Annotated in this window: 42 protein-coding genes and 3 pseudogenes (2 of these 45 running past the window's edge); 15 read left to right on the top strand and 30 right to left on the bottom strand. The window is 60.6% G+C overall.

The features are described 5' to 3' along the window. From U5A08_RS15955 to proP, 5 genes are all read right to left on the bottom strand, one after another. On the bottom strand, positions 1 to 662 hold the 5' portion of the coding sequence (locus U5A08_RS15955) for an SEL1-like repeat protein (protein WP_321847392.1). The gene continues 433 nt to the left of window position 1, outside the view; the window shows 662 of its 1,095 coding nt (coding positions 1-662); the start codon lies at positions 660 to 662; its stop codon lies beyond the left edge, outside the window. 99 nt (positions 663 to 761) lie between these two features. Then, positions 762 to 2,045 (bottom strand): SEL1-like repeat protein, encoded by a 1,284-nt coding sequence (locus U5A08_RS15950; protein ID WP_253396283.1) that lies wholly within the window; start codon positions 2,043 to 2,045, stop codon positions 762 to 764. Beyond that, the gene (locus U5A08_RS15945) at positions 2,045 to 3,952 is read right to left on the bottom strand and encodes a phospholipase D-like domain-containing protein (protein WP_321847391.1); all 1,908 of its coding nucleotides are present in this window, start codon (positions 3,950 to 3,952) and stop codon (positions 2,045 to 2,047) included. Before U5A08_RS15945 ends, U5A08_RS15950 begins: the two co-directional genes overlap by 1 nt. Next, on the bottom strand, positions 3,949 to 6,657 hold the full coding sequence (locus U5A08_RS15940; protein WP_253396279.1) for a type VI secretion system Vgr family protein: 2,709 nt from the start codon (positions 6,655 to 6,657) through the stop codon (positions 3,949 to 3,951). Before U5A08_RS15940 ends, U5A08_RS15945 begins: the two co-directional genes overlap by 4 nt. 390 nt (positions 6,658 to 7,047) lie before the next feature. After that, the gene (gene proP, locus U5A08_RS15935; protein ID WP_253396278.1) at positions 7,048 to 8,550 is read right to left on the bottom strand and encodes a glycine betaine/L-proline transporter ProP; all 1,503 of its coding nucleotides are present in this window, start codon (positions 8,548 to 8,550) and stop codon (positions 7,048 to 7,050) included. Between the two features lie 153 nt (positions 8,551 to 8,703). Here proP and U5A08_RS15930 point away from each other — a divergent pair, with 153 nt between their 5' ends. Next, on the top strand, positions 8,704 to 9,225 hold the full coding sequence (locus U5A08_RS15930; protein WP_321847390.1) for a GNAT family N-acetyltransferase: 522 nt from the start codon (positions 8,704 to 8,706) through the stop codon (positions 9,223 to 9,225). Between the two features lie 153 nt (positions 9,226 to 9,378). After that, positions 9,379 to 10,782 carry an MFS transporter gene (locus U5A08_RS15925; protein WP_321847389.1) on the top strand — a complete coding sequence of 468 codons (1,404 nt, stop codon included), beginning with the start codon at positions 9,379 to 9,381 and terminating at the stop codon, positions 10,780 to 10,782. A 33-nt stretch (positions 10,783 to 10,815) separates the two neighbouring features. On the opposite strand, the gene U5A08_RS15920 is transcribed toward U5A08_RS15925, so the two are convergent. After that, positions 10,816 to 11,736, bottom strand: a complete 921-nt coding sequence (locus U5A08_RS15920) for a bifunctional helix-turn-helix transcriptional regulator/GNAT family N-acetyltransferase (protein WP_321847388.1) — start codon at positions 11,734 to 11,736, stop codon at positions 10,816 to 10,818. 208 nt (positions 11,737 to 11,944) lie between these two features. After that, positions 11,945 to 16,000, bottom strand: a complete 4,056-nt coding sequence (locus U5A08_RS15915) for a bifunctional nitrate reductase/sulfite reductase flavoprotein subunit alpha (protein ID WP_321847387.1) — start codon at positions 15,998 to 16,000, stop codon at positions 11,945 to 11,947. Between the two features lie 521 nt (positions 16,001 to 16,521). Between U5A08_RS15915 and nirB the strand changes: the two genes are divergently transcribed. Beyond that, complete coding sequence (gene nirB, locus U5A08_RS15910) at positions 16,522 to 19,074, top strand: nitrite reductase large subunit NirB (protein WP_253396273.1); 2,553 nt, start codon at positions 16,522 to 16,524, stop codon at positions 19,072 to 19,074. After that, a complete protein-coding gene (nirD, locus tag U5A08_RS15905) occupies positions 19,074 to 19,436 on the top strand; it encodes a nitrite reductase small subunit NirD (protein ID WP_253396272.1) in 363 nt (120 codons plus the stop codon). Before nirB ends, nirD begins: the two co-directional genes overlap by 1 nt. Positions 19,437 to 19,508: 72 nt before the next feature. On the opposite strand, the gene U5A08_RS15900 is transcribed toward nirD, so the two are convergent. Together U5A08_RS15900 and U5A08_RS29935 are read right to left on the bottom strand one after the other, a co-directional pair. Continuing rightward, positions 19,509 to 20,549: a methyl-accepting chemotaxis protein gene (locus U5A08_RS15900; protein WP_425262848.1), complete on the bottom strand. Its 1,041-nt coding sequence runs from the start codon at positions 20,547 to 20,549 to the stop codon at positions 19,509 to 19,511. A 252-nt stretch (positions 20,550 to 20,801) separates the two neighbouring features. After that, a pseudogene (locus tag U5A08_RS29935) lies at positions 20,802 to 21,074 on the bottom strand (PAS domain-containing protein); the annotation flags it as partial. A gap of 213 nt (positions 21,075 to 21,287) precedes the next feature. Between U5A08_RS29935 and U5A08_RS15895 the strand changes: the two are divergent. Further along, complete coding sequence (locus U5A08_RS15895; RefSeq protein WP_321847385.1) at positions 21,288 to 23,486, top strand: OsmC domain/YcaO domain-containing protein; 2,199 nt, start codon at positions 21,288 to 21,290, stop codon at positions 23,484 to 23,486. Between the two features lie 305 nt (positions 23,487 to 23,791). Here U5A08_RS15895 and U5A08_RS15890 read toward each other — a convergent pair whose 3' ends face one another. Both U5A08_RS15890 and U5A08_RS15885 read right to left on the bottom strand, forming a co-directional pair. Next, the gene (locus tag U5A08_RS15890; RefSeq protein WP_321847384.1) at positions 23,792 to 24,958 is read right to left on the bottom strand and encodes a cystathionine gamma-synthase; all 1,167 of its coding nucleotides are present in this window, start codon (positions 24,956 to 24,958) and stop codon (positions 23,792 to 23,794) included. Then, on the bottom strand, positions 24,955 to 26,331 hold the full coding sequence (locus U5A08_RS15885; protein ID WP_253396266.1) for a pyridoxal-phosphate dependent enzyme: 1,377 nt from the start codon (positions 26,329 to 26,331) through the stop codon (positions 24,955 to 24,957). Before U5A08_RS15885 ends, U5A08_RS15890 begins: the two co-directional genes overlap by 4 nt. A 258-nt stretch (positions 26,332 to 26,589) precedes the next feature. On the opposite strand from U5A08_RS15885, the gene atzF reads away from it, so the two are divergent. Together atzF and U5A08_RS15875 are read left to right on the top strand one after the other, a co-directional pair. After that, complete coding sequence (gene atzF, locus U5A08_RS15880; RefSeq protein ID WP_321847383.1) at positions 26,590 to 28,386, top strand: allophanate hydrolase; 1,797 nt, start codon at positions 26,590 to 26,592, stop codon at positions 28,384 to 28,386. A gap of 2 nt (positions 28,387 to 28,388) precedes the next feature. Further along, complete coding sequence (locus U5A08_RS15875) at positions 28,389 to 29,123, top strand: GntR family transcriptional regulator (RefSeq protein WP_321847382.1); 735 nt, start codon at positions 28,389 to 28,391, stop codon at positions 29,121 to 29,123. Here the strand turns inward: U5A08_RS15875 and dapA are convergent. The 3 genes from dapA to U5A08_RS15860 all read right to left on the bottom strand — a co-directional run bounded on the left by dapA (position 29,098) and on the right by U5A08_RS15860 (position 31,860). Then, positions 29,098 to 29,949, bottom strand: coding sequence for a 4-hydroxy-tetrahydrodipicolinate synthase (dapA, locus tag U5A08_RS15870; RefSeq protein WP_321847381.1), 852 nt, complete (start codon positions 29,947 to 29,949; stop codon positions 29,098 to 29,100). The genes U5A08_RS15875 and dapA overlap by 26 nt on opposite strands. A gap of 363 nt (positions 29,950 to 30,312) precedes the next feature. Next, the gene (locus U5A08_RS15865; protein WP_017846413.1) at positions 30,313 to 30,795 is read right to left on the bottom strand and encodes a VOC family protein; all 483 of its coding nucleotides are present in this window, start codon (positions 30,793 to 30,795) and stop codon (positions 30,313 to 30,315) included. A gap of 138 nt (positions 30,796 to 30,933) precedes the next feature. Next, positions 30,934 to 31,860 carry a LysR family transcriptional regulator gene (locus U5A08_RS15860; RefSeq protein ID WP_321847380.1) on the bottom strand — a complete coding sequence of 309 codons (927 nt, stop codon included), beginning with the start codon at positions 31,858 to 31,860 and terminating at the stop codon, positions 30,934 to 30,936. A 142-nt stretch (positions 31,861 to 32,002) separates the two neighbouring features. On the opposite strand from U5A08_RS15860, the gene U5A08_RS15855 reads away from it, so the two are divergent. Next, on the top strand, positions 32,003 to 32,407 hold the full coding sequence (locus U5A08_RS15855; RefSeq protein ID WP_253396256.1) for a RidA family protein: 405 nt from the start codon (positions 32,003 to 32,005) through the stop codon (positions 32,405 to 32,407). Positions 32,408 to 33,095: 688 nt separating this feature from the next. Then, positions 33,096 to 33,503, top strand: coding sequence for a hypothetical protein (locus U5A08_RS15850; protein ID WP_321847379.1), 408 nt, complete (start codon positions 33,096 to 33,098; stop codon positions 33,501 to 33,503). A gap of 180 nt (positions 33,504 to 33,683) precedes the next feature. On the opposite strand, the gene U5A08_RS15845 is transcribed toward U5A08_RS15850, so the two are convergent. Further along, positions 33,684 to 35,261, bottom strand: coding sequence for a GMC family oxidoreductase (locus U5A08_RS15845; RefSeq protein WP_321847378.1), 1,578 nt, complete (start codon positions 35,259 to 35,261; stop codon positions 33,684 to 33,686). Positions 35,262 to 35,325: 64 nt separating this feature from the next. Further along, a complete protein-coding gene (locus tag U5A08_RS15840; protein ID WP_253396249.1) occupies positions 35,326 to 36,099 on the bottom strand; it encodes an alpha/beta hydrolase in 774 nt (257 codons plus the stop codon). A gap of 88 nt (positions 36,100 to 36,187) precedes the next feature. On the opposite strand from U5A08_RS15840, the gene U5A08_RS15835 reads away from it, so the two are divergent. Further along, positions 36,188 to 37,627 (top strand): HD domain-containing phosphohydrolase, encoded by a 1,440-nt coding sequence (locus U5A08_RS15835; protein WP_321847377.1) that lies wholly within the window; start codon positions 36,188 to 36,190, stop codon positions 37,625 to 37,627. 23 nt (positions 37,628 to 37,650) lie between these two features. On the opposite strand, the gene U5A08_RS15830 is transcribed toward U5A08_RS15835, so the two are convergent. Next, complete coding sequence (locus tag U5A08_RS15830) at positions 37,651 to 38,568, bottom strand: LysR substrate-binding domain-containing protein (protein ID WP_321847376.1); 918 nt, start codon at positions 38,566 to 38,568, stop codon at positions 37,651 to 37,653. A 193-nt stretch (positions 38,569 to 38,761) separates the two neighbouring features. Between U5A08_RS15830 and U5A08_RS15825 the strand changes: the two are divergent. The 3 genes and pseudogenes from U5A08_RS15825 to U5A08_RS15815 form a co-directional block, all read left to right on the top strand. Further along, positions 38,762 to 39,022 (top strand): annotated as a pseudogene (locus tag U5A08_RS15825) (response regulator transcription factor); the annotation flags it as partial. Then, positions 38,965 to 39,447 carry a nuclear transport factor 2 family protein gene (locus tag U5A08_RS15820; RefSeq protein ID WP_321847375.1) on the top strand — a complete coding sequence of 161 codons (483 nt, stop codon included), beginning with the start codon at positions 38,965 to 38,967 and terminating at the stop codon, positions 39,445 to 39,447. The pseudogene U5A08_RS15825 and the gene U5A08_RS15820, both read left to right, overlap by 58 nt. After that, complete coding sequence (locus tag U5A08_RS15815) at positions 39,441 to 40,217, top strand: SDR family oxidoreductase (protein WP_321847374.1); 777 nt, start codon at positions 39,441 to 39,443, stop codon at positions 40,215 to 40,217. Before U5A08_RS15820 ends, U5A08_RS15815 begins: the two co-directional genes overlap by 7 nt. Before the next feature lie 316 nt (positions 40,218 to 40,533). Here the strand turns inward: U5A08_RS15815 and U5A08_RS15810 are convergent, their stop codons facing one another. Together U5A08_RS15810 and U5A08_RS15805 are read right to left on the bottom strand one after the other, a co-directional pair. Then, positions 40,534 to 41,778: a M20/M25/M40 family metallo-hydrolase gene (locus U5A08_RS15810; RefSeq protein ID WP_321847373.1), complete on the bottom strand. Its 1,245-nt coding sequence runs from the start codon at positions 41,776 to 41,778 to the stop codon at positions 40,534 to 40,536. Positions 41,779 to 42,098: 320 nt separating this feature from the next. Then, a complete protein-coding gene (locus U5A08_RS15805) occupies positions 42,099 to 42,617 on the bottom strand; it encodes a hypothetical protein (protein ID WP_253396243.1) in 519 nt (172 codons plus the stop codon). Positions 42,618 to 42,942: 325 nt separating this feature from the next. Between U5A08_RS15805 and U5A08_RS15800 the strand changes: the two genes are divergently transcribed. After that, the gene (locus tag U5A08_RS15800; protein ID WP_321847372.1) at positions 42,943 to 43,443 is read left to right on the top strand and encodes a DUF167 domain-containing protein; all 501 of its coding nucleotides are present in this window, start codon (positions 42,943 to 42,945) and stop codon (positions 43,441 to 43,443) included. Positions 43,444 to 43,676: 233 nt separating this feature from the next. Here U5A08_RS15800 and U5A08_RS15795 read toward each other — a convergent pair whose 3' ends face one another. The 5 genes and pseudogenes from U5A08_RS15795 to U5A08_RS15775 form a co-directional block, all read right to left on the bottom strand. Beyond that, positions 43,677 to 44,297: a LysE family translocator gene (locus tag U5A08_RS15795; protein ID WP_321847371.1), complete on the bottom strand. Its 621-nt coding sequence runs from the start codon at positions 44,295 to 44,297 to the stop codon at positions 43,677 to 43,679. 50 nt (positions 44,298 to 44,347) lie between these two features. Beyond that, positions 44,348 to 45,355, bottom strand: a complete 1,008-nt coding sequence (locus U5A08_RS15790; RefSeq protein WP_321847370.1) for an NADP-dependent oxidoreductase — start codon at positions 45,353 to 45,355, stop codon at positions 44,348 to 44,350. A 53-nt stretch (positions 45,356 to 45,408) separates the two neighbouring features. Beyond that, positions 45,409 to 45,690, bottom strand: a pseudogene (locus U5A08_RS15785) (alpha/beta fold hydrolase); the annotation flags it as partial. A 47-nt stretch (positions 45,691 to 45,737) separates the two neighbouring features. Beyond that, positions 45,738 to 46,526, bottom strand: coding sequence for an SDR family NAD(P)-dependent oxidoreductase (locus tag U5A08_RS15780; protein ID WP_321847369.1), 789 nt, complete (start codon positions 46,524 to 46,526; stop codon positions 45,738 to 45,740). Between the two features lie 66 nt (positions 46,527 to 46,592). Next, positions 46,593 to 47,693, bottom strand: a complete 1,101-nt coding sequence (locus U5A08_RS15775; protein ID WP_321847368.1) for an alkene reductase — start codon at positions 47,691 to 47,693, stop codon at positions 46,593 to 46,595. A 147-nt stretch (positions 47,694 to 47,840) separates the two neighbouring features. On the opposite strand from U5A08_RS15775, the gene U5A08_RS15770 reads away from it, so the two are divergent. Continuing rightward, positions 47,841 to 48,416, top strand: coding sequence for a TetR/AcrR family transcriptional regulator (locus U5A08_RS15770; RefSeq protein WP_253400395.1), 576 nt, complete (start codon positions 47,841 to 47,843; stop codon positions 48,414 to 48,416). Between the two features lie 116 nt (positions 48,417 to 48,532). Here U5A08_RS15770 and U5A08_RS15765 read toward each other — a convergent pair whose 3' ends face one another. From U5A08_RS15765 to U5A08_RS15740, 6 genes are all read right to left on the bottom strand, one after another. Then, positions 48,533 to 49,567 (bottom strand): sensor histidine kinase, encoded by a 1,035-nt coding sequence (locus U5A08_RS15765; protein ID WP_253396231.1) that lies wholly within the window; start codon positions 49,565 to 49,567, stop codon positions 48,533 to 48,535. 9 nt (positions 49,568 to 49,576) lie between these two features. Then, positions 49,577 to 51,052, bottom strand: a complete 1,476-nt coding sequence (locus tag U5A08_RS15760) for an ATPase domain-containing protein (protein WP_253396229.1) — start codon at positions 51,050 to 51,052, stop codon at positions 49,577 to 49,579. After that, the gene (locus tag U5A08_RS15755) at positions 51,049 to 51,483 is read right to left on the bottom strand and encodes a hypothetical protein (RefSeq protein ID WP_321847367.1); all 435 of its coding nucleotides are present in this window, start codon (positions 51,481 to 51,483) and stop codon (positions 51,049 to 51,051) included. The genes U5A08_RS15760 and U5A08_RS15755 overlap by 4 nt, the downstream gene beginning before the upstream one ends. 243 nt (positions 51,484 to 51,726) lie before the next feature. Then, positions 51,727 to 53,886 carry a TonB-dependent siderophore receptor gene (locus tag U5A08_RS15750; protein WP_321847366.1) on the bottom strand — a complete coding sequence of 720 codons (2,160 nt, stop codon included), beginning with the start codon at positions 53,884 to 53,886 and terminating at the stop codon, positions 51,727 to 51,729. 262 nt (positions 53,887 to 54,148) lie between these two features. Further along, entirely contained in the window at positions 54,149 to 56,707 is a 2,559-nt protein-coding gene (locus tag U5A08_RS15745) for an autotransporter family protein (RefSeq protein WP_321847365.1), read from the bottom strand. Between the two features lie 221 nt (positions 56,708 to 56,928). Further along, a protein-coding gene (locus U5A08_RS15740; protein ID WP_321847364.1) for a PIG-L deacetylase family protein crosses the window boundary here: on the bottom strand, positions 56,929 to 57,671 show its 3' portion. Its footprint extends 19 nt past the window's final position; 743 of the gene's 762 nt are visible here — the last part of the coding sequence; its start codon lies beyond the right edge, outside the window — the gene reads right to left on this strand; the stop codon is at positions 56,929 to 56,931.

Genomic DNA, 57,671 nt, shown 5'->3' with positions numbered 1-57,671 from the left:
TCAAGGGCCTCCTGATAGTGTCCATCTGTCGACAGGTCAACTCCTAGCGCCCTGGCGGCCTTACCATGGCCCTGTTCGGCCGAGCATCGGCGCATCTGCCGGGCAATGTTCGGAGCAATGTTGATTGGCGCCAGTATGTCCCCCACTTCGTACTGGGCTTGCGCGCTGCCCTGATAGGCGGCCTTACGAAAGTAACGCAATGACATGGCCGTATCCTGCTTCAGCCCAGCCGAGCCGCTTTTCAGAAAGAGGCCGATAAAGTAGTACCCCGTCGCCACATTCGCGTCGATCAGTTGCTGGCTCAGGCGCAGGTGTTCGTCGCCACTGAGCGTGAAGTGGCCGCGCATGGTGCCGTTTTGCAGGTTGATGTTGGCTTTGTAATGGCCATTCTCGGCAGCAATCCGGTACAGGCGCTCGATCTCGGCGTCGACGCTTTTGTCCTGCTTGAGCAGGTTGTTTTTCTGGAGCCAGCGAGCGTATTGAAACAGCTCATCGGCCTCGGCGGACGGCGAAGGAATTTGCTCGTGTACACAGGTAAAGGCCAGCTTGGCTTTGATCTCGGTCAGTGGGTTCACGAAAGTGTCCTGGGTCGGGTGAGTAGGGGCGCTGCCGCTATCGCAGGCAGCCAGCAGCAGGCTTGTCAGCAATAGGAGTCTGCGCATCAGTCAAGGTCCTTCACGATCTTTCCACCCTAATCATGTCGACGCGACCGATAGAGCCGTACCGCCGCCGGTTGTCTTGTCGCCGACGCGAAAGATGCCTCACCCCAACAGCCGCCATTCGATGCTTTCCTCATTGACTGTGATGATGTCGGGCAGCAAAAAACGCGGCTTGTGACTCTCAACCTGCAGGGTGGGCATGATCTCGTTCTTCTCAAAACGGCGGATCACGCCATCGTTGAACCGCGCGTAAACATCGCGACTCAGGCTGAATGCCCGCCAATAGCCAGTCTGGGGGCAGGCCTGGCCGCTGGTGCAGGTCGGTTCGGGGTAGCTGGCCTTGATGAACGCGGGGGAGTCGGGCGTGGGTCTGCCGGTTGCAGGTTCAAGGAGTTTGGCTTTGGCCAACTGCTGGATCAGCGCTTCGCTGGGCTTTTTTGGCGGGACATTAGCCAGGCGTGCTTCCAGCCATTGCAGTTTGCCGTCCCAGGCGGGGAGTTTGGCGGGAGGTAAGGGGAGGATGTCGTTGATTTCGGGGACTTTGGGGTTGGCGTAGGAGTAGTCCGCTAGCAGGCTCCAGATTTTTTTATAGCGGTCAGCACGTTCGAGGTCTTTCTGTTGGCCGAGGTAGTACAGTCCATCGGTAGAAGGAGGACCAAGGAAGCCTTTACTCAAAAAAGATGCCGAGGTGTCATCTCCCGCAGCCACTCCCAATTGGAATGCCTCAAGTGCGCTCTGGTACTGGCCCAGTCCTTGAAGATTGATACCCAGGTCGGAAGCCGCATCACCATGTCCCTGCTCGGCGGCGCAACGGCGCATCTGGCGGGCGACCTCTGGGGCCATGTCGCTCGGTGCCAGCTTGTCACCCACAGAGTACTGAGCGTGGGCACTGCCCTGATCGGCCGCCTTGCGAAAATAGCGCAATGACATAGCCGTATCCTGCTTCAGTCCGGCAGAACCGTTCTTTAGGAAAACGCCGATAAAGTAATATCCCGTTGCCACGTTCACGTCGATCAGTTGCTGACTCAGGCGCAGGTGTTCGGCACCACTGAGCGTGAAGTGGCCGCGCATGGTGCCGTTTTGCAGGTTGATGTTGGCTTTGTAATGGCCATTCTCGGCAGCAATCCGGTACAGGCGCTCGATCTCGGCGTCGACGCTTTTGTCCTGCTTGAGCAGGTTGTTTTTCTGGAGCCAGCGAGCGTATTGGAACAGCTCATCGGCCTCGGCGGACGGCGAAGGAATTTGCTCGTGTACACAGGTAAAGGCCAGCTTGGCTTTAATCTCGGTCAGTGGGTTCACGGCAGGGTCCTGAGTAGGGTGAGTAGGGGCGCTGCCGTTATCGCAGGCAGCCAGCAGCAGGCTTATCAGCAATAGGAGTCTGCGCATCAGTCAAGGTCCTTCACGATCTTTTCGCCGTAGTGAAATTTGACAAGTGGGGCCCAGGGCACTCCTGTTTTCTTATCTGCCTGGAGATCTTTGTTTTTTTTGATGATGCCCGTCCAAGCATCGAACGCCTCCTTCGGATCATCCTGCGCCCCCCTCCCATCCGTATGCAGATCCCACAACCTGCGCCGCAACGCCCGCGTCACACTCATCCACTCATGCGCAATGTTCAGCTCGCTATCCACCTGCATGCTGCGCGTGTTGATATTCGCCGAGCCGTGGGTGGTGAACACGTCATTGACGATCATCAACTTGGAATGGATGTACACCGGCATCCACTGCTGCCCCGCCGGCGAATCAGGCGCGACCAGCGAGCACACGTGGATTTTCAGGCCTGGGCGCGACTCTGGTTCAAGCGTGCTTTGCTCAATCGCCGCGATCTGGGCTTTGAGAGCTCTCTGTCGAGACGCATTGTTTCTGGCGGCGTCCCGTTGGGCTTCACGGGCCTTATCGCTTATCGCGTCACCCCCCAGTGCGTCGGTCAGGCTGGTCAACGTGAGCAAGGCTTGTCGCTCAAGCAGTTCAGCCAAGGTCGGCGTCTGCGCGTTGGCTTGGGCTTTCGCCCGTTCAATGCGCTGCAACTTGGTGATTTCAGGAATGGTATCGCCGCGTCCGAGGCTTTCGAGCATGCGCTGGGTGTTCAAGCTCCCCGGACCCACGCCGTCTGGGCTGGCATTGGTGATTACAAACAGATGTAAATTGCCATGCAGGCCTGGATCGCGCCCTGCGCGCGTTTGTTTCGCTGCCGCCGTCTTGATGGCTTCCGCCAACGGCGGCCAGCGAAAGTACTGGTTCTCGATGTAGATGAATTGGGTCGCGTTGTTGACCGCCTTCAGGTAGATCTTTTCGATATCGCGCTTGCCGTCTTGTGCCTGGGTACGCACGATTTGGGCCAGCTGGCGGGTGACGCCGGGGGCGCATTGCAGTTGGGGGGCCACCGCCATCGCTTTGCGCGATGCGAGCAGGTCTTCGCCGGTTTCCTTGCGCCAGGCGGTGGCGAAGTTATGGTGCAGGTGCTCCAGAATCGGCCCGCTGATCTGGCTGGAAATATCCTGGCGTGGTGTGTTGCCACGCGGCCCGCGATTGGGTGCAGGCTTGCTGCCCTCGGTGCGGTTCAGTGCTGAGTGCTTGTCGGTGTCCCAGTACTCGTCGAGCATGTTGTGGCCCATGACAAAACCAACGGCGCGGTCTGTCTGTTCATAGTCGATCAGGACGGTCTTCTGATGGTGGGTCGCAGTGCTGACCAGCACGCCCAACGTGCTGAGGCTGAGCTGTGGGTCGAGGCTTTTGTATTTGGCCTGATAGGCAATTTCAGCCCGTTCATACATGCTGAAACCGCGGCCGACAAACACTGGCACATTACGAGCCACTCGGATCGCGGGCGCCAAGTGATCGGCGAATGCACATCGGGAAAACCATTTCCGATCTTCGGCATATTGGTCAGCGGTGGAGCTCTGCATCGCCCGATCCTCGATACGAAGCGGTCCTTTACCGGGCAGGTTGGCCTCGCCCCCTGCGCCCGCAGCATTGAACGGCATCTCCCAACCGAGCACCCGAACCTCGATCCCTTTCCCGGCTTTGGCCATCAGCAGTTCGCCAATGCTTGGGGCACTGCCATCGCGGATAAAGTACATCGACGGTTGAAACCCCCAGCAGATGATGTCGATGGTTTTAGTGGCTTGGGCGATAGCCAGATGCACGGCCTCGAAGGCTTCTTCACCGTTGATCAGCGGCTGATAGGTGGCTTTCGCAGGAGGGTACTCGGTGTTCTGCACGTACCAGGGCGCGGAGCAGGTCACCTGCTGGGTGTGTTGCAGGGCGACGGGGGCGACGATATCGGGTTCAGTCATGAAGTTTTCCCTTCCTGGTCATTGATCACGGCGGCATACAGGGCACGGTGATCCGTGTGCGATGTGGGTTGGCTCACCTCGGTGTCGGCTCGCGAGAGGTGGTTGTGCATGCCGCCATTGGCCAGGTGTGCTTGTTCGGCATTGCGATAGTCAGTAGGCACCGGGATCTGGTAGCTCACCCCGTTGGCCAACACAATTCGGTACTGCTGCGTCACGACCGCGTGGTCGATCGACACTTGCCCGGACTTGTCCAATACGCCGTGATTGAGCACTGCACCATCGGCGTAGAGCGTGTAGGGCATGCCTGCCCAGCCTTGATCAGGGGCATTGGGGGTTTGCGGCACGTTGAACCGCAACGCTTGTTTGAACAGGCTTTGTGGGTACTCCGGATCTGCGGCTTTCTGGCTGGCTGGACCGAGGGCTTCGAAGTACGCCGATTTGATCAGGTAGTCGCCCAGGGTCCCTGACTCGATGCTGCTCGCATCGAGGGTGATGTAGCTGCCACCGGCATTCAGGGTGATTTTCTTCTTCGCGACGATACGGATTTCATCTTCGCTGCTGATGATCTCCAGACCCTGGCGGGCCATCAGTTGCAGCGCGTCGTTTTGTGCCTGGATCTTTACCGGGCCCTGGTTGGCAATCAATTGGATGCCCAGCTTGCGCACGAACAGGCTTACCCCTTGTCCCACGCCGATGAACAGGCGCTTTACCACACTGATATCCGCCTCGGCTCCGGCGTTGATCATCAGGTTGTCCTGAGCGGCCAATTGCAGGTGCTGGCCGCTGGTTACGGCAACGCCTTGGGGGGCGCTGAGCAATACGACCGAGGCCTTGAGTTGATCGAGCTGCTCTCGCATCAATTTCAGTTGCGCTTGCACATCCGCTGGATCTGCGTTGGCGGCCTGGGCATCGGTCGATAATCCTTCCAACTGATCACTCGCCTGTTGCAACCGACCCAGCGCGGCGCTCATTTCCAGCATGTGTCCCTGAGCCTTGGGTTGTGCGTCGGCACTGATCAAGATCCCACTACCGGCACGAATGGCGGCATGCCCATCGGTCCGCAACTCCGCGCCCTGGCCTCGCGGTTGGCGCTTAGCATCAACCAAATGCCCCAGGTTGAGCTGGCTCTTACCACTGTGCTCAGTACTGAGCTTCACGTGTTCTTGCCCTCGCGTGTCGTCCATGCGTAATTTGTTATTGGCGGGGGTGCGCAAGACGTTGCGTTTGTAGTTGCGCAAGGTCACATGGTCAGGATGCTGGCTGTCGTGCAGGGCATGGGCGATGTAGGGCCGGTCGGGGTCGCCTTGTTCAAAGGCGATGGCCACTTCGGTGCCGGGAATCAGCGGCAGGTGCAAGCCGTGCGTGTCGCCGGCGTAGGGCCTGGCCAGGCGGAGCCAGAGGCTTTCTTCGCCGGGTTTCCAGGTGTCGCGGTCGAACAGGAAATTGACCTTGTAGCGGCCTTCGATGTCGATGTGGCCATAGGGATCATGGGCTTGTGGGCTGGTAACACGGGCCGGAATGCTGCCGGCGATTTGCGGTTTTTCCTTCAACTCTGGGCGAAAGCACACGGTTTCCGAGTACGGAATGGCTTCAAAGTTGATTTCAAAACTGCGATCACGGGCGGCGTGGGTGGTCAGTTGCGTGATCACCGCGCCGGGAGCAAAGGCCTGCGGCGCGCCGCCAGAGATGTTCAGGACTTGGCCGGGCGCCAGGGTGGCGCTGCTGCTGACGCCGCTGAGTCGCGTCTGGCCGTTGAGGTAACGCTCGTGACGCAGCCGGGCATAGAAGTAGCCACTTTCACTTTGCAGGTCTTCGTCATGGGCGTATCGGTCGCCCATCCCCGTATAGGCCTCGGCGTAGTGAAAAGCCTCGCCGTAGGTACCGCTGGCGCCACGGGTCTGGTCGATCTCGCCATTTAGATGCGCGTTGGCCACGCGGTGATTGTAGGTGCGGATGTTGACGCGCTTTTCCACCACCTGGTGGCTCGATTGCAGGCCCCACGTGCTGTCTTTTCCGCTGCTGCTAAGCCCGGATTGCGGGAGGTAGGCCAACTCGACATCGAATGTGTAATGACGCTGGTCGTCGTGAAATTCCACCACGTCGATGTTCAACCGCTCATCGTGGGTGAAGCGATACCAGATGCCCACATCGGCCAATAAGCGCGAGATAAAGGCCAGGTCGCTTTCGCCATATTGCATGACCTGTTCGCGCCTGGGGTATTCGCGCACCAGCTTGAAGAGGAAGTCCTGGCCTTCAAAGTCGTGGCGGCTGCGCAGGATGCTTTCGACGATCTGCGGGACAGATTGGTGTTGATAAATGCGGAACTGGCGGCCTCGCCCAAGCAGGGCCAGGCGCGGTTGCAGAGTGATTTCGTAGCGGGCTTCATCAACGGAGCCGGACAGGCGCTTGAAGCCGGTGACCACGCCGTGCAAGACACGCAGCGGTTTGATCGAGGGTACGCTCAGGCCCCGAATGCGCGGCGGTTGCGGTGCACCGTACAGACTGAAACGGGCGTTTTGGCCAAGCATCTTTTCGGCGGCAATGTCGCCGTCGGTGCTGGTGAACTCCACAAGATAGTTGAACAGTTGGCTCAGGCCCTCTGTGCCCTTGAAGGCCAGGACGTCGAGCGACTCGTCAATATCACGAACAATGAGTGTGTGCCGACTATGGTCGAAGAAAACGCTCGGTAATACGCTGGAAGCCATTCCTTTCACTCCTAGACGCGAAAGTCCGAAGAGTAAAGAATTGGTATCGGTGATTAATGTCGGAAGATTCGCCTTTACGAGACAGGTACTTCCTGAACGTGTTTTCGAGCCCCGTCCCAGAAAGGGTATGCGGCGTGCTGGGCGATGTCCCCGGCGAGGCGCCGAGCGTGGTGTTTCGGGCTTGTCGTCCTATAACGTGATTTTCATGCTCTTCGCTGTATCCGCATAACACTTAGATAAACGGCAATCTTTCAGATTTACAGCGTGTACGAAGCTCGATATGAAAGTCGCAATTGTACGATTGTACGATGACACGTGACGTTAAATGTGTCCTATCTAGATGGGGTGAGTCCCGTTGGAGCGGTGTCGGCCGCCCCGAACGGTCAGGTTTCAGTTGATCCGTGGATGCTGCTGCACAAGGTTATTGCGCTTGGCTTCCAACTCGGCAATTTCGGCATCGATGTCTTCGATTTTCTGCTCGATATTGTCGTGGTGTTCCTGCAGCAGTTCCTTGGCCTCTTCCATGTCCGAAGCGGCCGGAGCGGCGCCGCGCAGGGGCTTGTTCGCGGTTTCCTTCATGGTCAGGCCGGTAACCAGGCCGACTACGGCGAACACCATCAGGTAGTAGGCGGGCATGTACAGGTCGTTGGTGCTTTCCACCAACCAGGCCACTGCGGTCGGGGTCACGCCGGCGATCAGCACCGAGACGTTGAACGCACTGGCCAGGGCGCTGTAGCGCAGGTGCGTGGGAAACATCGCCGGCAGGGTCGATGCCATCACACCGATAAAGAAGTTGAGCACGATGGCCAAGATGAGCAGGCCGCTGAAGATCAGGCCGATCTTGCCGCTGGTAATCAGCATGAACGCGGGGATCGACAGGAAAAGCAGGCCGATGCTGCCAGCGATGATGAAGGGTCTGCGGCCGATCTTATCGCTGATAAAACCAATGAACGGCTGCACGAACAGCATGCCGACCATGATCGCGATGATGATCAGCACGCCGCTGTTTTCTTTGTAATGCAGGTTATGCGACAGGTAGCTCGGCATGTACGTGAGCAGCATGTAATAGGTCACGTTGGTGGCCGCGACGATACCGATACAGGTCAACAGGCTGCGCCAGTGCTGGGTGGCGACTTCCTTGAACGACACTTTTGGGCCGTGGGTCAGGCCTTCGCGGTCGCCTTGTTCGAGTTTGTCCATGTGCTGTTGGAACGCTGGCGTTTCTTCCAGCGCATTGCGCAGGTACAGGCCGATAAGGCCCAGGGGCAGGGCCAGGAAGAACGGCAGACGCCAGCCCCATGCTTCGAAGTCCGCTTCGCCCAATACGCTGGAAATCAGCACCACCACGCCGGCGCCGAGCACGAAGCCGGCGATGGAGCCAAAGTCCAGCCAACTGCCGAGAAACCCGCGCTTGCGGTCCGGGGCGTATTCGGCAACGAAGATCGAGGCGCCGGTGTATTCACCGCCCACTGAGAAGCCTTGGGCCATCTTGCACAGCAACAGCAGGATCGGCGCCCAGATGCCGATCGAGGCATAGCCGGGAATCAAGCCGATGGCGAAGGTGCTCAGGGACATGATCACAATGGTCGCGGCCAGGACTTTTTGCCGCCCGTATTTGTCGCCCAGCGAGCCAAAGAACAGGCCGCCCAGGGGACGGATCAGGAAGGGTACGGAAAAGGTGCCCAGTGCGGCGATCATTTGCACGCTGGGGGAGGCGTCCGGGAAGAACACCTTGCCGAGCACATAGGCGACAAACCCGTACACGCCGAAGTCGAACCATTCCATGGCGTTGCCCAATGCAGCGGCGGTGATCGCCTTGCGTACCTTGGCGTCGTCGACGATGGTGATGTCTTTCAACCCGATGGGTTTGACGCTTTTCTTACGTAATTTCATGCGGACCACTCTGAAACTGAACTGGGGTGGTGCCATCGCTACGATGGCACCGCTCTGTCAGTTGAGATACAAGCGGACACCAAATAATTCACCCCTATTTGCGTTTTTTTGCAGATGCATTGAACTTCATGAGTTCCCAAGGGAGTCAACCCCATGCCTGTCATCGCTTCCCGCCTGATCTATCGCCAACCGCAACCCGAAGACGTGCAGCGATTGTTCGCGATCTTCGGCGACCCGCAGACCAACCTGTTCAATCCCGCCGGCCCCATGACCTGCCTTGCAGACGCGCAACGCCTGCTGAACCGCTGGCGCGAACACTGGGCCGCTCAGGGCTACGGTTGGCGGGCGATTGCCTTGCGGGACGCGCCGCAGCACATCATCGGCTTTGGGGGGATTGCGCCCCTGCATTACCTGACGCAGCAGCGCATCAACCTGGGCTATCGCTTTGCCGTCGAGGCCTGGGGGCAGGGCTACGCCACCGAACTGGGCCGCGATGCGCTGGCGCAGGCGTTCGACACCCTTGATTTGCCTGAAGTGTTCGGCTTGGTGCGGCCTGATCACAGGATGTCGATTCGGGTCCTTGAAAAGATTGGCATGCAACGCTGGGGCGTGCTTGACGATGTCCCCGGTGAGGCCCCGAGCGTGGTATTTCGGGCTTGTCATCCTATAACTTGATTTTGATGCTCATCGCTGTATCCGTATAAAAGCCCAGATAAACGGCATTCTTTCAGATTGACAGCGTGTAGGGAGCCCGATATAAAAGTCGCAGTTGTACGACGACATATGACGTTACATGTGTCCTATCTAACAAAAATAAAAAGTGATGCCATGAACTTGAACGAGCCCATCAACGCCCAGCGCGTTGGCCAAGCGGTAGGCAACTATCGCTGGACCATCTGCGCGATGCTGTTCTTCGCCACCACCGTCAACTACCTCGACCGCCAGGTGCTCAGCCTGCTGGCGCCGCAGTTGTCGACGCAATTTGGCTGGAGCAACACCGATTACGCGAACATCGCGGCGGTGTTCCAGTTTGTCTATGCGATTTCCATGCTGTTCGCCGGGCGGTTTGTCGACAAGATCGGCACCAAGGCGGCTTACGTCATGGCGATTGCCATCTGGTCCACCGGCGCGATCATGCATGCGTTCGCGGTGCCGATGGGCGAGGGGATCGCGGCCGTGAGCGCTGCGATTGGCTTGGCGGTGATTCCGGTATCGATCGCGGGCTTTATGCTCTCCCGCGCGGTGCTGGCGATCGGTGAGGCAGGCAACTTCCCGATTGCGATCAAGGCGACCGCTGAGTATTTCCCCAAGAAAGAACGCTCGCTGGCGACCGGCATTTTTAACTCGGGCGCCAACGTTGGCGCGATCCTGGCGCCGATCTGTGTGCCGCTGATCGCCGGGATGTGGGGTTGGGAAGCGGCGTTCATGGTCATCGGCATGCTCGGCTTTGTCTGGGTCGCGGTGTGGGCTGCGGTGTATGAAAAACCCGATCAGCAAACTCGCCTGTCGGCCGAGGAACTGGCCTACATCCGCAGTGACCAGAGCGCACAGCCGTTCACCGCGCAGGCTACAGGCGCGGCGTCGAAAGAAGTCTCGTGGTTCAAGCTGCTGACCTATCGCCAAACGTGGGCCTTTGCCTTCGGCAAGTTCATGACTGACGGCGTGTGGTGGTTTTTCCTGTTCTGGCTGCCCACTTACCTGTCGGCGCAATACGGCATGAAAGGCGCCGATATCGTCATGCCGCTGGCGGTGCTGTACAGCATGACCATGGTCGGCAGCATCGGTGGCGGCTGGTTCCCCAGCTACTTCATGGCGCGGGGTGATGCGCCTTACGACGGCCGCATGAAAGCCATGTTGGTCATCGCGCTGTTCCCGCTGGTGGTGCTGCTGGCGCAACCGTTGGGCTACATCAGCTTCTGGGTGCCGGTGTTGCTGATCGGCGTGGGCGCGTCGGCGCACCAGGCGTGGTCGTGCAATATCTTCACCACCGTGTCCGACATGTTCCCGCAGAAAACCGTGGCCTCGGTGGTCGGCATCGGCGGCATGGCCGGCGGCTTGGGCGGGGTGGTGATGACCAAGGTCGGCGGCTGGGTGTTTGACTACTACAAGTCCATCGGCGATATCCACACCGGCTACATGATCATGTTCGCGATCTGTGCGCTGGCGTATCTGGTTGCATGGAGCGTGATGAAGAGCCTGGTGCCGCGCCACAAGGAAATCACTGATCTGTAAACGCGGCGGGGCTTGAGTCGTCCAAGCCCCGCACTACAGCGCACGCGCCCAGGTCTGGCTGACCAGCGGCTGGCCAAAACTGAGGGTGGGCTCTTCCTCAATCAGCTCAAAACCGGCTTTCTGGTAGAGCTTGCGCGCGTCGGTCAGTGCACTCATGGTCCACAGCATCATGCGTGTGTACCCGGCATTTCGGGCAAAGCGCAGGCACTCGTCGACCAGGCGCTGGCCGATACCCAGGCCCCGCGCACTCGCGTCGACGTAGAGCATGCGCAGTTGGGCGGTGCTGTCGTCACGGCGCACGACGAACACCGAACCCACCACCGCGCCATCCTTCTCCGCGATCCAGCAGCGCTCGCGGGTCGGGTCGAACTCGCGCAGGTACTTGGCGACAATCTCCGCCACCAGTGCTTCGAACTCCCAGTTCCATTGGTATTCACGCGCATACAGTGCCGATTGCTGCTGCACCACCAGGCCCATGTCGCCGGGTTGCGGGTCGCGCAACAGGTAGCTCGGAGCGGTGCCTTGCAGCAACGCTTGAATGCGCTGCATGGCTGCGGTCAATTGCTGTTGTTGCGGCTCGGGCAAGGCGCTCAATAAGGCAATGACTTCTTGCTGGGTTTGTTGTTCCAGCGGGGCCAGGACGGACCGGCCCAGGTCACTGAGGTGCAGTTGCACCGCGCGCGCATCGGTGATCGAGCGGACTTTCTGGATCAAGCCCTTCTTCTCCAATCCGCTGATCAGCCGGCTCAAGTAACCCGCATCCAAGCTGAGCATCTGGCAGAGGTCGGTGCTGGTCAGGTCGCCGCGTGAGGACAGTTCGTACATCACGCGGATTTCGGTGAGGGAGAAGTCGCTTTGCAGCAGGTGTTCCTGCAGCACGCCGATCTGCTGCGTATAGAAACGGTTGAAGCCGCGCACGATACCAGCGCGCTGAACAAGCAGGGGAGTGGACATGGTGCGCGCTCTAATGGTTGCCTTGAGCAAGTATATTATTGCTTTAGGCAACCATGTCAATGCGTTTAATTCAGCCGATCAGCAGGCGCAGTTGCAGAATGAGGGCTGATCACCCGCCACTTCTGTGCGCCCATGAGCATGGAATGGCCAGCGGAATTTCAGCGCTGATGTCATCGGTCACGCCGACACTGAGGCGGCGTGACTGTTTTCAGTAGACATCCCGCAGGTAGCGCTTCTGCTCACTCATCCGCCGCCAGTAATCGACGGCGCTCTCGACGCCCAGCCCGCCGTGACGATGGGCAACCTGGCGCAGGGCCTGGTCGACATCCTTGGCCATATGGCTGGCATCGCCGCAGATGTACAACTGCGCGCCTTCCTGCAGCCAGCGCCACAGCTCGGCGCCGTGTTCGCGGATGCGGTCCTGCACGTAGATTTTCTGCGCCTGATCGCGGGAAAACGCCAGGCTCAGGTGGGTGAGCAAACCATCGCGCTGCATGCCCCGCAGTTCATCCTGGTAGTAAAAATCGCTCGCCGCGTGTTGTTCACCGAAAAACAGCCAATTGCGGCCCTGATGCCCCAGGGCCCGGCGCTCCTGCAAAAATGCGCGGAAGGGCGCCACGCCGGTGCCGGGGCCGATCATGATGATCGGTACGTCGCCATCGGCAGGCGGGCGGAAGTGTTTGGAGGGCTGCACGAACACCGGTACTTCGCCGTTGTCGGCGCGGTCGGCGAGGAAGGTTGACGACACGCCTTTGCGCTTGCCGTAGCGCACGGCCGCCACGGTCAGGTGGACTTCCCGCGGGTGCGCCTTGGCGCTGGATGCAATCGAATACAAACGCGGTTGCAGGCGTTTGAGTGTGCCGAGCAGTTCGTCCGCCGAGCAGTCGATGGGGTATTCGTGCAGCACATCCGCCAGTTGCCGGCCCCACAGCCAGTCCTTCAGCTCGGTTTTGCGCTCAGGTTCGAGCAGGTGTTTCAGGCCCGGCTTGGCGCTGCGCTCGGCGATGAAGGCCAGGGTCTCGCTGTTGGGCCGGGCAATTTCAAAGTGCTCGGTCAGGGCCTGGTGCAGCGGCACGTCGCCGAGTCTGTCGATGTTTACGCAGGTGCTGGAACCCAGGCGCGTCAGATCAAGCAACTCGCTGACCAGTTCAGGGCAGTTGCGCGGCATCACCCCCAAGGCATCGCCGGCTTCGTAGGTCAGCCCGGAGTCCGCCAGGTCCAGGGAGAATTGACGGGTTTCCTTGTGGCGGCTTTGCGGGTTCAGGTGCAGGTTGAGCAGCAACCGTGAGGCATGCGTCTCGGGTTTTCCGCTGGGCGTGGCGAGGGCTACGGGCGTTGCCGGGTTGAGGGTGTGTAGGAACTGCGTGAACCAGGCATCGGCGCGTTCTTCGAATTCGGTATCGCAGTCGACGCGCTCGAGCAGGCGGGTGGCGCCCAACTCCAGCAGGCGCCGGTCGAGTTGTTTGCCGTGCTGGCAGAACTGCTCGTAATTGGGATCACCCAACGCCAGTACCGCGAAACGCAGCGACTCCAGACGGGTCTCGGCGTGTGTCAGGCCGTGCCAGAAACCTTCGCCGTTGTCCGGCGGGTCGCCGTCGCCGAAGGTGCTGCTGATCAACGCGAGGTTCTGCGTGTGCGCCAGTTTACTCGCGGGGAAGTCCGCCATCGCGCTCAGCTCCACCGCGATGCCGCTGGCGCGCAGGCGCTGGGCAAAACGCTCGGCCAAGGCTTCGGCGTTGCCGGTTTGCGAGGCCCATAACAAGGTGACGGCCGGCGTATCAGGGGCGGGCGCGGCTGCCACGGCGCTGGCCTCGGTGCGGCTGAACAAGCCGCCCAGCAGGCCGTCCAGCCACAGTCGGGCATCCTTGGCCACGGGCGCATTCGCCGGCAGCGTCGGGACACCGCCGGCCGGGTGCGCGGCGCTGGATTGCAGACCACTGAGAAAACCGGCGAGGTAGGTGCGCTCATTGTCGCTCAATGACGGTGACGGCAGGTTGCGGATGCCGACCAGGTCGGCGAAGGCGTCGAGGCGCGACATGGCGAGCTCCTCTGCTAAGGGGGAAACGGGCTGGGCGACGGGTGCCGCTACGTCGAGGAACTGGTGCTCGATCAGTTCGACCCGTTGCAGGGCCACCGCACAGAACTTGAACTCGGGCTGCAGCGAAATCGGGTCGACCGCGTCATGGGTCACGGCGTTGATCGCCAGGTTGTCGCCGAACACATCGTTCCAGTGAAACGGCGCAAAACAGGTGCCCGCCCGCACGCGGTCGCTGATCACTGCGGGCAGTACGGCGCGGCCGCGCCGTGAGCGTATCTCGACCGGGTCTTTGTGCTTGATGCCCAGGCTGGCGGCGTCGTCGGGATGGATTTCGACGAAGGGGCCGGGGTTGAGTTTGTTCAGTGTGGCGACCTTGCCGGTCTTGGTCAGGGTGTGCCACTGGTGTTGCAAGCGGCCGGTGTTGAGCACGAACGGGAACGCTTCATCGGGCATTTCCGCCGGCGACAGGTGCGGGCGCGGGAAAAACCGGGCTTTGCCGTGTTCGGTGGCGAAAACGATCGCGGGTTGGCGACCGTCGGCATGGGTCTTGAGGGGTTGGCTGATGCCGTTATTCAGGTAGCGGATCGGGTTGCGCTCTGCGGCCTCGTTCGATGCGCACGGCCATTGCAGGGGTTGTTCGCGCAGGCGTGCATAGCTGGCGCCGCGAATGTCGTAGCCGGTGGCGGGGTTCCAGGCGCGCTTGATCTCTTCGAACACCTCGTCGGCGGACGCATACGTGAAGGCGTCGGCGAAGCCCATTTCGCACGCGACCCGGGCGATGATCTGCCAGTCGGCCAGCGACTCGCCCGGTGGCTCCACGGCTTTTTGCATCAGGGTCAGGTTGCGCTCGGAGTTGATCATCACGCCTTCGGCTTCGGCCCACAGGGCGCCGGGCAAGAGGATGTCGGCGTAGCGATTGGTCTCGGTATCGAGGAACGCATCCTGGGTGATCACCAGTTCGGCGGTTTGCAGCGCCTTGATCACGGTTTGGCGATTGGGCACGCTGGCCACCGGGTTGGTGCAGATGATCCAGCAGGCTTTGATCTGCCCGGCCGCCATCTGCTCGAACATGGCGACGGTGCCACTGCCCGCCTGGCGCGGCAGGCTGTCGGCGGGCAGGTTCCACAGTGCTTCGATAAATGCGCGGTCGGCGTCGACCAGCACCGAGCGCTGCCCCGGTAGGCCGGGGCCCATGTAGCCCATCTCACGACCGCCCATGGCGTTGGGTTGCCCGGTCAGGGAGAACGGCCCGCTGCCGGGGCGGCAGATCGCGCCAGTGGCCAGGTGCAGGTTGCACAGCGCGTTGGTGTTCCAGGTGCCGTGGGTGCTTTGGTTGAGGCCCATGGTCCAGCAGCTCATCCACTCGGCGGCCTGGCCGATCCAGTCGGCGGCTTGGCGGATGTCGGCTTCGGCCAGGCCGGTCAGTTCGGCGACCCGCTGCGGCGGGTAGTCCTCCAGAAAGCCGGGCATGGCCTCCCAACCTTCGGTGAAGGCGGCGATAAAGGTCGGGTCGGTGTGCCCGTTTTTCACCAGCAGGTGCAGCAAGCCGTTGAGCAACGCCAGGTCGGTGCCCGGTTTGATCGGCAGGAACAGGTTGGCCTTGTCGGCCGTGGCACTGCGCCGAGGGTCGACCACGATCAGTTTGGCGCCGGCCTTGACCCGCTCCATCATGCGCAGGAACAGGATCGGGTGACAGTCGGCCATGTTGGCGCCGATCACGAAGAACAGGTCGGCGCGGTCGAAGTCTTCATACGAGCCGGGCGGCCCGTCGGCACCGAGGGAGAGTTTGTAGCCGCTGCCGGCGCTGGCCATGCACAGGCGTGAGTTGGACTCGATGTTGGCGGTGCGCACAAAACCCTTGGCCAGTTTGTTGATCAGGTACTGGGCTTCCAGCGACATCTGCCCGGACACGTAGAACGCCAGCGCATCCGGGCCATCGCGGTCGAGGATGGCGCGCAAACGGCCGGCGGTCTCGCTGATGGCCTTGTCCATGCCGATACGCACCGGGTCGTGATCACGCGCCTGGCGCAGGTAGGCGTTTTCCATGCGGCCGGACTCGGCGATGGCTTGCCCGCAGGTGCTGCCTTTGGTGCAGAGCCGGCCGGCGTTGGTGGGGTGGGCCTTGTCGCCGATCACCTTGACCACGCGGTTGTGCTCGACGTGCATGACGATGCCGCAGCCCACGCCACAATAAGGACACACGCTGCGTACACGTTGGTTTGCCATTGGTAATCCTCGGATCTTTTCTGCCCGCCCATAAAAAAAGCGCCCTGCAACCCTCCGTTGGAAACGGGGATTACACGGCGCCTTTGTCGTGAGTGGGCAGTCAGCGTTGACTGCTTGGTTGGTGTGTTCCTAGCAAGTCACGCGCCAGGTTTTTCACACGCCGCTGTGACGGGCTTGGTTGCGCCCTGTGCGCCCGCGCTACACGGGAAAATGCACTTTTATGACGCCGGCGCGCACCAGTTGGAGGCACAACCAGCGGTGTCTGGCAGGGTGAGCGGCACTTGCCGCCGTTGCGACGGGCATGACGGCGGATTGGCACAGAGCCTGCAAGCTCAGGAACAATCCCACCTCGGTCAACGACGATCGACAGGCCGTACAGGTCATGGGCACCAGCGGTAGAACCGGCGAAGACGTCCGGATCGATCCCGCATCAGAACAGGCAAAGGCGCCTGGAACCGCAAGGTTTCAGGCGTTTTTTTTTGCTTTTTTCAAACCGTGATGAGCTTTGTCGGGTGCTTGATATGAACTCCAGTCTGAAACAGCTGAAAACCCTGATCGTCGTCGGCAATGGCATGGTCGGCCATCATTGTGTGGCGCAACTGATCGAGCGCGGCGCCTTGGATCACTATCGCCTGCATGTGTTCAGCGAGGAGCCGATGCGTGCCTATGACCGCGTGCATTTGTCCGAATACTTCACCGGCCGTGATGCCGAGTCGTTGGCGTTGTCGCACGCCTCGCTGTACCAGACGCCGGGCGTGACCCTGCACCTGGGGGTGCCGGTGCTGGAAATCGACCGCGCCCGCTGTGAGGTGATCACCGCCGCAGGCAACGTGGCGTATGACACGTTGGTGCTGGCGACCGGCTCTTATCCGTTTGTGCCGCCGATAGACGGCGCGCAAGGCGATTCGCGGCTGGTCTATCGCACCCTGGAAGACCTCGACGCCATCCGCGCCGCCGCCGCGAATGCCCGGCGTGGCGTGGTGGTCGGCGGTGGCCTGCTCGGCCTGGAAGCCGCCAACGCCCTGAAAAGCCTCGGCCTTGAAGCCCATGTAGTGGAATTCGCGCCGCGCCTGATGCCGGTGCAACTGGATGACTTCGGCGGGCTGGCGCTCAAGGCGCAGATCGAGCGGCTGGGCGTGGGCGTGCATTTGTCCCGCGCCACCCAATCGATCAGCGCCGGCGAGCAGTACCGCTACCGCATGAATTTTGCCAACGACGAATTCCTTGAAACCGACCTGATCGTGTTCTCCGCCGGGATCCGCGCCCAGGACGCACTGGCCCGCCAGGCCGGCCTGGAGATTGGCCCGCGCGGCGGTGTGGTGATCAATGATGAATGCTTGAGCTGCGACCCGAACATCTACGCGATTGGCGAATGTGCGTCCTGGAACGGCAGCCTGTTCGGCCTGGTCGCGCCGGGTTACCAGATGGCCCGAGGGGTTGCCGCGCTGTTGTGCGGGCAGGCCGCCGAGCCCTTTGTCGGCGCGGACATGTCGACCAAACTCAAACTGTTGGGGGTGGACGTCGGTTCCATTGGCGACGCCCATGCACACACGCCCGGTGCGCGCAGCTACCAGTTCATCGACGAGGCCAGCGCCAGCTACCGGCGCCTGGTGGTGGACGCCAGCGGCAAACAGGTGATCGGTGCGGTGCTGGTCGGCGACAACAGCTACTACGACACGTTGCTGCAGTACATGCAGAACGGCATTGCGTTGCCGGCCGAACCGGCCAGCCTGATCTTGCCGTCGTCCGCCGGCGCACCGACCCTCGGCCCTGGCGCCTTGCCGGAGTCGGCCACCGTCTGCTCCTGCCATAACGTCACCAAAGGCTCGATTTGCACGGCCATCGACAGCGGCTGCGCCGACCTTGGCCTGCTCAAGGCGCAGACCAAGGCCTGCACCGGTTGCGGCGGTTGCGCCGGCTTGCTCAAGCAGGTGTTCGAGCATGAACTGGTGGCCCGAGGCGTCAGCGTCGACAAGAGCCTGTGCGAACACTTCGCCTATACCCGTCAGGAGTTGTATGCCCTGGTGCGTGTGGAAGGGGTGATCACTTTCGAAGAATTGCTGGCCAAACATGGCCGTGGCCACACCGGTTGCGATGTGTGCAAACCGGCGGTGGGCTCGATCCTCGCGTCATGCTGGAACCAGCCGATCATGGACGCCTCGCTGGTGCCGTTGCAGGACACCAACGACACGTTCATGGCCAACATGCAGAAGAACGGCACCTACTCGGTGGTGCCGCGTATTCCGGGCGGCGAAATCACTGCGGAAAAACTCATCGCCATCGGCGTGGTCGCGCAGAAATACGAGCTCTACACCAAGATCACCGGCGGCCAGCGCATCGACCTGTTTGGCGCGCAACTGCATGAGTTGCCGGACATCTGGGCCGAGCTGATCGACGCCGGGTTTGAAACCGGGCATGCCTACGGCAAATCCACGCGCACGGTGAAGTCGTGCGTCGGCAGCACCTGGTGCCGCTACGGCGTGCAGGACAGCGTGAAAATGGCGCTGCTCATCGAGGACCGCTACAAAGGCCTGCGTTCGCCGCACAAACTCAAGTTTGCGGTGTCCGGCTGCACCCGCGAATGCGCCGAAGCGCAAAGCAAAGACGTCGGCGTGATCGCCACCGAGAAGGGCTGGAACCTCTACATCGCCGGTAACGGCGGCATGCGCCCACGCCACGCCGAGCTGTTCGCGACCGACCTGGATGACGCCACGCTGATCCGCTACATCGACCGCTTCCTGATGTTCTACATCCGCACCGCCGACAAATTGCAGCGCACCTCGGTGTGGCGCGAAAGCCTGGAAGGTGGCCTGGATTTCCTCAAGGACGTGATCCTCGACGACAGCCTGGGCCTGGGCGCCGAACTCGAAGCGCAAATGCAGCTGGTGGTCGACCGGTACGAATGCGAGTGGGCCAACGCCCTCAAAGACCCGGAAAAACTCAAACGCTTCCGCACCTTCGTCAACGACAAGCGCCCGGACCCGGACATCCATTTTGTCCACGAACGCGGCCAGCGCCGGCCGATCATGGCCGCCGAACTCAACCTGATTCCCGTCATCGAGGAGCTTGCCTGATGAGCCAGTCCAACACCCAGCGAAACCTTGCCACCTGGCAAAGCGTGTGCAACGAAAGCGACCTGGTGAGTAACTCCGGCGTGGTGGTGTGGTACGACGGCGCGCAAGTCGCGCTGTTTTACCTGCCGGACGCACCGGATCAGACGCTCTACGCCATCGACAACCACGACCCGGAATCCGGCGCGAACGTGATCGGTCGCGGGCTGGTCGGCAGTATCAAAGGCGACCTGGTGGTGGCCGCGCCGATCTACAAACAGCATTACCGTCTGGCAGACGGCCAATGCCTGGAGGCACCGCACCAGCACTTGCGGGTGTGGCCGGTGCGGTTGAATGCGGGGGTGGTGGAGTTGGGGGTGAGTTGAGGCGAGGCGGGAGTCAGGCGCCCACCCTCCAGCTGCCTGCGGCATTTGGAGAATGGGCGCGTGCGTATACGGTCAGCGGTTGAAACGCTCAACCAGTGCGTATTGGGTGGCCGCGGTGTGGGTCAGTTCTTTGCTCAGGTCAGTGGATTGGTGGGCCTGGACCGACGTCTGGTCGGCGAGTTCGGCGATGGTGGTGATGTTGCGGCTGATCTCTTCGGCCACCGCGCTTTGCTCTTCGGTGGCGGCGGCGATCTGGGTGGTCATCTCGGTGATGTGGGACACCGCTTCGCTGATGCCGACCAGCGCCTGGTCCGCCTCAAGCACCCGGGCCACGCCTTCCTGCGCCTGGCGCTGGCCGTGCTCCATGCTTTGCACGGCGTTGTTGGACGACGCCTGGAGCTTGGTGATCAAACCATGGATCTGGGTGGTGGAGTGCGTGGTGCGTTGTGCCAATTGGCGCACCTCGTCGGCGACGACGGCAAAGCCGCGACCCATATCGCCGGCACGTGCTGCTTCAATGGCAGCGTTGAGGGCCAGCAGGTTGGTCTGGTCGGCGATGCCTTTGATCACGTCAACCACAGAGCCGATTTCGTCGCTGTCCCGGGCCAGTTGCGCCACGGTGATACCGGTCTCGCCGACCATGGCGGAGAGGCGCTCGATGGCTTCGCGGGTATCGCGCGCCACCTCGCGGCCGCGTCCGGTCAGCACGTTGGCTTGCTGGGTGGCATCCGCGGTGCGTTGCACGTGGCTGGCGACTTCCTGGGTGGTCGCGGCCATTTGGTTGACGGCCGCCGAGACCTGCTCGGTTTCGACGCGTTGACGGTCCAGGCCGGTCGAGCTGGCCATGGCCAGTCGGTCGGATTGCCCGGCCAGCGCGCTGAGTTGTTCGGCACTGTCCTGCAGGCGGGTCAGGCAGGTCTTCAGGCGGGCGTTCTGGCTGAGGAAGGCGGTTTCCAGGCGGGCCTGGGGGCCGCGTTCATCGCTGTACATCTGCGCAATCAGCGCATCCGAGGTCGACGGTTCGACGTCCGCCAGCAAACGTAACGTTGCACGCTGACGCAACCGCGTGCCGATTATGCCCACGGGCACCGCAACGGCTACCGCTACAGCCATCGCCAGCGGCGCGCTGAGGAACAGCCCGCCCACGGCGCCGGCAAGCCCGGCGGCTACATAGGGCACGCAGTCGAACAACGTCGACAGCCAGCTATCCCGGCGCGAAACCGCCGATTTGCCTTGGCTGATACGGCGGTACAGTGCCTGGGCACGTCGGATCTCATCAGCGCTCGGCTTGACCCTGACCGACTCGAAGCCCACCACGCGGCTGCCTTCGAAGATCGGGGTGATGTAAGCGTTGACCCAATAATGATCGCCGTTTTTCGAGCGATTCTTGACGATGCCCATCCACGGTAGGCCTTGCTTGAGCGCGCGCCACATATGGGCAAAGACGGCAGGGGGGACATCGGGATGGCGCACGATATTCTGCGGGGAGCCGATCAGGTCGGTCCGTTCAAAACCGCTGATATCGACAAAGGCATCGTTGCAGTAAGTGATCTTCCCTTCAACATCGGTTGCGGAGATGAGCTTCTGCGAAGGCGCGAGGGAAATCTCGCGCTGTGTCACGGGTTGGTTGTTGCGCATTCGACTACTCCCTGAATTGCCTGTAGGACATCGGCAACCATTCAAATAAGTTGAAGACCGATTGTCTGACAATTCAAAGTAACAGCATTGCACCGGTCTAAATCCAGTATTCAGCTCCGTCAGTCGGCGGCCGAAACGCGAAAGCACAAGACTTCAAACGCAAATGCCGGATAATGGCGGCCAATTTGAAGTTCGCTATTTTGGTAATCCCGCATGGAAATTAAGGTTAACTTTCTCGACAATCTTCGGCTTGAAGCCAAGTTCGATGACTTCACGGTGATCGCCGATCAACCGATTCGCTATAAAGGCGATGGGTCGGCGCCGGGGCCATTCGATTACTTCCTGGCTTCGTCGGCATTGTGTGCGGCGTACTTTGTGAAGTTGTACTGCGAGACGCGCAATATCCCCACGGAAAACATCCGTCTGTCGCAAAACAACATTGTCGATCCAGAAAATCGCTACAACCAGATTTTCAAGATCCAGGTGGAACTGCCTGCGGATATCTCCGACAAGGATCGCCAAGGCATCCTGCGCTCCATCGACCGTTGCACCGTGAAGAAAGTGGTGCAGGCCGGCCCTGAGTTCGTGATCGAAGAGGTGGAAAACCTCGACGCCGATGCCCAGGCACTGTTGATGCCCAACGCCACTTCTGAGGCCGGCACCTACATCGTGGGCAAGGACCTGCCGCTGGAGCAGACCATCGCCAACATGTCCGGCATCCTGGCCGGCCTGGGCATGAAGATCGAGATCGCCTCGTGGCGCAATATCGTGCCGAACGTGTGGTCGCTGCATATCCGCGATGCGCATTCGCCGATGTGCTTCACCAACGGCAAGGGCGCGACCAAGGAAAGCGCGCTGGCCTCGGCGTTGGGTGAGTTCATCGAGCGTCTCAACTGCAACTTCTTCTATAACGATCAGTTTTGGGGCGAAGAACTGGCCAACGCGCCGTTCGTGCATTACCCGGACGAGCGCTGGTTCCAGCCTGGGCGCAAGGATGAGCTGCCGACTGAAATCCTCGATGCTTATTGCCTGAAAATCTACAACCGCGATGGCGAGTTGCGCGGCTCGCACCTGTTCGACACCAACTCCGGCAATGAAGAGCGCGGGATTGTCGCGCTGCCGTTTGTGCGCCAGTCGGACGGCGAGGTGGTGTATTTCCCGTCCAACCTGATCGAAAACCTGTACCTGAGCAACGGCATGAGCGCCGGCAACACCCTGGCCGAAGCCCAGGTGCAGTGCCTGTCGGAGATCTTCGAGCGGGCGGTCAAGCGCGAAATCATCGAAGGCGAATTCGCCCTGCCGGATGTGCCGACTGAAGTACTGGCCAAGTACCCGGGTATTCTGGCCGGTATCCAGGGCCTGGAAGCCCAGGGCTTCCCGGTGCTGGTCAAGGATGCCTCGCTGGGCGGTGAATTCCCGGTGATGTGCGTGACCTTGATGAACCCGCGTACCGGCGGGGTGTTTGCCTCGTTCGGCGCGCACCCGAGCCTGGAAGTGGCGCTGGAACGCAGCCTTACCGAACTGCTGCAAGGCCGCAGTTTCGAAGGGCTCAACGACCTGCCGCAGCCGACCTTCGAAGGCCACGCAGTGACCGAGCCGAATAACTTCGTCGAGCACTTTATCGACTCCAGCGGCGTGGTCTCGTGGCGCTTCTTCAGTGCCCAGTCGGATTACGAATTCGTCGAGTGGGACTTCTCTGGCCAGGGCGAAAACTCCAACGCCGAAGAAGCCGCGACACTGTTCGGCATTCTCGAAAACATGGGCAAAGAATCGTACATGGCGGTGTATGAGCACCTGGGCGCCACCGCCTGCCGCATCCTGGTGCCGGATTACTCGGAAATCTATCCGGTGGACGATCTGATCTGGGACAACACCAACAAAGCCCTGTTTTTCCGCGCCGACATCCTCAACCTGCATCGCCTGGATGACACTGAACTCAAGGCGCTGGCCGAACGTCTGGTGGAAAGCGAGCTGGACGATTACACCGACATCACCACCTTGATCGGCATCGAGTTCGACGACAACACCGCCTGGGGCCAACTGACCATCCTGGAATTGAAGCTGCTGATCTACCTCGCCCTGCAACAATATGAGGACGCGAAGGAAGCGGTGGAAATGTTCCTGCAGTACAACGACAACACCGCTGAGCGCGGCCTGTTCTATCAGGCGGTGAACGCGGTGCTGGAGATGGAACTGGATGAAGACCTGGAACTGGCGGACTACGAGGCCAACTTCCGACGGATGTTTGGTCACGAGCGGATGGACGCGGTGATCGGTTCGGTCAATGGCAGCGTGCGCTTTTATGGGCTGACGCCGACCAGCATGAAGCTGGAAGGGCTGGATCGGCATCTGCGCTTGATCGAGAGCTACAAGAAGCTGCATAGCGCGCGGGCCAACGTCACATCAGCCTGACCCACCGCTATCGGGGGCAAGCCCCCTCCCACTTGAGGATGTCATTGGCGGACTACGAGGCGTCTCCAAAAAACCAGGGCCAACGTCACGTCAGCCTGACGCAGCATTCAGTGTGGGAGGGGGCAAGCCCCCTCCCACATTAGGATGTCATTGGCGGACTACGAGGCGTCTCCAAAAAACAGGGCCAGCATCACGTCTGCCTGACGCGGTACCCAGTGTGGGAGGGGGCTTGCCCCCGATAGCAATCTGTCAGCCACCGAATCAGGAGACTGATCCACCGCTATCGGGGCAAGCCCCCTCCCACATTAGATATATGCCAAGGCTTGCGCGAGGTCTGCGCGCAAGTCCTCCACATCTTCAACCCCCACCGACAACCGCACCAACCCATCGCCGATGCCCAACTGCGCCCGCGTCGCCGCCGGGATGCTGGCATGGGTCATGAGCGCCGGGTGTTCGATCAGGCTTTCCACGCCGCCGAGGCTTTCGGCCAGGGCGAAGAGTTTGACGTGCTCCAGGAAACGCCTGGCGCCGGCCAGGTCGCAGTTCAATGCGACTGAAATCATCCCGCCAAACCCGTGCATCTGCCGACGTGCCAGGACGTGTTGGGGGTGGGAGACCAGGCCCGGGTAGTACACCCGCGCCACTTGCGGTTGGTGTTCGAGCCAGGTCGCGAGGTCCAGCGCATTGCTGCAATGGCGCTCCATGCGCAGGGCCAGGGTTTTCACGCCGCGCAGGGTCAGGAAGGCGTCGAACGGCCCGGCGATGGCGCCGACCGAGTTCTGCAGGAAGCCCAGGCGCTCGGCCAGTTCGGGGTTGTCGCCGACAATCGCGATACCGCCGATCACGTCGGAGTGGCCATTGAGGTATTTGGTGGTGGAATGCACCACGATGTCGCAGCCCAGCTCCAGCGGACGCTGAATCCACGGGCTGGCGAAGGTGTTGTCCGCCACGCAGAGGATGCCGCGGGCGCGGCAGATGCGGGCGATGGCGCTGAGGTCGGTCAGGCTCAGCAACGGGTTGCTGGGCGTCTCGACCCAGACCATGCGCGTGTCGTCCTGCAACGCCGCTTCAAACGCCTGCACATCGCTCAAGTCGACAAAACTGAAACGGTGCCCGGCGCTGCGCTGGCGCACCTTGTGGAACAGGCGGAAGGTGCCGCCATACAGATCGTTGCCGGAGACCACATGGCTGCCGGCATCCAGCAACTCCAGCACGCTGGAAATCGCCGCCAGCCCCGAGGCAAAGGCAAACGCCTGGCGGCCACCTTCCAGGTCGGCCACGCAGCGCTCCAGGGCGAACCGAGTGGGGTTGTGGGAGCGGCCATAGTCGAAGCCCTTGTGTACGCCGGGGCTGTCTTGCAGGTAGGTGGAGTTCGCATAAATCGGCGGCATCAGCGCGCCGGTGGTCGGGTCGGGTGTTTGCCCGGCGTGGATCACGCGGGTGGCAAACGCGTTTTTATCGGGCTGACTCATGCAAGGGATCTCCGTAGGTGATTGAGCAGGTCGACACGGGTGATCAGGCCATGGAAGCCCGACGCGTCGGCGATGATGGCGACCAGGCCGCGATCCAGCTCCGCCTGCAACTCGGCGAGGCTGGCGCTCGGGGCGAGGGTGTGTACGGTCTCGGTCATGGCGCTGGCGACGATCATGGAAAAGTCCGCAGCGTCGTGGTGCAGGCCCAGCAGGATGTCGGACTCGTCAATCACCCCCACCAGTGCCTGGCCGTTCACCAGCACCGGCAGTTGCGAAACATCGGCCAGGCGCATGCGCTGGAAGGCGGTGAGCAGGGTGTCGTCGGGGCTGACGCTGATCACGCGGCCGTCTTCGAAGCGCCGGGCGATCAAGTCACGCAGGTCGCCATAGTGCTTGTAGTGCAACAAGCCCGCATCGTTCATCCACTGGTCGTTGTAGACCTTCGACAGGTAACGCGTGCCGGTGTCGCAGACGAAGCTGACCACACGTTTGGGCGTGGTCTGCGCGCGGCAATAGCGCAAGGCTGCGGCGAGCAGGGTGCCGGTGGATGAGCCGCCGAGAATGCCTTCGGCCTTGAGCAACTGGCGGGCGTGGTCGAAGCTCTCTTCATCGCTGATGGAATAGGCGTGGCGCACGTTGGACAGGTCGGCAATCGCGGGGATGAAATCTTCGCCGATCCCTTCAACCGCCCAGGAACCCGGGGTGACCAAGGTGCCGCTGCGGCTGAATTCGGCCATCACCGAACCGACCGGGTCCGCCAGCACCATTTCCAACGCCGGCTGCACCCGCTTGAAGAACCGCGTCAGCCCGGTGAGCGTGCCGGCCGAACCGACGCCCAGCACAATCGCGTTGAGGTCATGCTGGGTTTGCGCCCAGATTTCCGGCGCGGTGCTGGTTTCGTGGGCGAGTGGGTTGGCCGGGTTATTGAACTGGTCGGCGAAGAACGAGCCTGGGATGTCCTTGGCCAGGCGCGCGGCCACGTCCTGGTAGTACTCGGGGTGGCCCTTGCCGACGTCGGAACGGGTGATATGCACTTCGGCGCCCAAGGCCTTGAGGTGCAGCACCTTTTCGGTGGACATCTTGTCGGGCACCACCAGCACCACCCGGTAGCCTTTCGCTCGACCCACCAGCGCCAGGCCCAGCCCGGTGTTGCCGGCGGTGGCTTCGACGATCGTGCCGCCGGCGCGTAGGCGACCGTCGCGTTCGGCGGCGTCGATCATCGCCAGGCCGATGCGATCCTTGATCGAGCCGCCGGGGTTTTGCGATTCGAGTTTGAGAAACAGCGTGCAGGGGCCGGTATCGAAGCGGCTGATCCGCACCAGCGGGGTGTTGCCGATCAGTTCAAGCACGGCGGGGCGGGCAAGCGTGGGCATGTCGTCACCTGGGTGTAGGGTGGGGGGACAGCAAACGGCAGAGCATGGTTTGGACCATAGGCTGCTATCGCACGGGTCGCAACCGGGCGGTCGGCCGGCTGTCTTTTTTTGGCGCATGGGCGAAGGGTGCGCGCGCCATCCGTGTGCAGTCTTGCCGCGCGGCCTGGGCGCGAACCCGTGCAATCGTTGGGTGTGCGCAACTGGCCTGGGGTTTGCTAGAAACAAATCCAAACTTGGATACAAGATGGAGACCCCCTTATGCAGCGTGTTATCGGCTGGACCCTCGGCGAATGGCGTGAGGCCTATCGCAGCGGCGCGCTCACCCCGGACATCGTGCTGACCCTGGCCGCGCAATACGCCGCTGACGACAACGCCTGGATCGCCCGTGCGCGCCCTGAGCAACTGACGGCGCAGTTGGCGCAATTGAGCGAGCGGCTGGCGGCGGTCGGTGGCGATATGGCCAAGCTGCCGTTGTACGGCGTGCCGTTTGCGATCAAGGACAACATCGACGCGGCCGGCTGGGAGACCACGGCGGCGTGTCCGGAATTTGCCTACGCCCCGGCATCGGATGCGAGCGTCGTCGCCAAGCTGCGTGCGGCCGGTGCGATCCTGATGGGCAAGACCAACCTCGATCAGTTCGCCACCGGCCTGGTGGGCACCCGCTCGCCGTATGGCGCGGTGGCCAACAGCTTCAATCCGGCGTATGTCAGCGGCGGTTCCAGCTCCGGTTCCGCCTCGGTGGTCGCCCGGGGTCTGGTGGCGTTCTCCCTGGGCACCGACACCGCAGGCTCCGGTCGGGTGCCGGCGGGGTTCAACAATATCGTCGGGTTAAAACCCAGCAAAGGCCGCCTGTCCAATACCGGCCTGGTGCCCGCGTGCCGCACGGTGGATTGCATCTCGGTGTTTGCGCTCACCGTGGAGGACGCCGAATCCGTGGCGCAAGTGGCCGAAGGCTACGACGCCAGCGACGCCTATTCCCGCGCCAACCCCCATACCGCGCCTGTGGCGGTGGGCAGCGCGATCAAGCTCGCCGTTCCGGCGACCCTGGAGTTCTTCGGCGATGCCCAGAACCAGGCCGTATTCGAGCAGGCCGTCGAGCGCTTCAAGGCGTTGGGTGCGCAGATCACCCCGGTGGATTTCAGCCCGTTCAAGGCCCTGGCGGACCAGTTGTATTTCGGCCCATGGGTCGCCGAGCGCACGGTCGCCCTGCACAGCATGCTTGAACAGCAGCCGGATGCGATCAACCCGGTGGTGCGCGGCATCGTCGAAAACGGGCTTAAGTACAGCGCCTGCGATGCCTACAAAGCCGAATACCTGCGGGCCGAGCTGAGCCGGCGGATCAATGACACGCTGGCAGGGTTCGATGCCTTGCTGGTGCCGACCTCGCCGACGATTCGCACCCAGGCCGAGATGGCCGGGGAGCCCGTGCGCTACAACTCGCAGTTCGGTTACTACACCAACTTCACCAACCTGGCGGACCTGTGTGCGCTGGCGCTGCCCGCCGGCTTGCGCGCCGATGGTTTGCCCTGCGGCATCACCCTGTTGGCGCCGGCCTGGCATGACACGGCACTGGCCCACTTGGGCAAGCGCTGGCAAGCCGGTCTCGGCCTGCCGCTGGGCGCCACCGCGCGCGCGTTACCCGCGCCAGCCGCGCCAGCACCCGCGCCCGGCAGCGTGCGCGTGGCGGTGGTTGGCGCGCACCTGAGCGGCATGCCGCTGAACTTCCAACTGACCACGCGCAATGCGGTGTTGGTCGAACAAACACTGACCGGCGACAGCTATCGACTGTATGCGCTGCCGGGCACCGTGCCGCCGAAACCGGGGCTGGCCAAGGCGGACAGCGGCCGCTCGATCATCGTCGAGTTGTGGGACATGCCCATCGCACGCTTTGGCGAGTTCGTCGCCGAAATCCCCGCGCCTCTGGGCATGGGCAACCTGAGCCTGGCGGACGGGCGCAGCGTCAAAGGCTTTATCTGCGAGCCCTGGGCGCTGGCCGACGCCCTCGACATCACCGAATTCGGCGGCTGGCGCGCCTTTGTCGCGAGTCGGGGCTGAGCATGCCGGGTTCAACGCTGAAAAAAACCAGGGCGCGCCCCGACAGCTTGGCCGAACGGATCTACGCGCAGCTCAAGGCGGATATCTTCGACTTTCGCCTGCTGCCGGGGGACCGCTTCAGCGAAGGCGAAGTGGCCGAGCGCATGAACGTCAGCCGCACCCCGGTGCGTCAGGCGCTCTATCGTCTGGAGAAGGAAGGCTATCTGGAGGTGTATTTCCGCAGTGGCTGGCAGGTGAAACCGTTCGACTTCAGCTACTTCGAAGAGCTGTATGACCTGCGGATCATTCTGGAACTGGCGGCGGTCAACCGCTTATGCCTGATGGATGAACCGCGCCCTGCGCTGTTGCAAGGGTTGCAGGCGATCTGGCAGGTGGAGGAGGGCGCACGCCAGCAGGACACCCAGGTGGTGTCCGCGCTGGACGAGCGCTTTCACTGCGCCCTGGTGGAGGCTACCGGCAACCGCGAAATGGCGCGCATGCACTACGCCATTACGGAAAAAATCCGCATCATCCGCCGGCTCGACTTTACCCAGGCATCGCGGATCGCGGCGACCTACGAAGAACATGCGCAGATACTCGACGCGATCCTGCAACGGCGCGGTGAGCAGGCGCAACGGCTGCTCACGCGGCATATCGAACTGAGCAAGCAGCAGGTGCGCCAGATTACGTTGCACCGGTTGCAGGTGGCGCGGGACACTCAATCAACCGGCTTCACAACAACGCTTGCAGACGGCTGACGGTGGCGTCGCCGGCCCGCTGCATCGGCGCGCGCAATTCACTCCCGATCAATCCCTGCAGGGCCAGCGCCGCCTTAACCGGTGCCGGGTTGGGCTCCATAAACAGCGTATTGATCAGCGGCAGCAACTGGAAAAACGTCTGCCGCGCCTCGCTCAACTGGTTATCCCGCACTTGCTGCCACAGCGCCACGAACTGCTCGGTGTGCACATGTGCCGACGCCGCGATCGCCCCACTGGCGCCAAGGCACAACGCGTTAAAGATCTGGATATCCTCGCCACACAACACATCCACCGCACCACTGGCCAACAGCGCCAGAGTATTGCCCAGGTTGCCGCCACAGTCCTTGACCGCGACGATGCGCGGATGGGCGACGATGTTCAGCAGCGTGGCCTGTTCAAAGCTCGCGCCGGTGCGATAGGGAATGTCATAGAGAATGATCGGCACGCTGGAGGCGTCGGCCACCGTGCGGAAGAACGCTTCAAGGCCGCTCTGGGACGGGCGGATATAGCTGGGCGCCGGCACCAACAGCCCGGCCACCGGGCGTTTGAGGATTTCGCCCTGGAACTGCAACAGCTCAATTTGGTTATATCCCGCCAGGCCCATCACCACGCGGTGCGCTGGCACCCATTGCAACACCGCATCCAGCACGGCCAGTTGTTCCTGGCGGCTCAACGCCGCAGCTTCGCCCGTGGTGGTGCAGACCATGATCCCGGCCACGTGCTGTTCCAGCAGATGTTCGACCAGCCGGCGCAAGCCGATAAAGTCGATGGCGCCGTCATGAAGCGGCGTGACCACGGGAACCCAGATACCTTGAAACGCTGACATGCACTTTCTCCTGATGATTGACCGATAAAGTCACCGTCAGAAGGGCAGAGGGAATTGTGCAAGGGCAGGGTGTCCGTCGCGCTCAATGTCCTGTCAGCTCATCTGACGGGACAGCGCGCCCCGGTCACATGAGCGACTGTTTCTTCGATTTGAGGGCGCGCGCAACGCAACCTTGCGCCTTGGCGATCAAGCCAATGACGGAAAGGTTAGCGAAAGACGTTGCAAGCATGAGCTGACACACCCTGAATGAGGGCTCCATCTTCAGGGGATGTGAGTAAATGTGTCAAGCCCTGCGCAGTTACCGGCAGGTCGCACCGCCCAGGCACTTGAACAGTGCCTGGGCGGTGAAACGATCGTTGTCGGTCAGGGATTAGCCACTGCGGCCTCAATCGCGGCAATGTCGATCTTGGTCATGGTCATCATCGCCTCGAAGGCTCGCTTGGCCGTCGCCGGGTCGGCATGGGTCACGGCGGCCGACAACACACGCGGCGTGATCTGCCACGACAGGCCCCACTTGTCCTTGCACCAACCGCAGGCACTGGCCTGGCCACCGTTGTCGATGATGGCGTTCCACAGCCGATCAGTCTCGGCCTGGTCATCGGTAGCCACCTGAAAGGAAAACGCCTCGGTGTGCGGGAATGCCGGACCGCCATTCAGGCCGAGACACGGGATGCCCAGCACGGTGAACTCGACGGTCAGAATGTCGCCCTGTTTACCTGCGGGATAATCCCCCGGCGCGCGGTGTAACGCTTTCACCGCACTGTCCGGGAAGGTCTTGGCATAAAACGTCGCAGCGTCCAGGGCGGTGCCGTTGTACCAGAGGCACAGGGTGTTTTTGTTGTTCATGTTCGGTCTCCACGGTGAATGGGGGTGTGGAGTTTAGATCAGGGTGAAGGGCGGATGCGGTGTTGCGAACCGAGTACATCGGCCTCGCCTACAGAGGCCGCATACAGAATCAGCATGCTGGGGCCAGCAACGCCACCGTCACGAATCAAGTCGCTCGCTGACAGGCGCATGCTGCGCCATCAGCTCCGCGACCCAATCAATGAACACGCGCACCTTGATGCTGATATGCCGGTTCGGGGGAAATGCCACGTAGATCGGCATCGGATCGAGGCTCCAGTTCTCGAACAGGGGCACCAGCTCGCCGCGTGCTTCGAAGGTTTTGGACATGTACTTGGGTAGCCAAAGTACACCCAGCCCGGCCAGGCCGGCCGCGAGGTAGGCGTTGCCATCATCGACTGCCAGCGCATAGCGGCCTTTGACCTGGAGGCTCTCAGCGTGGTTGCGCATGGAGTAGGGCAGGGCTTTGCCGGTGCGCGCCCACAAGAAGCCGACGATACGATGCTGCGAATCCTCCAGCTCCCGCGGATGCGTGGGGATACCGACGCGTGCCAGGTAGCTCGGTGCGGCGAAAACGCCAAGCTGGAGGTCGCCTACCTTCCGGGCCATCAGCGACTGATCCTTTATCTCGCCGCCACGCACCACGCAATCGATGTTCTCACCGATCATATCCACGATCCGGTCACTGACGCCCATATCGATCTGGATGTCGGGGTAGCGCAAGTAAAACCCAGGCAATGCGGGGACGAGAATCATGCTGGCCAGAGGGCTCGGCACATCCACTCGCAAGCGACCCCTGGGCAGCGTCGAGGCGTTGGACAGGCTGGTCTCGGCGTCGTCCATGTCGGCCAGCAGCCGCAGAACTCGCTCGTAATAGACAGCACCATCGGCAGTGACGTTGACTTTGCGCGTCGTGCGGTTAAGCAATTTAACCCGCAACCGTGCCTCCAACTGCTGTACCAGTTGTGTCACGGTGGTCTTGCTCATATGCAGTGTTTCGGCCGCCTTGGTGAAGCTGCCAGCTTCCACCACGCGAGCAAATGCCTGCATTGCATCAAAACGGTCCATTGCTGCCTCCGCTATCGAGCAGATTGTTTGGGTTTAACAAACAGTGCTAGCTAAGGTTGCGTGTTTATCGCCTTGGTACAAGCCCTTACAGTCTCTGCATCGTTAGTTCCGGGTCGAGGTTGACCCATTGATGGAGGCACCTATGACGCAGCGTGACGTGGTTTTTCCAGCTGGACGCCAGGCGCTTTACGAGCGCAATCGCTATTCGCCGGCTATCAAGTCCAATGGCTTTTTATTCGTGTCGGGGCAGGTTGGCAGTCACGAAGACGGCTCGCCCGAACCCGATCTGGAGGCCCAGGTGCGACTCGCGTTCAGCAACCTGAATGCAATCCTGGTTGCCGCCGGTTGCACCTTCGACGATGTGATTGACGTCACCGTCTTCATCGTCGATCCCGAATCGAAGTTCGAGACGATCTGGAAGGTTGTGCCGGAGTTCTGGGGGAGGGCGCCACACCCGACGCTGACCGGCGTGGGCGTTACGTGGCTCTATGGTTACCAGTTCGAGATCAAGGTGATTGCCAAACTGCCGGAAAACACCGGTGGATGATTTGGCAATCGATTACGTAAGGGCACGCCGTTCAAACCCTGCGTGCCCTCAATATCATCCGTGAAATGGGAGCAAAAGCTGTCGACTGATGAGTCGGTAACTTTAGCAATACGGGCCTGCGGGAGAAGGCTGGCTTGTCTTTTTGGTTGAAAACGGGTGTGGATCGAACGTGAACTCATGGCCGATTTCTGCTTCTCACGAAGGGCTGCAATCGGCCGATTCTGTTGAAACGGTTGGAATGGCTGATCAGGTCGGATGCAAATGAGTGAGGCACGACTCTCAGCGCGCTTTAATGATGTTAGCTTTGGGTCGTTTTCTGCCTGTCGTGACTGGCTGAAAACGACCCGAAGCAGTCACTTGCCAGAGGCCGCCATAGCAAATTTCAGAGTTGATCTCTGCGACATATGCTTACTGCCGCACGATAGAAAAATCACGAGTGAAGGCTCGAATTGCATTGGTGGCGGTTATCCCAGAAAGCCCCCCAAGCACGGTCGCTATTCAGCCAAGTTCTGGGATGCGACAATCGACTCATCACCCAGCGATAGGTTCCATGCTGGCGGAGAAGGGCTGATCTGTCAGGAGATAGAGGTCGTGATTGATATACGGGATTACTCAACGAAGTGAGATTTGCATCGCCGTCCACGAGCTAATGCAAGCATGAATTGAATGGCCTTTCAGGGAGAGCGTCATGATAGGACTATACCTGCTGTGCGCAGTCTTGGTTGTTTACGCGTTGCCACTTGGCTTTACCTTGCTCTATGCCTGGTTGATGAGCACCAAAACCGGTGTGCGATTCGAATTAAGCTTTGCCGAGGCGTCTAGGAACTTCCGGCACGCGATGCTATTCGGCGCACTCTTCGGAATTTTACTTTTTCCGGTCGCGCATTTTTTTCCAAAGACTCCCGCTGTCAGCCTCTACGTGTGCGCTCAGTTGGTGCTGCTATTAGTGTTCACTATCCGGTTGAGTTGCTTGGCAGTGGTCTTGCCTTTGGGGGAACATTCGACAGGAGCCAGGCTTGCTTATGGCACGTTGCTCGCGACAGTCATTCTAATTTGCCAGCCCGCCCTCTACATTGCGTGGGCAATCTTGCGCTGAGGCGCGATTACGATCAGCTGGATTTACTACTAAGCCGGACGCTGTAGGTCGTCGTTCGGTGCGCTCACCACGCCAGACCGAAATGCATTACATTTTTGGATGATTACTCACCGGGATCGCGAGTGACCGCTTCTGGCCGTTTCTGCCAGTGAGCATGGGGTGTATCAGTATTCTTATGAGTTACCGGCGCAGCGCTGTAGCCGCAGCCGTCACACCCTGCGCAGCGAGGACAAGATCTGCTGCTCGTTCGGCGATGACGACGCACGGCGCCATCGTGTTGCCAACGGTAATTCGCGGCATGATCGAGGCATCAGCAATGCGCAGTTTATTGATGCCATACACGCGCAGTTGATGGTCGACCACCGACATCGTATCTCGGCCCATTTTTGCGGTGCAGGACTGGTGCCAGTAAGTCACGGCAGAGTTGCGGATGAACTGCTCCATAGCGCGATGTTCTTTCGGCCCGGGCACAACTTCGCGTTTGACCAGCCCGTTGAAGGCTTCGCTGTTACCGAGCGCCCTGCACAGGTCGATCGACGCATACGCCGCGGTCATATCCTCGGGCGCGCTCAGCGAGTTCGGCTCAATGAGTGGGACATCCAGTGGCCCGGCACCCGACAGGCGCAAGCGTCCTCGACTGGCAGGCCTGGCCAGCCCAGCGAACATTGTCCAGCCATGGTGTGGCGGCTCAATCGCGACCTCAGGCGGAGAGGGTACCGCAAACGCCAGTTGACACTGCAACAGGTCCGGGACATCCAGGCGACTGTCGCTTTTCCAGTACAAGGTGGTTTCGCACCCGCCGCTACCGACTGCCTGGGGTTGCAGGTACTCCCACGTACAGCCAAAGGCGAGATGGTCCTGAAGATTCTGGCCCACGCCGGGAAGGTGATGGGTCGGTGCGATGCCGTGGTGTCGCAGTTCATCTTCCGGGCCGATTCCCGATTGTATGAGCACCTTGGGTGTCTGCACCGCGCCCATGGACAGGATGACCTCGGCTGCGGCATAGAAGCACTGCCGTTCGCCGGCGATCACCACTTCGACACCGATAACCCGTGTACCGATAAGCAATAGGCGGGTCACCAATGCCCCTGTCAGGACCGTCAAGTTCGGATAGTGCAACCGTGGCCGGATGTAGGAGTCGTAAACAGATTCGCGCTTGCCCTGGTTAATGCGCAGGTCGGTGATAGCGATCCCGCCCGGGCCTTCCATCATCTCGCCATTGGGACTGTCGAATCGGGGGATACCCAGACGGCTGGCCGCCTCCAACGTTGCCCACGCGAGGGGTTGAGGCGTGGCCGGCTGTTCGACATGCACGGGGCCACCTGAACCACGCCGAGTGGCATCAGGGCTGCCTTGCCAGTTCTCGATCCTGCGGTAGTAATTGAGTACCGAATCGTAGCCCCAGGCCGGGTCGCCGGACTCGGCAGCGAAATGGTCCCAATCGGAGCGGTGCCCGCGCGACCAGACCATCACATTGATGCTGGAGCCGCCGCCGAGTCCCTTACCCATGCTCAGGGATAGCCGTCGACCATTGAGGTGTGGATTGGGTTGCCCCTCGAATGCCCAGTCGCGCTTTGAACCGAGGTTCATCGGCCATTGCGCCGGTTCGGCAACCTCGGGGCCTGAGTACCCCTCGCCAGCTTCAATCAGCAAGACGCGTGCGCTTTGCTGATCGGCGAGACGGGCTGCGACCACGCAGCCCGCCGTACCTGCACCGCACACAATGAAGTCATAGTGTTGATCACGCAGATGATTCATGCGCACGCTCCGTATCCATGCAGCGATTGAGTTTGCGGTTATCAGTGGCGTCATTTCCCTGCGATCATTTCTCGCCAACGCTGTGCACTGCCTTAAGAATCACTGCGGCGACCTCGGCCGGCTGTGACTGCTGGGGAACATGGCTGGTGTGCACCTCTGCAAGGGTGGCACCGATACGCTTGGCGGCAGAGCGCTGGACGTCGGGGTGGATCATCCGGTCTTCTGTGGCTAGCAGATACCAGGACGGTTTGGTCTTCCAGGACGACACGGTCGTTTTATCGTCGAAGGCAGATGCCTTGATGGGACCTTGCGTGGCGGTCATGACGGCGGTCTGCGCTGCAGGGAGATCCTGGGCGAAGTCCTTGGCCATGCCTTCCGGGGTCAAATAGAGAAAACCGTTGCCGTCGGCCTTGATCTGACTGATGCCAGGGGGCGTGGGCGCGCCTTTACCTTGTTCGCCGCTGGTTTGCCCGGCCTCCGGCGCGAAGGCGGCGACATACACCAGCGCGCTGACCTTCGGGTCGCTACCGGCCTCGGTAATCACGGTGCCGCCCCAAGAGTGCCCGACTAGAACCACCTTGCTCTGCTGGTTGCTCAACACGCGGCGCGTAGCGGCAACATCGTCGGCAAGTGAGGTGAGCGGGTTCTGCACAACCGTAACGGCCACCCCTTGGGCTTGGAGCAGTGGCACCACTTTGGCCCAATCGGAGCCGTCGGCGAACGCGCCGTGTACGATCACCACGGAGGGCGTTGTATCCTGCGCATGACTGGCGCTTGCGATGAAGGTGCCGGCTAGGGCAAAGGCGACGGTAGCGATTTTCGATTTGAATGTTTTCATTGGATGAGCTCCTGTTCGGGAGTTCAAATTCTGCTGACTAGCCCGCGGTGTGGGCATCGGTCAATTATCCGACCCTGGGACATTTTTCATGGATAGTGTGTTGCAACTGGACATCTCCCTGGGCGGGGCGCTGGCGACGATCGCCCAGATCGGTGACCTCAGTATGGGACAACCACTCGGTCATTCCCGGCGTGTTGCCGCACTGGCGCGGATGCTGGCGCGGGCCCGGCACGGCGACGGTGAGCATCTGAGGGTAGCGGAACAGGTTGCCTTGCTGCGCTGGTCCGGTTGCACCGCCAATGCCGAAGGCTTTGCGGATCTGCTGGGCGACGACGTCGATGGCCGCCGCGCGATGCTCGATTTGACGCTGGGCAATGAGCAAATGAACGCGGTGCATCAGGCAACCCCGCTGGCCGTCGTGCACTGTGAGGTGTCTGGAGCAATCGCCAACACCCTCCGGCTCGGTGCCGCCGTCGAGGCAGGCTTGTGTCGCGTGTTCGAAACCTACGACGGCACTGGCCGGCCGCTGGGCCTGACCCATGAGCACATTCCGGAGGTCGCCTATCAGGTAGTACTTGCAGGTGATCTGGATATTCTCAGTCGTGCGCACGGCCTGGACGCGGCGCTACGCTGGATCAGAGAGCAGTCGGATCGGCGCTATCCCGCGTCGCTAGTATCGTTGCTTCTGGGGAACGCAAAGGACTGGCTGGCGGATTTGGAAACGCTTTCGAAAACGGTTGACCACGCGCATGAGCAGCGTTGTGTCTCACTGACGTTGGTGGGAGACATCATCGACTTGAAGCTCCCGTGGTTGGCAGGGCATTCGCGGCAGGTAGCGCATGTCGCCGTGGAAGCTGCACGTCTGTGGGGGCTGCGGGAGCCCACTTTGACAGAAATTGGCAAGTCCGCGCTCATCTACGGTCTCGGCCGGGCAGCCGTTTCGAACCACCTTTGGAATACCGTAGGGACGCTGCCATACGGCGCTGCGGAGCGGGTACGCCTTGTCCCTTACTGGACACAACAGGCGCTTAGACCTATCACTGAACTGGCCGTGCCCGCAGAGATTGCATCCCATGCCTATGAACGGCTCAACGGCAGTGGCTATTTTCGAGGCGTGGCGGGTGATGCACTGTGTGCCGAGCATCGCCTGTTCGCCACATCGGTAGCCTGGGTCGCGCTAAGGGAAGCCAGGCCATGGCGATCGGCCCACGGCGAAGCGGATGCAGCCAGGTTACTCAAACAGGATGCCGGCAGTGGCTTGTTCGACAACGATATTTGCGAAGCAGTAATTGCCGCCGCAGGGGGTGAGCGTCGCATGCGTCAACCGAAGGCTTCGGTACTCACGACTCGCGAGTGCCGCATCCTGCTGGAGATCAGCCGTGGCGCCAGCAACAAGCAGGTGGCGCGGCTGCTGGACATCAGTCCGAGCACGGTTCGCACGCACATGGAAAGCATCTTTCGCAAACTGGAATGCTCGACCCGGGCAGCCGCTACCTTGAAGGGACTGACACTGGGATTGATTGCCTGAGCCTGGTCCGGGTTAAGCCTGGATCATCCGAGCTCGTCCTGGACGGCCTGACTGGCGCGTGCCAGGTCGATGAATGCCTTGGCTGCCGCGCAGGGGTTGCGGCGGTTCGGGTAATACAGGCACAGCTTGTCTCTGGGCGGTGTCCAGTCTTCCAGAGTCCGCACGAACTGTCCGGCACGGATTTCGTCGAGAACGTCCTGCTCCATGAAAAAGCCGAGCCCCATGCCTTCCTGCACCGCAAGCTTGACCACGCTGGATTCATCCAGCGTAAGCGGCCCGCTCACATCGAGACGAATCACTTCTGCGTCCCGCTCGAAATGCCACGGGAAAATCGCGCCATTCGGTAGTCGAACGCGGATGCATCGATGCTGGAGCAGCTCGGATGGCGTTCGCGGTTTGCCGTGTTTTTCGAAGTACACCGGCGAACCGACCACAGCGTACCGTTGCGGCTGGCCGAGAGGGATCACAATCATGTCATTCGGAACGAGGCTTGCTGAGCGCACGCCGAAATCGAAGCCGTCAGCAACGATATCCACCAGACGGCCTTCGGTCACGAGGTCGACGTGTACTTTCGGATGATGCTGCAGGAACTCCATCACCAGTGGCAGGAGCGCCGATCGGGCAGCGCTGGCGAACGCATTGATACGCAGCGTGCCCGAGGGCCCGGCGGTATGTGATCGCACTGCATCGAGTGCAGCACGCAAATCCTGCAAGGCTGGCCCCACCTGCTCCAGAAATATCCTGCCCGCTTCGGTGATGGCCACGCTACGGGTAGTGCGATTGAACAGCCGCGATTCGAGGCGGGCTTCCAGTTGGGCAATGGTGTTGCTCAACGCGGTGGTGGAGACGCCGAGATCGATAGCGGCTTGCCGAAACGACCCCCTGCGTGCGACCGCTATAACAGCGTCCAGCTCACTGAGGCCTAAACGATCTTGTGACATTTATTGTCCTGAATTTCGGGATTGGTCATAAAGGTTTGTCCCAGTTGAGCAAACTATCCGTCAGGCAGCAAGATTGCTCCAGGAAATCCATCCAGGAGATCAGCAAATGAGCTTTCAGCGTATCAGCGTTGGTGAGACGTACTTTGACATCGGCAGTGGAGGCGGTCTGGTTGCTGCTGAATGCTCGCCACCTCAAGCATGTGATGCATGGCTGAGGCTGGCCGCACGCGGCGAGCACCAGGTTCAACCGCCTGGTGGGCTATTACTCACCGGGCGAGAGTGTCGCATCCTCAGGGCGATCAGCGCTGGCGCCAACAACAAGCAAGTGGCGAGGTTACTGGAAATAAGCCCGAGCACCGTTCGCACGCACGTGGAAAGCATCTTCCGGAAGCTGGAATGCTCGACTCGAGCGGCCGCCACCTTCAAGGCCGCGAAACTGGGGTTGATCTCCTGATGCTCGGCCCGGATGGATGCCTCATGGCATCAGGCTCACGTACAAAAGTGCACAAGATCGCTTCATACAACCAGATTCTGGAGAACGAAAACATGACACCTCAGCTTCCCGACGTCGTGCAGACGTACTTTGCGGTCAGCAATGGTGGCGATGCAGCGCAACTTGCGAGCTGCTTCCACTCTGACGCCACGGTTTGCGATGAGAGAAAAACATACGAAGGAACAGCTGCCATCGAAGCCTGGCAACTGGAGGCACGCAGAGCTTTCATCTATCAGGTCCAACCACTGCAAGCTCTGCAAGGGCAGGGCAGACTGACTGTCATTGCGCGCCTTGTTGGGAATTTCCCCGGTAGCCCGGTTCAACTGAGTTACGTCTTCACGCTGGAGGGCGGTCGAATCCGTTCCCTGGAGATCACGCCATGCTGAATCTAGGTTTGACTGGCAAGCGGGTCCTGGTCACCGGTGGCACCAAAGGCATCGGCAAGGCTGTCGTCGAGTTGTTACTGGCCGAGGGCGCGAAGGTCATTACCTCGGCCAGGCAGGTGGACGTTGAAATGCCGGGCGCTCTTCTGATTGCGGCTGATCTTTCGACCCGGGAGGGTTGTGAGGTGCTGATCGCCGCGATCCAACAGCGGCTGGGGGGCGTGGACATAATGATCCATGTCCTGGGTGGTTCGTCGGCACCCGGCGGCGGTTTTGCTGCGCTGGACGAGGAACAGTGGCAACGAGAGCTCAGCCTGAATCTGTTGCCGGCGGTGCGCCTCGACCGCGCCTTGCTCCCGGGTATGCTGGAGCGCAAGGAGGGGGTCGTCATCCACGTCACCTCCATCCAGAGTCGGCTGCCACTGCCGGAAGCTACAACAGCTTACGCGGCGGCCAAGGCCGCACTTTCGACGTACAGCAAAAGTTTATCGAAAGAGGTTTCGCCCAGAGGCATCCGCGTGGTTCGGGTTTCGCCGGGCTGGGTTGAAACCGAAGCGTCGGTCGCATTAGCCGAGCGACTCGCGCAGGAGGCAGGTACTGACTATCAAGGTGGTAAAGAGATCATCATGAAAGCACTTGGAGGTATCCCGCTCGGCCGCCCGTCGACGCCTTCCGAAGTTGCTGACCTGATCGGTTTCCTGGCTTCGCCGCGAGCAGCATCTATCACGGGAAGTGAGTTTGTGATCGACGGCGGAACGGTACCAACGGTTTAGCCGTCGGTTTGCAGGAAGGCGCAAAATACTGCCACAGCGGCCATCGTTTGGCCGCTTCTGTTGAAAAAGTCGGCTTCGGTTTCCACGGCAGAAAAGTATGTGCCTGAGATGGAAATCTGTGTTTTGGGCAACCCTACCGTGACCGACACCGTTTAGCGTCGGGTGCGATGACAACGCACGACCGCACTCAGAATCAGCCCCGAAGATCGAGGTCATGAAACGGGTGTTGGCCGGTGGGCATTCGTCTTTGCCAAAAGTCGGAGCTTCCCGACCGTCCACAAGCGTTTTGTAGCCTGTGGTTGCGGAAACGTCGTAGTTACGGTGCTACTTCAGCGCCAGACAGCTGGGTGATCAGTGCCACAGTAAGGTAAAGCCTCGGAGCAATGCTCGACAGCTCGATGTATTCGTCATCGGCGTGCAATCCGGCACCGACGACACCCATCGTCTCCAGCACAGCCGGTTTCGCGCTCCCTGGCATATATGCGTAGCCCGCATCGGTGCCAAAGCGCATGGCGATAGGCTCAATGTTGCGGCCTATTTTTCTGTAAAGAGCTTGTGCGGCTTTCGCCAGTTGTTCGGAGCCCGGATTCTTGGCCAGCGGTGGGCGACCCTTTTCCAGGCGCAATGTCACTTCAGTGCCATCGATGAGCTTTTTCGCAGCGATGCGTTGGGCGTCGGCGAGTACGCGGTCAGTTTCACACAGATCGGCGTAACGCATATCAGCCTCGGCCGAGGCGCTGGAAGGAATGATGTTGCGTTTCTCGCCGCCTTTTATCAACGTCCAGTTGACCGTGGTGCCTTTGGCCGGATCGCCAAGGTCCTTGAGTTGCAACATCTGGTGCGCGAGTTCCATGGCCGCGTTGCTCCCGGCTTCAGGTGCAGAACCTGCATGCGAAGACTTGCCCTTCACGTCGAGAAACACGCCGTTGATGCCGTTGGTAGCGACGGTTATCGCGTCTCTGTCCGGTGGCTCGTACGAGAACACGTAGTCCTGTTGACGAGCGAGCTCGGCGATGATTTTTTTCGAACCAGCAGAGCCGGTTTCTTCATCGGGATTGAACAGCACTGTTAGGCTACCGAAATCATTGAACTTCTGATCCTGCAGCAGCTGCAATGAATGCAGAATCATCGCGACGCCACCTTTGGCGTCAGCAACACCGGGACCATAGGCGCGCTCGCCGTCGAGCTTGAACGGGCGTTTCGCCGCTGTACCTGGGCCGAACACCGTGTCGTAGTGGACCATCAGCAGAAAGTTCTTGCTGCCAGTGCCTTTGAGAGTGCCCACGATGTTGTCGCCAGCGGAGGGGGTCGCAGGTGTCGTGGTGACTTCAGCACCCAACCCCTTGAGCCGCTCAACTAGCATCGCGCTGACGGTTTTCAGGCCGAGCGCCTGGCCGGTTCCGGTATCAATGTCCACCAGCTCTTTGACGGTGGCAAGATAGGATTTTTGTTCGGCCTCGGCTTTTTTCAGCAATTGGGGGGCCAAATCCGTAGCGAACGCGGTACAGGATAAGAATGAAAACGCGAGCGCGGCGGCGATGGGTGAAAGTCGGATAAGCATGCTGGTTCCTTCAGATCATTGCTAATTGAAGCGCCATCTTTACCCCATAAATTTCGTCAACGCCACCTATCGCTGCGGGCATTCACGCAGACAATGCGGGTTACCACAAATATAATTTGTCACGCCAGTGCCCCCAATTCTCGGCCGATACTTTCAGCCTGACCGCTCGAGATTAAACATAGTTTGCTGCCATCGAGAAACCCATCCGAAAGTTTGTCACCCGTCGTGAATCCTGGGTGATTTGGACCGACGCCACCGTTTTTATAGGCTGTGGGGCTTGTACAACGCAAAAGAATGGTCAGGTAGAGTGCAATTCCCCACTAGAGCGTCGGTAGGCGGTCCAACGCACAATTACGCTCCATTTTCGGCTCATCGGCCACGGGGACGCGCGCGCCCGAATCGACATTGAATATGTCAATGTAACAACCGCTCAGCGCGCCCGGGCTGTCGACAATGCCTCCTTTGATTACGTAACGTGCGCCCGGCGCAAATTCGCTGACAAACGCTATGCTGCACGAGCGATTGGCATTGGCCGAGCCGCGCATCACCAAGTGCAGCGGCTTGCCGGCTTCAATCGGAAAAAACCCCTCCGGCGTCGATACATTCTTATAAACGGAAACCAGCTGCCCTCCCGGCGCAGTCGCCACGGTTCTGCCGTATTTGCAGCCGATGGGAGGCGCCTCGACCAGCGACACGCCGTTTCGATAATTCTCCATCGACACCAATTCGCTGCGGATAAGCGCGTGAGGCGCCCCGGCAGGCACAAGGTATTTCGGCGCTGGGGCGCAGCCTGCAAGTAGCAGAATTGAACACAGGTAAAGAGGCTTCATAATTTCCATATTAATGTCGGTAGAGGGCGGCATTAACTAGCCTGATGAATCAGAATGGGTCAAGTAATAAGTGAGAAGAATAGACGTCAGACCAAGTTTGAAATAAAGGTGAATCGCCCCTCGTTTATTAAATTGGCGGAATGACCGATATCTGCCTGTGCTAACAGCTCTGGGTCGACTTCTGCCGATTACAATAGGCCTGGGCGGGCAAGAAGCAGTCGTTCGTCTTTCCCCAAGCGCCGGTGCTGCGACCGCTGCCCCCTTGTCTTTCCTCCAAGCCCCGCGCTACCCTCGCCACTGCTAAACACCGTTCGCAAAAGGAATTGCTGCAAGGGTGCCTAACCGTTTTTACTTCCGCTCTCCTCGTAAACACTGCACTTCAGAGCGGCAGCGCACGTTGGCCCAAAAATGTTATGCACCCGTTGATGTCTATTTATCGTTAGGCATTTTTATCCGACCACGCGGGATCCATGTGAAGAAAGCAAAAGCGATTACCAAAAAGAAATCATCCGGCCGGGGCTTTGAGATGTCCTCGTTTTGTGGGTGGGATGGAGAGATTTTAGTTCTGAACATACTTGGAACTCCGAGCGCCAAAAAGGATGCCATCGGCAAGGCGAAAGGAAGTCAACTCAAGATTAGCGTCACCGCCGCACCCGTAGCAGGCAGGGCGACTGACCACATGGTTAAGTTTCTCGCCCGAGAGTTTGACGTCTCGGTTTCTGACATCACGGTGGTGTTTGGTCGTTTTAATTTGAGCAAGCAAATGCGTATAAGGGCGCCCGGCAGCTTACCTGCCGTAGTGGCCAAGGCCCTGTCAGACGCAGAAAACACCTGACCATTGGCTACGGGCGCAATCGTCGCCGGCTGAGTCGCCGTGGATGAAGATGTTGGCGACCTCGCCGGAGCGGGTGGGGTAGGGTCAAGAACTTGAAGGTATGGCGCATGCGACGTCCTTGTAGCAAATCGTAGATGAGCGAACGATGGCATTTGGCTGTTGGTGTTTGCGGAGCAACCTCAATGACGCGGATAGGCAGCACCTCGCCCATCCCGCCGCCTTGAAAATGCCGTTCAAGCCCGACGCGCCATCAGCAACATCGCCGCCGCCGCAGACAACAACCCCGCGCAACACCGATTGAATATCCGCTTACCCCGTGGCTCGGCAAACCAGCGGCGCATGTGCAGGCCCATATAGGCGTAAAGGCTGATGGCGATCCATTCCAGCGCCAGGAACAGTGCGCCGAGCAGGGCGAACTGTGGGGTGATGGGCTGGCCTGGCACCACGAACTGCGGGAGGAAGGCAGTGAAGACCAGGATGGCTTTCGGGTTGCCCGTTGCCACCAAAAACTCCTGACGCGCCAGCGCCCATATTCCCACCTTGGCCGTAACCGATTCGTCCTGCATCTGCGGGTCGGCCCGCCATAGCTGAATCGCCAGATACAACAGATACGCCGCCCCGACGATCTTGATCGCGTAGAACAACAACGCCGACGTTTGCAGCACCACCGCCAACCCGGCGGAGGCGAGGGCGATCATGCCGGAGAAGGCAAGCAGGCGGCCGATGCCGGCGAGGCAGGCAGTGCGGTAGCCGTAGCGCGTGGCGTTGCTGACCGACAGCAGGTTGTTTGGGCCGGGTGCCATGTTCAGGGCAAAGCAGGCGGGGAGGAAGAGGGCGAGGGGGGCGAGGTCCATGGCGACTCCGGGTCCGGCGGGGAGGGTCGAGGATAAAACGGCTTGAGGGGCTAAGGCAATCCATGGAAGGTTATGGTGACTTTGCCTTTTGATCTGCCCTGCTCGACGTACCGCAACGCCTCTGCCGTCGATTCAAAAGGGAAGGAACGATCAATGACCGGTTTGATGACGCCAGCTTCGATAAGCGAGGTGATTTTTTGCAGTTGTACGCCGCTGGCCCGCATAAACAAAAATGCATAGCTCGCCCCGTGTTTGCGAGCTTTTCTACGAATCCCGCTGCTCAGCAGGCGCATGACTTGCCGCAGAATCCAGGACAAGCCTTGCGCTTGGGCAAAGGCTGCCGTCGGTGGTCCGGAGAGGGAAATGAGCTGTCCGCCAGGCTTGAGAACCTCGACTGATTTCATCAGTACATCGTTGCCCAGGCTGTTCAATACCACGTCGAAATCGTGCAATTCGGTTGCAAAATCTTGCTGCTTGTAATCGATGATCACATCCGCCCCGAGCGTCTTCACCCATTCGACATTCGCCGTGCTGGTGGTGGTCGCAACGAAAGCGCCGAGGTGTTTGGCGAGCTGGATGGCAAATGTGCCGACACCGCCGGAGCCGGCATGAATCAACACCTTCTGGCCTTTTTTCAGCTGGGCGGTCTCAACCAGCGCCTGCCAGGCCGTCAAGGCGGCCAAGGGGACAGACGCCGCTTCGGCCATGTCCAGGTTCGAGGGTTTCAGCGCGAGCGCGTTTTCGTTCACGGCGATCAGTTCGGCAAATGTCCCGATCCGATCCTCGGGAGGGCGTGCGTAGACTTCGTCTCCCGGATTGAATCGCTTCACCGCCGAGCCTGTGCGAACGACCACCCCCGCCAGGTCGTTACCCAAGACCAATGGAAATGTATAAGGCAGGATCAGTTTGAATTCCCCGGTTCTGATCTTCGAGTCCAACGGGTTCACGCTCGTTGCACGCACCTGGATCAGAACGTCATGCTCACCGACCGCAGGGTCGGGCACTTCGCCAAGCATTCCGTTCTGCTTGCCGTAGCGGTCGATAAAAAATGCCTTCATGTTGCAGCGCTCTTGTTGGTTGAATGAGAGCGGGGCGCGGCCCCGGCAACCACAGCCATTTCACCGACGGTCAACGGCGCGGCGCCACCCGAGCCACCGATACCACGGTAGTCGGTGGTGATGACACGCCGGTTTTTCGCCAGACCGTCAATGATCCTGGGGTCAAAGTTATCCAGCACGGCCCCCCAATGGTTGAACATGACCCGCGGGACCTGCGTTCTGGAGCCCGGATCGCGATAGGCAAAAGGTATCCCGCCCACCAGAACCGACTGGTTCGCCGCGTGGACAAATGACGACGGCGAACCGGGAGGATTGCTTCTAGCCAAAAGAGTCATGTTTATCCCGTGAGATTGCGAGGCGAGGCCGACCGGCTCGACAGGGTTCAGACTTGAGTCAAATAGCGCGGCGCCACGACGGACTGTCTGATCTGCGCCAAAAGCCCCTGACGTGCGGTTTGCAGGGCATCCCAGCGCTCGCCTTCTTGCAGCGGCGGAATGGTCACCGGTTCGCGGCGGTCGAAGCCGACCAGTGCGGCATCGACCAGGTCAGCCACTTCCATGACTTCGCTCAAGGTGTTGATGTCGATCCCGGCGCGGTCCCAAATCTCCGTGCGGGTGGCGGCGGGCAATACGGCTTGCACATAAACACCCTGAGGCGAAAGTTCCAGGCTCAGGCCTTGGGAAAGGAACAGCACAAACGCCTTGGTCGCCCCATAGACCGACATGCCAAACTCAGGCGCCAGGCCCACCACCGAACCGATGTTGATGATTGCGCCTTCACCGGCTTTGGCCAGGCGTGGCGCGATGGCGCTGGCGAGTCGCACCAGCGCAGTGGTGTTGAGGGCCACCAGTTGCGCCACGCTGTCGGTGCTTTGCTCGATGAAGCTGCCGGACTGCGCGGCACCGGCATTGTTGACGAGGATGCCGATGCGCGCGTCATCCCGCAGGCGCGCTTCGACGGTGTGCAGGTCGCTGAGTTGAGTCAGGTCGGCCGCAAGCACTTCAACGGCGACGTTGTGTTCGCCACGCAACTTTACGGCGAGCGTTTCCAGGCGCGTGTGGTCGCGGGCGACCAACACCAGATCATGCCCGCGTTGGGCAAAACGCTCGGCGTAAACCGCGCCGATGCCAGTGGAAGCGCCAGTGATGAGAACGCTAGGGTAAGTCGTCATGATGTCAGCTCTTTATCTGGAACGTGGATTGATGCACGAATAAAACCGGGCTCGATCAGCCAATGCTTAGTTCGCGCGGGTGCTGGATTCGGCAAGCGTGGGGTAGTCGATGTATCCCGCCGCGCCGCCGCCGTAGAGCGTGGCGGGGTCGAAGGCGGACAGTGGCGCATCGGTCTTGAGCCGCTCCACCAGATCGGGGTTGGCGATAAAAGGCCGGCCAAACGCGATCAGGTCGGCCTTGTCATGCGCAAGGCGGGCCGTGGCCAGGTCCAGGTCATAGCCGTTGTTGGCGATGTAAGTGTTCTTGAAGCGCTGGCGCAAGGCGTCGAAATCAAAGGGCGCCACGTCGCGTGGCCCGCCGGTCGCGCCTTCGACGACGTGTAGATAAACGATGTCCAGAGCGTTGAGCTGATCAACGATGTAATCGAACTGAGCCTGTGGATCACTGCTCGATACACCATTGGCCGGCGAGACAGGCGAAAGGCGAATGCCCGTGCGATCCGCACCAATCTCGGCGGCCACCGCGGCCGTCACTTCCAGCAGCAGACGCGCACGGTTTTCGATAGAGCCGCCATAGGCATCGGTACGCAGGTTGGCGCCATCCTTGATGAACTGATCCAGCAAATAGCCGTTTGCAGCATGGATTTCCACGCCATCGAAGCCTGCCGCAATGGCGTTTGCCGCCGCTTGGCGGAAATCGTTGACGATGCCCGGTAATTCGTCAGCGTCCAATGCTCGCGGCTCGGAAACGTCCTCGAAGCGGTTATTGACGAACACCTTGGTCGCGGGACGCAGCGCCGAAGGGGCTACCGGCGCCGCGCCGTGCGGTTGCAGATCGACGTGGGAAACACGACCCACATGCCACAGTTGCAGGAAAATTCTCCCGCCCTTGGCGTGTACGGCATCGGTCACCTTGCGCCATCCCTGTATCTGAGCCGGTGTGTAAATGCCTGGCGTGTCCTGATAGCCCTGTCCCTGCTGGGATATCTGCGAGGCTTCGGAAATCAGCAAGCCCGCGCTGGCCCGCTGGCTGTAATAGGCCGCAGCAAATTCACTCGGTACAAAGCCTTTCCCGGCGCGATTGCGCGTCAGCGGGGCGAGAACCACGCGATTTGACAGTTTCAGCGCGCCAAGCGTGTAAGGGGTAAACAGATTATGGTCGCTCATGGGTGTTTGTTCCGTGCCCGTTGGTGAATTTCACATTGCTGGCATTTAGGATGATGATCGAAATCTAAGTTGTCAATAACTTTGATTATGACCAACATCTATGTATCATCAACCCACCATTTTCCAAGCGGGAACGAGGTATCGAACATGCGGGTGACCAAGGCCCAGGCCCAGGCAAATCGGGAACACATCGTCGAAACGGCCTCGGGCCTGTTTCGCGAACGCGGTTTTGACGGTGTCGGCGTGGCCGATTTGATGGCCGCTGCCGGTTTCACCCATGGCGGTTTCTACAAACATTTCGGTTCGAAGGCCGACTTGATGGCTGAGGCTTCGGCCAACAGCCTTGCGCAATCGCTGAGCAGCGCTGAATCACTGAGCATCAAGGATTTCATCGATGTGTATGTGTCCAGGGATCATCGCGACGGGCGCGGCACGGGTTGCACCATGGCGGCTTTGTGCGGCGACGCTGCGCGTCAGTCCGGCGATTTGAAGTCAGCATTCTCTGAGGGCATTGAGCGCACGCTGCAAGTTCTCGGCGAAAAATACCCGACCAGGGCGGATGCGCCAGCGGGTGAGGCTAGGGAGGCAATGATCGACCTGCTGGCGCGTGCGGTCGGCGCTATCGTGTTATCGCGCGCCTGTCCTGACGACTCGGCGCTGGCGGATGAAATTCTGGCGGTGTGTCACGCGAAGATGACCGCATCATTACCTATTCAATCGTAGGTTCATTTCGCATAGGGAACAGAGGGTTGTCAGCACAAGACGTGCTGACTTGCTTCACTTCGTCGTTGGCCGACACGAATGAAGGTCTGGTTTCGGCCCCGAGTGTGTAAAGCTGTTCATGGTCCTTTCTGGCTGGCTGCCAACGGTAGCGTCACCACAAACTCACTTCCTTTTCCATCCCCCTCGCTCATTCCCGTCACCGTTCCCCCGTGTGCTTCAACCAACTCTCGAACGACCGTCAATCCAATACCCAGGCCGGCGCCGTTGAAACCTATGGCGTGAGAGTCTTGAACATAAGGGTCAAAAATAAACGGCAATGCTTGCGCCGTAACGCCAATACCATTGTCGGAAATAGTCATTGTCAAAACACTGCCTTCTACGGTTACACAGAGTTTGATTCTGCCGCCGACGGGCGTGTATTTGGCTGCATTGGCCAGAAGGTTGTGGATAATCTGCGCGAGACGCCCCGGGTCGCCATTGATCATCAAAACGCGATCGGGCAGATCGACATCGAAATGCTGCTGTTGCGCAGTCGTGAGCGGGCGACAGGCATCAATTGCACCTTCAAGAATCTGCATCATGTCGACCTCGCGGCGATTGATTCGCAGCTTGCCCGTGCTGGCGCGGGAGACATCCAGCAGGTCATCGACCAGTTGTGAAATATGCTGTACCTGGCCCTCGATCAACTCACGCATTCGCGGCAGTTGCTCGCTGGGCAGGCGCACCATCCGTTCTGCAATCAAACTGATGGGGGTCAGCGGGTTTCTCAGCTCATGGGCGACCATCGCCAGTATGTTTTTTTGCTGACTCAGCGCGCGCTCGGCTGTCGCCTGAAGTTCCTGGGCACTGAGTGCCGCTATGACCAGTTGCGCGTTGGCCTCCCGCAACTCCTGGTACAAACTCAGTTCTTCCAAACGAGGGGGAGTTACAGCGTCTGATTGCGCCAGGAGTATCGCCAACACCAGTTGCTGGTTGACCTCGATCACCTGCTCGACCTGCTGGGTATCCACCAGACGGCTGCTGGCGTCGCTCAACTGTTGTTGCAGGGCCGCCAATACGGCGCGCGCCTCAACCGTTTTTTGACCGAGCAAGAACAGTTCGTGAGCGGCATTCGCCTTCTCACGCTCGTTCTCGCTGTTGGTATAGCTCATGAGTCGGGCTCAAACATTGTGATCTCCCGCGTGTATCGTCCCTATGCGGTGACTCGTCGGACGACCGCCCAGCAGCCCCTCCTGATCGGCGAGCATTTCGCCAATCTGCAGGCCGTGGTCGTCGATGTGATACTGGCGCAACTCATCGGAATGGGCGCTGGCACGCACTTTGACGACGGCCATGATCCGCAGCAAACGGCTCTGCACTTCAATATAGCGCTGGACAATGATTGCATCGGTAAGAAAGGCTGTGCCGTAAGGGCTGAAACGCAGGTCGGTGTAGCGATCCTCCAACTCCGATGTCATCAACACACTGACCCCGGCGCGTGTCAACGCAGTGACCATGCGCGACAACGACTCACGGAAGTCTTCACGAAAGGTCGGCGCCAGCGCCAACTCAAAGCCTGACAGCGAATCGATCACCACGCGTGTGGCGTTCAACCGGCTGATTTCGCTGAGCAGCAACTGGACGACTTCGTCGATGGACAGGTCCGGTGCCCGGCTATCGACCAAGCCAACCTGACCGGTCTGAATCAGGTTGCTCAACATCGCGTTTTGCGAGTGGTTGGGGCGTTGTTCAAACACCGCGATCACGCCGGTTTCACCATTGCGTGCGCCTTCGGCCAGGAACGTCGCCGCCAGAATGCTTTTGCCTGAACCTGACGGGCCAGCCACCAGCAACGAATACCCCTGGGGCAACCCGCCGCCGAGCATTTCGTCGAGCCGTGGCACGCCCATTTTCAGGCGTTTGATCGGGAACTTCAGCGGCGTTTCAACCGGGTTGAGGGGCGCTGGAGCAAAGACCTTGATCCCCGAGGTGGCGATACGGAAGGTGTGCAGGCCGGGCAATGTCGGCTGGCCGCGCATTTTCATGATTTCCATCTTGCGCACCATCGAATTGCGCTCGACGCTTTGGCGCAGCCAGATCAAACCATCGGCCACGGTGAAAATCGGGTTCGTGTCTGTTTCAGTGAAGTATTCACCGATTAGAAACGTCGTCGCCTGCCAGGTCGTCATCAACATGCCCAGTTGCTGAACGAACTGCGGCAAATTGTTGTTGGGGTTGTCCTGGGTCTGACTGGCCAGCACCACCGAGCGAAACGAGTCGACAAACACCAGCGCCGGCGAATATGCCTCCACCTCGCTGACGATGCGTCGTAGCACCTCGTCCAAATTGCCTGCCAGGGTATCGTCCGCCAAGTTGATATAGCGGATCGACTGGTTGATCGTCTGGCTGTCGAAAAAATCGAATTGCTGCTGATAACGCAGCATTTTCAGCGGCGGTTCGCCAAGCACCGTAAAAAACAGCGCGGGGCGTTCGGGCGTCGCAAGGGCGAACATCATCTGATGCGCCAGGGTTGTCTTGCCGCAGCCCGGGGGGCCGGCGATCAGGTTGAACGAAAACTCCGGCAACCCTCCGCCCAGCACCTCGTCCAGTCCTGGCACGCCGGTGGCCAGACGATTGATTGTCACTTTGGTGCTCATGGCGAATTTTCCTGCGAAGGGGTGTCACTCAAAGAGGGTTCCCACACGCCGCGCAGCAAACGGACGGTCAGTGCAGGCCCGATCAGCGTGGTCAGCAGCTCATAAAACGTGGTCAACAGCACTTCACCGAGATGCAGTGCATCGACCGCGCTTTGCTCGACCAGTACGGATTTGAGGGCAATCAGATCCGGTGCGGCCTGCGCGCTGTCATTAACGCCAGCCAGTTGAGGGTGGGCGCAGGCGCACAAATGCACGCTTCGCCGATACATCGCAACGACGCCTTGCCGGCCGATAATGGGGGTCAGTGCGGCGTCCATCGCTTGCAAGATTGAAACGATCGCCTCGGCGATTCTTGCGACATCAGCGTTGGGGCCAACACGGCACGCCAGAGAAGCTACGATCTGGCGGCTCTCTTCGCTTAGTGTGGACATGACGGACTAATATCTGATGGACAGCATTTGATGGTACACCCTGTAGCAAATTACTGAGGCTCTAATAACCACTTCTTTGCCGCGGGCTATTGCCCGCGGGATACATATCGTCATGGCGAATCAAGCGCAGGGGCGTTTTGGGTCGACTCGCGACTCATGCGACTTATAAAGCAGCGCCATACTCAATCAGCCCCTGGCTGGGCTGCCTGTTCTTTTGCTCAATAGTCCCGGGCGCCGCAACCGTCAGAAACTGTACTTCGCCGTCACGCCAAAGCTGCGCGGGTTGCCGTAGGTGTCGGTGGAGCCCCAGGTTGGGCTGGTGCCGATCGCCGAGTAGTAGGTGCGATCGAAGAGGTTGTTCGCGTTCACTTGCAGGTCCAGGTGCTTGCTCACTTGGTAACCGGCCATCACGTCCGCCACTGCATAGCTGCCTTGCTCCAGGCGATAGTAGCTGCCGTTGGCGAGGGCGATGTTGTTGTACATGCGGCTTTGCCAGTAGACGTTGCCACCGATGCGCAGTTTTTCCAGCGGGCCCTGGAAGCGGTAGGACGTGGTGAGTTTGAACAGGCGCTCCGGGGTATCGGGATCGAAACGCTGGTTGTCGTTGGCGGGGTTGCTGTCCTTGATGAAATGCGCGCGGGTGTAGGTGAAGCCGCCGCCGACTTGCCAGTTCTCGGTGAGGGCGCCTTGCAGTTCCAGGTCGATACCCTGGCTGCGCACCAGGCCGGCAGCGCCATAGCAGGTGAGCACCGGGCAACCGGCCTGGGTGGCGGCGGTGGTGGCGCGGTTTTTCTGGTCGATCTGGAACACCGCCAGGCTGGCGTTGAGCGCGCCGTTGAAGTATTCGCCCTTGATGCCGACTTCGTAGTTTTCGCCCACGATCGGTTCCAGCACCTTGCCTGAGAGGTCTTTTTCGCTTTGTGGGGTGAAGATGTCGGTGTAGCTGGTGTAGACCGAGTGGTGCTCGTCGAGGTCGTAGATCACTCCGGCGTAACGCGTCAGGTTGCGCGTGACTTTGTAGTCGCCGTCTTGGCTTTGGCGGTCTTCATAGTCGTACCAGTCCAGGCGCGCACCCAGGATGACCTTGAGCGGGTCGGCCAGGTTCAGGCGCGTGGTCAGGTAGACGCCGTCCTGGGTGGTGAGGCTGTGGGATTTGCCGTTGCGCTGGAAGTCGGGTTTGGCGCCGTTGAGCGGGTAATTGGTGTCGTAAGGGCTGTATTCCTTGGAGGTGGCGTCGTAAATGCGTTTGCTGGTGCCGACCACCACTTCGTGGGTGCGGCCGAAGGCCTCGACCGGGCCGCTGGCGAAGGTGTCGAAGGCGTACTGTTGGTCGTCCTGGTGCGATTGATAGGCGGTGCGCGCCAACTCGGTTTGGTAGCGCGACTGGTAACTGCCGGTGAACACGCCGTCCAACTGCGACGCGGAGCCGGAGACGTTGAGTTTCCAGCCATTGTCGAAGCGGTGCTGGACGTCGCCGAACACGGTGTTGATCGTCAGCTCCTTGTTTTCCCAGTCGCTGCCGGGGTTGGTGGAGCGGGGCAGGTTCAGGTGATGGCCGTCTGTGCCGATGGGCAGGCCACCCCAGAAGAGGTTGGTCTGGTCTTCCTGACGCGAGAAGCCGAGGGTGGCGGTGGTGTCTTCGCTCAGGTCGGCTTCGCTGATGGCGTAGAACAGGCCGTGGTCGCTGGTTTCGTTGTCACGGAAGCTGTTGGCGTCGCGGTACGAACCGACCACGCGGCCGCGCAGGGTGCCGCTGTCGTTCAAGGCGCTGGAAGCGTCGAGTTCCATGCGGTAGTCATCCCAACTGCCGGCGGCGCCGGTGATTGACACCTGCGGCGTAGCGGTGGGGCGCTTGCGCACAAAGTTGATCGCTGCCGACGGGTTGCCGGCGCCGGTGACCAGGCCGGTGGCGCCGCGAATCACTTCGACCCGGTCGAACATCGCCAGGTTGGGCTGCACGCTGTTGGCGTAGCTCGAATAGGCGCTGGGCAGGCCGTCGAACATCATGTTGTCGATGTCAAAACCGCGCGATTTGTAACTTTGTCGCCCTGGCCCGTTAGCCTGGCTGAGGAACAGGCCAGGCGTGTTCTTGACCACGTCGTTGACGCTGGTCATGGCCTGGTCGTCCATGCGCTGGCGGGTGATCACGGTCACGGACTGCGGGGTTTCGCGCATGGTCAACGGCAACTTGGTGGCCGTCGCCATGGGCCCGGTGGTGTACGACTGGGTGCCTTCGGTGGTCTCGCCGAGTTGCTCGCCGCTGATCTCGGTGGCGCCCAGTTCAAGCGGTGCCGGTGCTTTTTCGGTGTCGGCCGCCAGCGTTGTCTGGGTGCCGCTGAGGCAGATGGCCAATGCCAGTAGACTGGGTGAAAAACGCGTGCCGACAGGTTGTTGAACGAACATGAATCTGAGCCTCCCCGAGTGCCTTTAATGGCGAATGATAAGCGAATCGATAACTATTCGTATCAGTGTGGCAGATTGAATCCGGCCAAAAAAGGCTTTGGGGGGAATTGCTTAACGAATTTTTCACATTTTGCTGGCTGGCAGTTCACCGCCCGCGCAGGAAATCATCCGAAGTCGCCGCGGTTGCGTGAGGCCGCAACCGCCAGCGGGCTGGCGGTCAAGCCGACGATATTGCGTGGCAGCACGGCGGCAAACGTGACTGTCAGAATTCCATTCGCAGGCCCACGGTGCCTTGTCGGCTGTTGAGCATCTGGCTATCCAGGTTGCGGTTATAGCCGACTTCGCTGTACAGGCTGACGCCCTTGGCCACCTCCAGCGTGGCACCCAGACTCAGGCCCAGGGAGGTGGACTTCTGTTCGGTGTCGATGTCCGTCACACCGTTAAAGGTGACGGTGTTCTGCCCGGCGCCGGTATGCCAGATATTGGCCCGCACGTAGGGCTGCAACGGCAGGCCACGGACCTGATAGTCGCCCCGCAGGCGTATGCCCAGGCGGGTGGTGACGCTGGTGTCGGCGTTGTAGGCCACGTCGGAGATGCCATCGTTCTGACTGTCCAGCTTGGTCCGGCTCACGATCACTTGAGCCTGGGGTTCAGCCACCCAATTGTCCGTCATCTGGAACGGCCAGCCGACCTCGGCGGAAGCGGCGACGTTGTGCCCGCGAGTCTTCATCTTCACCCCTCGGTCCGATTCGTTGTTGCCATCGAAGCGGGTGCCCATGAGCACCAGATCGAGGTAGGCCTGGTTGGCGCCGATCAGCGTCCAGTACACGCCCAGGCTGTCACCGCGCAGGGTGGTGTTGCCGGCGGCCTTGTCCTGCCAGCCGCCGTTGAAGCCCTTGACGTCGCCTTTCAAGCGGCTGTGGCCAACGAAGAAACCGGCCCGCTGCACGCCACCGTTGTCGGTGGTGCTCGCATACACATCCGTACCGATCTGGAACGCGGACATCGAACTGTTCAGCGTAGGGCTCACCGTGCCGGCGAAACTCTGGCGGCTGCTGTTGCCATAAATACGCCCCCAACCGGCTGGGAAGGCGCCGGTCTGCTGTTGCTGGCTCTGATCGCCCATGCGTTCGTGATAGGTGCCCAGCATGGCCTGGATAATTTGTTGCGCGGCGGGGAACAACGCCGCATAGATCGGCACTTCCGGGCGGTAGATCGGGAGCGGCTTGTCTTCCGGATTGGGCGGCAGTTCAGGCGTGCCTACCACCGGTTCGGGCAGCGGTGTCACCGGGCCCGGCAGTGGCGTCACCGGCACCGATGAACGCAGGTAGTAGTTTTCACCCGAACCCGCTTTGTCGCCGCCTTTGAACAGGTAGTAGTCGAAGGCGCCTGCCGATACCCGGTTGGCCAGGGTGAAGTGGGTGCCGGTGCCGCTGGCGCCGTTGATTGCCCGGACTACCTGGATACCGTCCTGCACGGTTTCGGCACCCGGCCCTGCGAGATTGGTCACACTGATGGGGGTAGTGCCGCTGATCGTGCCTGTGCTGACCACCAGCAAATCGCTGGGTGAGCCGTCGCCGCCCAGGACACTTTGCAGGGCGAGCCGGCCGCCGGTGCCGTTGTAGTTACCGTTGACCGTCAGGGTGTCGGTGGCGCTGGTACTGCCGGTGGTCATGTCGATCAGGCCACCGTTGTTCAAGGTGACGGATTGGCCGGCGGTAAAGGGGTTGATCGAACCGGTAGTGACGGTCAATTTGCTCGACCCGTCGATGGTCATGTTGCCGGTGCCGGTTTCGTTGTCGCCCAATGTGAAAGCGCCGCCCAGTTTGAGGTCCGAGCCATTATCCAGCAGCACCTGCTCCCAGCCTGTGTAGCGCGTGGAGACCTCGGTCTGCGTGTTGTCGAACGTGAGTGTGTCGTTGCCCAGGCCGCCATCCACCAGCGGGTTGGAGGACAGCAGCGTTTCGTTGAGGTTTTTCAGCAGCGCGGTGTCGTCGCCGGCCCCCATGACGATCAAGCCGTTGACCTTGCCACCGTCGTGCCAGATCAACTGGTCGTTACCGAAACTGGCGAGGATTTGCCCGTTGACCGTGCCGCCGCTGATTTCAATCAAGTCATCGCCGCCGCTGGTGCTGATGTTGCCGCCGATGTAACTGGTGCCCGAGACCAGAATATGGTCGTTGCCGAACCCGGTGACCAGATTGCCCAGAATGGTGCCGCCTTGCATGTCGAACACGTTGTTATCGAGCTTCATATCGACCCGGCCAATGGTGCCGCCACTCATCGTGGCTCGGTCGCCGTCTTCAAACGCGCCGGTGATGGTGCCGCCGCTCATGTTGAAGGTGTCCAGGCCATCACCTTGGGCCAGGGAGGCGATGGTGCCGCCGCTCATGGCAAAGCTGTCGATGCCGGCGCCTTGGCTGATCGCACCCGCCTGCCCGCCGGTGATCTGCGCCACGTCCGCGCCTGCGCCTTGAGTGACCGAGCCGGTGACGCTGCCCAGGTTCAGCCGGAAAATATTCGCGCCGTCGCCCTGGTTCAGCGCACCGTTGAGCGCCGCCGTCGGCCCATTCACGTCCACCAGGTCGTTACCCGCCCCGAAGGTGACATTGCCGTTGATCGCGCCGCTGCCGCTGATATTCAGGGTGTTGTTGCCGCCGGTGTCGGTAAAGCCCGGCGCCGAGGCACTGTCGCATGTGGAGATATCATCGCCGGCGGTGTTGTTGACCGTGCATGCGCCATACGAGGCGAGTGGCCATGCCATCACGGCAATGATTGAGCTGATACCCAGGCACAGCAGGGAAGATATCGATGTGCGCATGACCCGTCCTCGTTCGAAGCAAGCATCGCCCGGCACCTGGGCAAGCAGGTGCGGTTCGGACCATGGCAACAACGAACGCGATACGGATTAGGGACTGCCGGTTACCCATTCTGAAAACATCGGCCAATGCAAAGGGTTGGCATGGCTTTCTCGATTGCACCTTAGTCGCACATCCAAGGGGCCGCTACTGTCAGAAATAACAGGTATAGACGAGTTAGGATCTAGACAAACACGATCTCATAAGGCTCGCGCATCCGCTCCAGCAGCACCTGGGCGAGCATCGGCGCCAGCCCGATCTCCGGGTCTCCGGCCAGTTGGCTGGCATAGGCATGGGCCGCGTGCAGTTTGCGCGCCACGCCCCAGGTATCGAGGCGTACCTTGCGCGCACGCTGCCAGGGGATCATCGAACCTTCCCGTGCCGTCCAATGCCAGGCCCAGATCGGCAGCTCATACAGACGCGCGCCGGTCAGGCTGCACGCCTTTGCGCTGGCACGGCCGACGGCGTCGTGGTCATCGTTGCCGTCGTTGCGCCAGGTGGTGAAGACCACATCGCCGGGCTGCAAGTAACGCGCAATGAGTTGGCTGACGGGGTGTTCACTGGCGGCGAGCGCGTCATCGCGAAACCCGCCGCGAATCCACTTCAGGCTGTGCAGTGGCATGCCCAACCGGCGCAGCGCTTCGACGCTTTCCTGCGGCCGCACCACGCTCAAGCGGCTCGCCGGCCAGACATTCGAGCCGGGATGGCTGGCGCTGCCGTCAGTGATGGAAATCAACAGGATCGGGTGTTCAAGGGTGCTGAGCCGTTGCAGCAAACCGCCACAGGCCAACACTTCATCGCCCGGGTGGGGCGCGATGATGACCACCCGCGCGCCCGGGGGAACCAACGAGTGGGGATGAATAGCGGGAATTTGTGCCAACTGTGGGGCACTGTTCCAGATTTGCGCTGGGCCGCGGCGGCCTTCGC

The organism is Pseudomonas paraveronii, from assembly GCF_963681955.1.
Classification (GTDB): Bacteria; Pseudomonadota; Gammaproteobacteria; order Pseudomonadales; family Pseudomonadaceae; genus Aquipseudomonas; species Aquipseudomonas paraveronii.
The sequence above is the reverse complement of the archived record's forward strand: the minus strand, read 5'-3'. Positions and strand labels throughout refer to the sequence as shown.

Excerpts from the sequence above, each read along its gene's own strand:
- U5A08_RS15780 (WP_321847369.1), bottom strand. The coding sequence starts at position 46,526 with ATGACGACTTACCCTAGCGTTCTCATCACTGGCGCTTCCACTGGCATC.
- nirD (WP_253396272.1), top strand. The coding sequence starts at position 19,074 with ATGAGCCAGTCCAACACCCAGCGAAACCTTGCCACCTGGCAAAGCGTG.
- U5A08_RS15795 (WP_321847371.1), bottom strand. The coding sequence starts at position 44,297 with ATGGACCTCGCCCCCCTCGCCCTCTTCCTCCCCGCCTGCTTTGCCCTG.
- U5A08_RS15920 (WP_321847388.1), bottom strand. The coding sequence starts at position 11,736 with ATGTCCACTCCCCTGCTTGTTCAGCGCGCTGGTATCGTGCGCGGCTTC.
- U5A08_RS15950 (WP_253396283.1), bottom strand. The coding sequence starts at position 2,045 with ATGCGCAGACTCCTATTGCTGATAAGCCTGCTGCTGGCTGCCTGCGAT.
- U5A08_RS15945 (WP_321847391.1), bottom strand. The coding sequence starts at position 3,952 with ATGACTGAACCCGATATCGTCGCCCCCGTCGCCCTGCAACACACCCAG.
- U5A08_RS15940 (WP_253396279.1), bottom strand. The coding sequence starts at position 6,657 with ATGGCTTCCAGCGTATTACCGAGCGTTTTCTTCGACCATAGTCGGCAC.
- U5A08_RS15745 (WP_321847365.1), bottom strand. The coding sequence starts at position 56,707 with ATGCGCACATCGATATCTTCCCTGCTGTGCCTGGGTATCAGCTCAATC.
- U5A08_RS15775 (WP_321847368.1), bottom strand. The coding sequence starts at position 47,693 with ATGAGCGACCATAATCTGTTTACCCCTTACACGCTTGGCGCGCTGAAA.
- U5A08_RS15750 (WP_321847366.1), bottom strand. The coding sequence starts at position 53,886 with ATGTTCGTTCAACAACCTGTCGGCACGCGTTTTTCACCCAGTCTACTG.
- U5A08_RS15865 (WP_017846413.1), bottom strand. The coding sequence starts at position 30,795 with ATGAACAACAAAAACACCCTGTGCCTCTGGTACAACGGCACCGCCCTG.
- U5A08_RS15760 (WP_253396229.1), bottom strand. The coding sequence starts at position 51,052 with ATGAGCACCAAAGTGACAATCAATCGTCTGGCCACCGGCGTGCCAGGA.
- U5A08_RS15755 (WP_321847367.1), bottom strand. The coding sequence starts at position 51,483 with ATGTCCACACTAAGCGAAGAGAGCCGCCAGATCGTAGCTTCTCTGGCG.
- U5A08_RS15845 (WP_321847378.1), bottom strand. The coding sequence starts at position 35,261 with ATGAATCATCTGCGTGATCAACACTATGACTTCATTGTGTGCGGTGCA.
- atzF (WP_321847383.1), top strand. The coding sequence starts at position 26,590 with ATGCAGCGTGTTATCGGCTGGACCCTCGGCGAATGGCGTGAGGCCTAT.
- U5A08_RS15875 (WP_321847382.1), top strand. The coding sequence starts at position 28,389 with ATGCCGGGTTCAACGCTGAAAAAAACCAGGGCGCGCCCCGACAGCTTG.
- U5A08_RS15860 (WP_321847380.1), bottom strand. The coding sequence starts at position 31,860 with ATGGACCGTTTTGATGCAATGCAGGCATTTGCTCGCGTGGTGGAAGCT.
- U5A08_RS15810 (WP_321847373.1), bottom strand. The coding sequence starts at position 41,778 with ATGCTTATCCGACTTTCACCCATCGCCGCCGCGCTCGCGTTTTCATTC.
- U5A08_RS15915 (WP_321847387.1), bottom strand. The coding sequence starts at position 16,000 with ATGGCAAACCAACGTGTACGCAGCGTGTGTCCTTATTGTGGCGTGGGC.
- U5A08_RS15835 (WP_321847377.1), top strand. The coding sequence starts at position 36,188 with ATGGATAGTGTGTTGCAACTGGACATCTCCCTGGGCGGGGCGCTGGCG.
- U5A08_RS15890 (WP_321847384.1), bottom strand. The coding sequence starts at position 24,958 with ATGAGTCAGCCCGATAAAAACGCGTTTGCCACCCGCGTGATCCACGCC.
- U5A08_RS15820 (WP_321847375.1), top strand. The coding sequence starts at position 38,965 with ATGCTCGACTCGAGCGGCCGCCACCTTCAAGGCCGCGAAACTGGGGTT.
- U5A08_RS15830 (WP_321847376.1), bottom strand. The coding sequence starts at position 38,568 with ATGTCACAAGATCGTTTAGGCCTCAGTGAGCTGGACGCTGTTATAGCG.
- U5A08_RS15885 (WP_253396266.1), bottom strand. The coding sequence starts at position 26,331 with ATGCCCACGCTTGCCCGCCCCGCCGTGCTTGAACTGATCGGCAACACC.
- nirB (WP_253396273.1), top strand. The coding sequence starts at position 16,522 with ATGAACTCCAGTCTGAAACAGCTGAAAACCCTGATCGTCGTCGGCAAT.
- proP (WP_253396278.1), bottom strand. The coding sequence starts at position 8,550 with ATGAAATTACGTAAGAAAAGCGTCAAACCCATCGGGTTGAAAGACATC.
- U5A08_RS15770 (WP_253400395.1), top strand. The coding sequence starts at position 47,841 with ATGCGGGTGACCAAGGCCCAGGCCCAGGCAAATCGGGAACACATCGTC.
- U5A08_RS15790 (WP_321847370.1), bottom strand. The coding sequence starts at position 45,355 with ATGAAGGCATTTTTTATCGACCGCTACGGCAAGCAGAACGGAATGCTT.
- U5A08_RS15815 (WP_321847374.1), top strand. The coding sequence starts at position 39,441 with ATGCTGAATCTAGGTTTGACTGGCAAGCGGGTCCTGGTCACCGGTGGC.
- U5A08_RS15895 (WP_321847385.1), top strand. The coding sequence starts at position 21,288 with ATGGAAATTAAGGTTAACTTTCTCGACAATCTTCGGCTTGAAGCCAAG.
- U5A08_RS15855 (WP_253396256.1), top strand. The coding sequence starts at position 32,003 with ATGACGCAGCGTGACGTGGTTTTTCCAGCTGGACGCCAGGCGCTTTAC.
- U5A08_RS15925 (WP_321847389.1), top strand. The coding sequence starts at position 9,379 with ATGAACTTGAACGAGCCCATCAACGCCCAGCGCGTTGGCCAAGCGGTA.
- U5A08_RS15805 (WP_253396243.1), bottom strand. The coding sequence starts at position 42,617 with ATGGAAATTATGAAGCCTCTTTACCTGTGTTCAATTCTGCTACTTGCA.
- U5A08_RS15930 (WP_321847390.1), top strand. The coding sequence starts at position 8,704 with ATGCCTGTCATCGCTTCCCGCCTGATCTATCGCCAACCGCAACCCGAA.
- U5A08_RS15850 (WP_321847379.1), top strand. The coding sequence starts at position 33,096 with ATGATAGGACTATACCTGCTGTGCGCAGTCTTGGTTGTTTACGCGTTG.
- U5A08_RS15840 (WP_253396249.1), bottom strand. The coding sequence starts at position 36,099 with ATGAAAACATTCAAATCGAAAATCGCTACCGTCGCCTTTGCCCTAGCC.
- dapA (WP_321847381.1), bottom strand. The coding sequence starts at position 29,949 with ATGTCAGCGTTTCAAGGTATCTGGGTTCCCGTGGTCACGCCGCTTCAT.
- U5A08_RS15765 (WP_253396231.1), bottom strand. The coding sequence starts at position 49,567 with ATGAGCTATACCAACAGCGAGAACGAGCGTGAGAAGGCGAATGCCGCT.
- U5A08_RS15900 (WP_425262848.1), bottom strand. The coding sequence starts at position 20,549 with ATGGCTGTAGCGGTAGCCGTTGCGGTGCCCGTGGGCATAATCGGCACG.